Source organism: Stenotrophomonas sp. 1278 (assembly GCF_029892765.1).
GTDB classification, from domain to species: Bacteria; Pseudomonadota; Gammaproteobacteria; order Xanthomonadales; family Xanthomonadaceae; genus Stenotrophomonas; species Stenotrophomonas indicatrix.
In genome coordinates this window covers 57,370-115,040 of the sequence record NZ_JARXWD010000012.1, presented here as the reverse complement: position 1 = coordinate 115,040, position 57,671 = coordinate 57,370, and the positions used below count along the sequence as shown (strand labels likewise).

Annotated in this window: 42 protein-coding genes and 1 tRNA gene (2 of these 43 only partly in view); 22 read left to right on the top strand and 21 right to left on the bottom strand. The window is 65.0% G+C overall.

What is annotated here, in order from left to right:
- From M2299_RS12510 to M2299_RS12465, 10 genes are all read left to right on the top strand, one after another.
- Window positions 1–1,631 carry the 3' portion of a TonB-dependent receptor gene (locus tag M2299_RS12510; RefSeq protein WP_280884456.1) on the top strand. It extends 946 nt beyond the left edge of the window, so 1,631 of the gene's 2,577 nt are visible here — the last part of the coding sequence; its start codon lies off the left edge, out of view; the stop codon is at window positions 1,629–1,631.
- Between the two features lie 51 nt (window positions 1,632–1,682).
- Window positions 1,683–2,264, top strand: coding sequence for an FMN reductase (gene msuE, locus M2299_RS12505; protein WP_025874937.1), 582 nt, complete (start codon window positions 1,683–1,685; stop codon window positions 2,262–2,264).
- 3 nt (window positions 2,265–2,267) lie between these two features.
- Window positions 2,268–3,293 carry an LLM class flavin-dependent oxidoreductase gene (locus tag M2299_RS12500; protein ID WP_280884455.1) on the top strand — a complete coding sequence of 342 codons (1,026 nt, stop codon included), beginning with the start codon at window positions 2,268–2,270 and terminating at the stop codon, window positions 3,291–3,293.
- 166 nt (window positions 3,294–3,459) lie between these two features.
- Window positions 3,460–3,822, top strand: coding sequence for a DUF3088 family protein (locus M2299_RS12495; RefSeq protein ID WP_025874933.1), 363 nt, complete (start codon window positions 3,460–3,462; stop codon window positions 3,820–3,822).
- A gap of 14 nt (window positions 3,823–3,836) precedes the next feature.
- On the top strand, window positions 3,837–4,814 hold the full coding sequence (locus tag M2299_RS12490) for an LLM class flavin-dependent oxidoreductase (RefSeq protein ID WP_280884454.1): 978 nt from the start codon (window positions 3,837–3,839) through the stop codon (window positions 4,812–4,814).
- 16 nt (window positions 4,815–4,830) lie between these two features.
- Complete coding sequence (locus tag M2299_RS12485) at window positions 4,831–6,174, top strand: LLM class flavin-dependent oxidoreductase (protein ID WP_059063977.1); 1,344 nt, start codon at window positions 4,831–4,833, stop codon at window positions 6,172–6,174.
- Between the two features lie 4 nt (window positions 6,175–6,178).
- Window positions 6,179–7,399: a M20 aminoacylase family protein gene (locus M2299_RS12480; protein WP_280884453.1), complete on the top strand. Its 1,221-nt coding sequence runs from the start codon at window positions 6,179–6,181 to the stop codon at window positions 7,397–7,399.
- Window positions 7,396–7,962: a GNAT family N-acetyltransferase gene (locus M2299_RS12475; RefSeq protein ID WP_059063980.1), complete on the top strand. Its 567-nt coding sequence runs from the start codon at window positions 7,396–7,398 to the stop codon at window positions 7,960–7,962. Before M2299_RS12480 ends, M2299_RS12475 begins: the two co-directional genes overlap by 4 nt.
- Window positions 7,959–9,695 carry an amino acid ABC transporter permease/ATP-binding protein gene (locus M2299_RS12470; RefSeq protein ID WP_099783756.1) on the top strand — a complete coding sequence of 579 codons (1,737 nt, stop codon included), beginning with the start codon at window positions 7,959–7,961 and terminating at the stop codon, window positions 9,693–9,695. The genes M2299_RS12475 and M2299_RS12470 overlap by 4 nt, the downstream gene beginning before the upstream one ends.
- A gap of 19 nt (window positions 9,696–9,714) precedes the next feature.
- The gene (locus tag M2299_RS12465) at window positions 9,715–10,689 is read left to right on the top strand and encodes an ABC transporter substrate-binding protein (RefSeq protein ID WP_280884451.1); all 975 of its coding nucleotides are present in this window, start codon (window positions 9,715–9,717) and stop codon (window positions 10,687–10,689) included.
- Between the two features lie 145 nt (window positions 10,690–10,834).
- Here M2299_RS12465 and M2299_RS12460 read toward each other — a convergent pair whose 3' ends face one another.
- The 3 genes from M2299_RS12460 to M2299_RS12450 all read right to left on the bottom strand — a co-directional run bounded on the left by M2299_RS12460 (window position 10,835) and on the right by M2299_RS12450 (window position 15,356).
- Window positions 10,835–11,206 (bottom strand): hypothetical protein, encoded by a 372-nt coding sequence (locus M2299_RS12460; RefSeq protein WP_051501575.1) that lies wholly within the window; start codon window positions 11,204–11,206, stop codon window positions 10,835–10,837.
- A gap of 19 nt (window positions 11,207–11,225) precedes the next feature.
- The gene (locus M2299_RS12455) at window positions 11,226–14,345 is read right to left on the bottom strand and encodes a discoidin domain-containing protein (RefSeq protein ID WP_280884450.1); all 3,120 of its coding nucleotides are present in this window, start codon (window positions 14,343–14,345) and stop codon (window positions 11,226–11,228) included.
- Between the two features lie 114 nt (window positions 14,346–14,459).
- Window positions 14,460–15,356, bottom strand: a complete 897-nt coding sequence (locus M2299_RS12450; protein WP_100436177.1) for a LysR family transcriptional regulator — start codon at window positions 15,354–15,356, stop codon at window positions 14,460–14,462.
- Between the two features lie 84 nt (window positions 15,357–15,440).
- Here M2299_RS12450 and M2299_RS12445 point away from each other — a divergent pair, with 84 nt between their 5' ends.
- Window positions 15,441–16,220: an NAD(P)H-dependent oxidoreductase gene (locus M2299_RS12445; RefSeq protein WP_088100665.1), complete on the top strand. Its 780-nt coding sequence runs from the start codon at window positions 15,441–15,443 to the stop codon at window positions 16,218–16,220.
- Between the two features lie 524 nt (window positions 16,221–16,744).
- Here the strand turns inward: M2299_RS12445 and M2299_RS12440 are convergent.
- The 5 genes from M2299_RS12440 to M2299_RS12420 form a co-directional block, all read right to left on the bottom strand.
- On the bottom strand, window positions 16,745–18,103 hold the full coding sequence (locus M2299_RS12440; RefSeq protein ID WP_280884449.1) for a hypothetical protein: 1,359 nt from the start codon (window positions 18,101–18,103) through the stop codon (window positions 16,745–16,747).
- 190 nt (window positions 18,104–18,293) lie between these two features.
- Entirely contained in the window at window positions 18,294–19,091 is a 798-nt protein-coding gene (locus M2299_RS12435) for a KilA-N domain-containing protein (RefSeq protein ID WP_280884448.1), read from the bottom strand.
- A gap of 922 nt (window positions 19,092–20,013) precedes the next feature.
- Window positions 20,014–22,095 carry a hypothetical protein gene (locus tag M2299_RS12430; RefSeq protein WP_280884447.1) on the bottom strand — a complete coding sequence of 694 codons (2,082 nt, stop codon included), beginning with the start codon at window positions 22,093–22,095 and terminating at the stop codon, window positions 20,014–20,016.
- Window positions 22,096–22,750: 655 nt separating this feature from the next.
- On the bottom strand, window positions 22,751–23,143 hold the full coding sequence (locus M2299_RS12425; RefSeq protein WP_280884446.1) for a hypothetical protein: 393 nt from the start codon (window positions 23,141–23,143) through the stop codon (window positions 22,751–22,753).
- Window positions 23,144–24,940: 1,797 nt separating this feature from the next.
- Entirely contained in the window at window positions 24,941–26,971 is a 2,031-nt protein-coding gene (locus tag M2299_RS12420; RefSeq protein ID WP_280884445.1) for a hypothetical protein, read from the bottom strand.
- Between the two features lie 908 nt (window positions 26,972–27,879).
- On the opposite strand from M2299_RS12420, the gene M2299_RS20660 reads away from it, so the two are divergent.
- The gene (locus M2299_RS20660) at window positions 27,880–28,359 is read left to right on the top strand and encodes a DNA-binding protein (protein WP_345782462.1); all 480 of its coding nucleotides are present in this window, start codon (window positions 27,880–27,882) and stop codon (window positions 28,357–28,359) included.
- A 21-nt stretch (window positions 28,360–28,380) separates the two neighbouring features.
- Here M2299_RS20660 and M2299_RS12410 read toward each other — a convergent pair whose 3' ends face one another.
- Window positions 28,381–29,457, bottom strand: a complete 1,077-nt coding sequence (locus M2299_RS12410; protein ID WP_280884443.1) for an MBL fold metallo-hydrolase — start codon at window positions 29,455–29,457, stop codon at window positions 28,381–28,383.
- Between the two features lie 103 nt (window positions 29,458–29,560).
- Between M2299_RS12410 and M2299_RS12405 the strand changes: the two genes are divergently transcribed.
- Window positions 29,561–30,172 carry a TetR/AcrR family transcriptional regulator gene (locus M2299_RS12405; protein WP_280884442.1) on the top strand — a complete coding sequence of 204 codons (612 nt, stop codon included), beginning with the start codon at window positions 29,561–29,563 and terminating at the stop codon, window positions 30,170–30,172.
- 15 nt (window positions 30,173–30,187) lie between these two features.
- On the opposite strand, the gene M2299_RS12400 is transcribed toward M2299_RS12405, so the two are convergent.
- Window positions 30,188–30,820 (bottom strand): TetR family transcriptional regulator, encoded by a 633-nt coding sequence (locus M2299_RS12400; protein WP_025874904.1) that lies wholly within the window; start codon window positions 30,818–30,820, stop codon window positions 30,188–30,190.
- Window positions 30,821–30,923: 103 nt separating this feature from the next.
- Here M2299_RS12400 and M2299_RS12395 point away from each other — a divergent pair, with 103 nt between their 5' ends.
- Window positions 30,924–31,583, top strand: a complete 660-nt coding sequence (locus M2299_RS12395) for an O-methyltransferase (RefSeq protein WP_280884441.1) — start codon at window positions 30,924–30,926, stop codon at window positions 31,581–31,583.
- Between the two features lie 7 nt (window positions 31,584–31,590).
- On the opposite strand, the gene M2299_RS12390 is transcribed toward M2299_RS12395, so the two are convergent.
- Together M2299_RS12390 and M2299_RS12385 are read right to left on the bottom strand one after the other, a co-directional pair.
- Window positions 31,591–33,531, bottom strand: a complete 1,941-nt coding sequence (locus tag M2299_RS12390) for an EAL domain-containing protein (RefSeq protein WP_345782463.1) — start codon at window positions 33,529–33,531, stop codon at window positions 31,591–31,593.
- A 104-nt stretch (window positions 33,532–33,635) separates the two neighbouring features.
- Entirely contained in the window at window positions 33,636–34,352 is a 717-nt protein-coding gene (locus M2299_RS12385; RefSeq protein ID WP_280884439.1) for an SDR family oxidoreductase, read from the bottom strand.
- A 101-nt stretch (window positions 34,353–34,453) separates the two neighbouring features.
- Here M2299_RS12385 and M2299_RS12380 point away from each other — a divergent pair, with 101 nt between their 5' ends.
- The 4 genes from M2299_RS12380 (at window position 34,454) to M2299_RS12365 (ending at window position 38,103) form a co-directional block, all read left to right on the top strand.
- Window positions 34,454–35,227, top strand: coding sequence for an APH(3')-II family aminoglycoside O-phosphotransferase (locus M2299_RS12380; RefSeq protein ID WP_280884438.1), 774 nt, complete (start codon window positions 34,454–34,456; stop codon window positions 35,225–35,227).
- Between the two features lie 147 nt (window positions 35,228–35,374).
- On the top strand, window positions 35,375–35,965 hold the full coding sequence (locus M2299_RS12375; protein WP_280884437.1) for a TetR/AcrR family transcriptional regulator: 591 nt from the start codon (window positions 35,375–35,377) through the stop codon (window positions 35,963–35,965).
- Complete coding sequence (locus M2299_RS12370; protein ID WP_280884436.1) at window positions 35,962–36,996, top strand: DUF418 domain-containing protein; 1,035 nt, start codon at window positions 35,962–35,964, stop codon at window positions 36,994–36,996. Before M2299_RS12375 ends, M2299_RS12370 begins: the two co-directional genes overlap by 4 nt.
- A gap of 99 nt (window positions 36,997–37,095) precedes the next feature.
- Window positions 37,096–38,103, top strand: a complete 1,008-nt coding sequence (locus tag M2299_RS12365; protein ID WP_180831234.1) for an aminoglycoside phosphotransferase family protein — start codon at window positions 37,096–37,098, stop codon at window positions 38,101–38,103.
- A 646-nt stretch (window positions 38,104–38,749) separates the two neighbouring features.
- On the opposite strand, the gene M2299_RS12360 is transcribed toward M2299_RS12365, so the two are convergent.
- The 7 genes from M2299_RS12360 to M2299_RS12330 form a co-directional block, all read right to left on the bottom strand.
- Window positions 38,750–39,637: a DMT family transporter gene (locus M2299_RS12360; RefSeq protein ID WP_080148972.1), complete on the bottom strand. Its 888-nt coding sequence runs from the start codon at window positions 39,635–39,637 to the stop codon at window positions 38,750–38,752.
- Window positions 39,638–39,669: 32 nt separating this feature from the next.
- Window positions 39,670–40,734, bottom strand: coding sequence for a UDP-N-acetylmuramate dehydrogenase (gene murB / locus M2299_RS12355; protein WP_051584982.1), 1,065 nt, complete (start codon window positions 40,732–40,734; stop codon window positions 39,670–39,672).
- A gap of 8 nt (window positions 40,735–40,742) precedes the next feature.
- Window positions 40,743–41,798 carry a quinone-dependent dihydroorotate dehydrogenase gene (locus M2299_RS12350; RefSeq protein ID WP_280884435.1) on the bottom strand — a complete coding sequence of 352 codons (1,056 nt, stop codon included), beginning with the start codon at window positions 41,796–41,798 and terminating at the stop codon, window positions 40,743–40,745.
- 9 nt (window positions 41,799–41,807) lie between these two features.
- Window positions 41,808–42,578 carry a class I SAM-dependent methyltransferase gene (locus M2299_RS12345; RefSeq protein ID WP_280884434.1) on the bottom strand — a complete coding sequence of 257 codons (771 nt, stop codon included), beginning with the start codon at window positions 42,576–42,578 and terminating at the stop codon, window positions 41,808–41,810.
- A gap of 7 nt (window positions 42,579–42,585) precedes the next feature.
- A complete protein-coding gene (locus tag M2299_RS12340) occupies window positions 42,586–42,876 on the bottom strand; it encodes a DUF4190 domain-containing protein (protein ID WP_025874887.1) in 291 nt (96 codons plus the stop codon).
- Between the two features lie 187 nt (window positions 42,877–43,063).
- A complete protein-coding gene (locus tag M2299_RS12335) occupies window positions 43,064–43,915 on the bottom strand; it encodes an SDR family oxidoreductase (RefSeq protein WP_280884433.1) in 852 nt (283 codons plus the stop codon).
- On the bottom strand, window positions 43,915–45,447 hold the full coding sequence (locus tag M2299_RS12330) for an aldehyde dehydrogenase family protein (protein WP_080148969.1): 1,533 nt from the start codon (window positions 45,445–45,447) through the stop codon (window positions 43,915–43,917). The genes M2299_RS12335 and M2299_RS12330 overlap by 1 nt, the downstream gene beginning before the upstream one ends.
- 185 nt (window positions 45,448–45,632) lie before the next feature.
- On the opposite strand from M2299_RS12330, the gene M2299_RS12325 reads away from it, so the two are divergent.
- Window positions 45,633–45,709 (top strand) — tRNA-Arg (locus M2299_RS12325).
- Window positions 45,710–45,828: 119 nt separating this feature from the next.
- On the opposite strand, the gene M2299_RS12320 is transcribed toward M2299_RS12325, so the two are convergent.
- Window positions 45,829–46,296 (bottom strand): SMI1/KNR4 family protein, encoded by a 468-nt coding sequence (locus M2299_RS12320; RefSeq protein WP_280884432.1) that lies wholly within the window; start codon window positions 46,294–46,296, stop codon window positions 45,829–45,831.
- Window positions 46,297–46,450: 154 nt separating this feature from the next.
- A complete protein-coding gene (locus M2299_RS12315; protein ID WP_280884431.1) occupies window positions 46,451–46,930 on the bottom strand; it encodes a tyrosine-type recombinase/integrase in 480 nt (159 codons plus the stop codon).
- An 85-nt stretch (window positions 46,931–47,015) separates the two neighbouring features.
- Between M2299_RS12315 and M2299_RS12310 the strand changes: the two genes are divergently transcribed.
- The 3 genes from M2299_RS12310 to M2299_RS12300 form a co-directional block, all read left to right on the top strand.
- Window positions 47,016–47,585 (top strand): GNAT family N-acetyltransferase, encoded by a 570-nt coding sequence (locus tag M2299_RS12310; RefSeq protein WP_345782461.1) that lies wholly within the window; start codon window positions 47,016–47,018, stop codon window positions 47,583–47,585.
- Window positions 47,586–48,352: 767 nt separating this feature from the next.
- Window positions 48,353–54,424 carry a CshA/CshB family fibrillar adhesin-related protein gene (locus tag M2299_RS12305; RefSeq protein WP_280884430.1) on the top strand — a complete coding sequence of 2,024 codons (6,072 nt, stop codon included), beginning with the start codon at window positions 48,353–48,355 and terminating at the stop codon, window positions 54,422–54,424.
- Window positions 54,421–57,671, top strand: the 5' portion of a protein-coding gene (locus tag M2299_RS12300; RefSeq protein WP_280884429.1) for a hypothetical protein. It continues 451 nt past the right edge of the window; only the first 3,251 of its 3,702 coding nucleotides appear in the window; the start codon lies at window positions 54,421–54,423; the stop codon falls past the right edge of the window. Before M2299_RS12305 ends, M2299_RS12300 begins: the two co-directional genes overlap by 4 nt.

Here is a 57,671-nt window from a genome sequence, read left to right as displayed (position 1 = left end):
CCCAGTTCTACGCCAATGCGACCGCCAGCGACCGCACCGCGCAGGCGATCCAGAACTTCCGCCTGCCGGCAACGATCTTCACCACCTACAAGGCGCCGGGCGTGCTGAGCGTGTTCCCCGATGGCTTCCTGCCGGTGCTGGAAACCAAGGAGAAGCAGTACACCGGCACGGCTGGGGTGAAGGGCCAGGTTGCGGGGTGGGACTACGACTTCAGCCTGACCGGCAACCGCAATACGGTGCGCACCTACACCCGCAATTCGGTGAACTACTCGCTGCCGTACCCCGGCTCGCCGACCGACTTCTATGACGGCAAGCTGGATTACCAGCAGGGCATCGCCAACCTTGATCTGCGTCGAGGCTTCGAGGTGGCGGCCTTCGCATCGCCGCTGGAAGTAAGTGCCGGTGCCGAGTACCAGCATGAACAGTACGAACGCGGGGCAGGGCAGTGGGAGTCGTACACCGGTTTTGGTGCGGCTGCCTTCGTCGGCTATTCCACCGCCGATGCGGTGAAGGCCACCCGCAACAGCAAGGCGGTGTACGCCGGTGCAGCGACCAACATCACCTCGCGCTGGTACCTGGACGCCGCCGCGCGCTGGGAAGACCACTCGGACTTCGGCACGGTGTCGACCGGTCGGCTGACCACGCGCTTCGACTTCACCGATGCGCTGGGCGTACGTGCCACGGTCAGCAATGGCTTCCACGCGCCGAGCCTGGGCGCGCAGTTCTACCAGGCCACCGGCAGCTGCCCGTGCGGTACCACGCTGGTGGCGCAGGTCGCTTCGCCGGCAGCAGTGGCGCTGGGCGCTACGCCACTGAAGCCGGAGAAGGCCACCAACTACAGCCTCGGCGTGACATGGGACCCGAGCCCGGCCTTCCATCTGGCGGTGGATGCGTACCAGATCGACATCCGTGGCCAGCTGGGCCAGTCCAGCCAGATCGGCTACAACGCGCAGGACCCGGCGCGGGTGACCGACAACAGTGGCACCGTGCTGACCGCCGCGCAGAAGAACACCATCGACGCGCTGCTGGGCACGGCCGGCATCAGCATCCTGCCCGGTGATGCGTTCTACGCCAGCTACTTCACCAACGTGGGCGACACCCGCACGCGCGGCGTGGAGCTGACCCTGGAAGCCAACCAGGAAACGCAGTGGGGCAAGCTGCGCTGGAGCTACGCGGCCAACGTGGGCCGCACCACCATCCAGAAAGTGAGCGCGATTCCGCAGGCGTTGCAGGGGCTGCCGAACATCAACCTGCTGACCAAGTCGAGCGAGTACGCGCTGCGCTTCCGCACGCCGTCGTACACGCAGGTGGCGGGGCTGGGCTGGCAGAACGGGCGCTGGCGTTCGAACTTGGACTTCACCTACTACGGCCCGATCAAGCGCCTGAACAACGGCGTGGAGTACAAGCAGCCGCCGGTGCTGGTGACCAACCTGTCCGGTGGCGTCGAGCTGGGTGCCGGTTGGAGCGCGGCGCTGGGCATCAACAACGTGTTCGACAAGCGCACCCGCAAGGTGCCTGCGTACGCACGCAGCGCCACCGATGTGGCCAGCATCGAGACCACCTGGGACAGCGGTGATGTGCTGAGCAACGTCGGGACGTTCTGGTACGGGCGCGTCAATTACCGGTTCTGAGGTTCATGTGAAACGTCGCCGGGCATGGCCCGGCGCTACCGAGGAGGGGTCATGTCTTCTGCATTGAAGGTGGTTGCATTGGTGGGGTCGCCGACCAGTTCGGCGACGTCGCGCACGTTGCTGCTGGTGCGGCATCTGCTGGAAGAACTGCGTGAGCGGATCAACATCAGCGTGGAGCTGGTCGAGCTGGCGCCGATAGCGCGCTCGCTGGGGCAGGCGCTGCAGCGCAGCGAAGTGGAGCCGCAGGTGGAGCGCGCGCTGGCTACGATTGAATCGGCGCAGCTGCTGGTGGCGGCCGCGCCGGTGTATCGCGGGTCGTATCCGGGCCTGTTCAAGCACCTGATCGACTTCATCGGGTTGGACGCGCTGGTGGATACGCCGGTGCTGCTGGCGGCTACCGGTGGCAGCGAGCGCCACGCGCTGGTGATCGACCATCAGCTGCGTCCACTCTTCAGCTTCCTGCAGGCGCATACGTTGCCGATCGGGGTGTATGCCACGCCGGCCGACTTCGACGGCGACCGGATCAACAGCGCTGCACTGCAGGCACGCATCCAACTGGCGGCCGAGCGTGCGGCGGGACACGTGGCGCACGTGGCGGCGGCGCTGCCTGCGCCGCTGCGCAGGATCGCCTAGGACGTGGCGGTGCAGCTGCGGCACCTTGCGTTCCTCACGCCGGGAAGCTATCTGCCGGAACAACCACGCGCGGGCCTGGACGCGACGTTGGCGCTGATCGCCTTTGCCGAACAGCTGGGCTATGACGGCGCGTGGGTGCGCCATCGGCACCTGGAACCGGGCATCAGCTCGGCAGCGGTGTTCCTGGCGGCGGCCAGCCAGCACACAACGCGCATCGAACTGGGCAGTGCGGTCATCCAGCTGGGCTACGAAACACCTTTCCGCCTGGCTGAGGATCTGTCATTGCTGGATGCGCTGGCAGGTGGCCGGCTGCAGGTAGGCGTCAGTACTGGCGCGCCGCCGCACGGGGAGCTGGTAGGGCCTTTGCTGTACGACGGCGACCCTGCGCGCATCGACTTTTCCCATGGCCGGGTGGCGCGGTTGCTGGAAGCGCTGCGTGGTGAGCCGTTGGGCGCCGCCGATGCCGAAGTCGGCAACGCCGCCACGCGCTATCGCCCGCGTCTGCAGCCACATGCGCCGGGGTTGGTGGACCGGGTCTGGTATGGCGCCGGCTCTCTGCAGTCGGCGCGTTCGGCGGGTGAGCAGGGGCTGCATCTGCTGCTGGGCAACGTCAACCGTGCCGAGCTGAGTGATGACTTCTTTGGCGCCCAGCTGCAGCACCTGCAGGCCTATCGTGCGGCATTGCCAGTGGGCAGTCTGCGCCGGGTGGCGGTGGGGCGGGTGCTGGTGCCCACCGAGGGTGTGGATGCGGCCACGCGGCAGCGGATCGAGGCCTTCAGTGCGCAGCGGCATGCGCGCACCCTGGCCCCGCAAGGGCCGCGACGCACGATGTTCGCACCCGACGTGGTCGGCAGCACGGCGCAGATCATCGCGCGGTTGCAGGCCGATCCGCTGCTGCAGCAGGTGGACGAGCTGCGGGTGGAGCTGCCCTATGAGCTGCCCGAGCAGGACTACCGGCGCATCCTCAGCACGGTGATCGAGGACATCGCGCCGGCGCTGGGCTGGCGCGCACCTGCGCAAGCGGCGTGATGCCGCCCGTGCCCATAACGGCCGGCAGTCTGCTTATTGCCAACCTGCATCTGCATGGCCGGATCCGACCGTGGATTGTCGAGTTCCGGCGCTGGCATCGGGCCGTCCTTCTCTAGCATCGATATCGAAGCGGCAGTGCATTGCCGGCCCCTACGAGGACGATCCCGTGGCTGTAGACGCAACCCACAAACCCATCCTGTTCCTGCTGGACCGCGAGTTCGAGGACGGCCAGCTGCCCGGCCAACGCTTCTTCTGCCGGCACAGCCTGCTGCTGGAAGGTGCGCTGTCGAGCATCGAGGGCCTGGACGCACAGCTGGATGTGCGCCGCATCGGCTTCAGCCGGCCGCGCCGCGAGGTGATCGCCGAGATCGGTGAGCAGGACCAGTCGCTGCCGAAGCTGGTGCTGCCGCAGGGCGTGGTCAATGAGCACGCCAGTGGTGAATACCAGCAGCGCCAGTACATCTCCGGTGCCGAGCCGATCCTGGCGGCACTGAATGGCTTGCTCGGCATTCCCGTGGCCCATCCCTGAGTGAGGACGTGACGATGAGCTACCTCACCAGCGTGTTGGACAAGAGCCCGGTGGCCGACGGCAGCACGCCCGAACAAGCGCTGCGCAACAGCCTGCAGTTGGCGCAGCGCGCCGAGCAACTGGGTTACCACCGCTACTGGTTTGCCGAACACCATGCCGCGCCGACGCTGGCCAGCCCGGCACCGGAAGTGCTGGCGGCGTGGGTGCTGGCGCAGACCCGGCGCATCCGCATCGGCAGTGGCGGGGTGATGCTGCGCCACTACGCCCCCTACAAGGTGGCCGAGAATTTCAATCTGCTGGCCGCCCTTGCGCCCGGACGCGTGGATCTTGGCGTGGGCAAGGCGCCGGGTGGTCTGCCGGCATCGACTGCCGCACTGGCCGCCGGTCGCCCGCCGTTCGCCGATTTCGACCAGCAGGTACGCGACCTGGAAGGCTATCTGTCCGATGCGCAGGCAGACGCTCAGGCGCGACCGATTCCGCAGACGCCGCCAGAGCGCTTCCTGCTGGGCGCGAGTCCACAGAGTGCGCGGCAGGCCGCAGAGCTTGGCTGGCGCTTCGTCTACGCCGCCCACTTCGATGGCGACCCGAAGCACATCGAGGCCGCCTTCGAGGCCTATCGCGCGGTGTCCGCGCACGCCCCGTTGCTGGCAACGGTGGCCTTCGCCGCGCCCACCAGCGAGGCCGCCGCCCGCCACATTGGCGCGTTGCGGGTCTACAAGCTGCACCTCGCCCCAGGGCAGACGGTGAACCTGCCCAGCCCCGAGGCCGCTGCCGAGTACGCACGGCAGGTCGGGGTTGCTGATTTCCGCATCGAAGAAACACGCCCCAGCGTGCTCTCTGGCGATGCACAGCATGTACGCAGCGAGCTGGATGCGCTGCACCGCCGCTTCGGCGTCGGTGAATTCATCCTCGACGCGCCGGTGGCCGACCTCGACGCACGCCTGACGTCCCTTGAACTGCTGTCGCCCGCGCCCCGCGCGGCGGTGGCCTGACTGCTGGAGCCGCCCCATGAGCACGACCCCGCGTCCCATCCCCTTCGGCATCATGCTGCAGGGCCCCGGCAGCCACATGCATGCGTGGAAGCACCCGTCCAACGTGCCCGATGCCAGCGTCAACCTGGGCTACTACATCGACATCGCGCGTACCGCCGAGGACAACGGCATTGCCTTCGGCTTCGTTGCCGACGGGCTGTACATCAACGAGAAGTCGATCCCGCATTTCCTCAACCGCTTCGAGCCGATCTCGCTGCTGTCGGCGCTGGCGACGGCGACGAAGAAGATCGGCCTGGCCGGCACGCTCTCCACCTCGTACAGCGATCCGTTCACCGTGGCGCGCCAGTTCGCCTCGCTGGATCTGCTCAGCGGTGGGCGTGCAGGGTGGAACGTGGTGACCTCGCCGCTGGAAGGATCGGGACGAAATTACGGGCGTCCGCATCCTGAGCATGCGCTGCGCTACCAGATTGCCGATGAGTACCTGGAGGTGGTGCAGGGCTTGTGGGATTCGTGGGATGACGATGCGTTCGTGCGTGACCGCGACAGCGGCACGTTTTTCGCGCCGGAGAAGTTCCGCCGCCTCGACCACAAGGGCCGCTTCTTCCAGGTGGAAGGCCCACTCAACATCCAGCGCTCGCCGCAGGGGCAGCCGGTGATCTTCCAGGCCGGATCGTCCGACGATGGCATTGCGCTGGCCGGCAAGTACGCCGATGCAGTATTCACCCACGCGCCGTCGCTGGAGGAGACCCGTACGTTCACCCAGAAGGTGAAGAACTCGGCGATCGCCCATGGCCGCAGCGCCGGTGACGTCAAGATCTTCCCGGGCATCGGCCCGATCGTCGGCCGCACGGCGGAAGACGCCGAGGCCAAGTACCAGGCGATTGCCGCGCTGGCCGGGCTGGACGATGCCTTGGCGTATCTCGGCCGCTTCTTCGACCACCATGATTTCAGCCAGTACGACCCGGATGCACCGTTCCCGGAGCTGGGTGACATCGGCGCCAATTCCTTCCGCTCCACCACCGACCGCATCAAGCAGGACGCGCGCGAGCAGGGCCTGAGCCTGCGCCAGGTGGCACTGCAGGCGGTGAGCCCGCGGCCGAACTTCATCGGCACGCCGGAACATGTGGCCGACGAACTGATCCGCTGGTTCGACGCTGGCGCCAGCGATGGCTTCATCCTCGGCTTCGCCGCGCAGCGCGAAGGCCTGGATGATTTCGTAACGCTGGTGCTGCCCCTGCTGGAAGCACGCGGTTACCACCGCAGTGCACTGGAAGGACAGACCCTGCGCGACCACCTGGGCCTGCCACGCAAGGCAAGCCGTTACAGCACCGATGCCGAGCCGGCGCGGAAGGCGGGATAAGGCGATGAGCGGAGACACTTCGGTAGCGCCGGGCCATGCCCGGCGGAATTCGCCGGCAACGGGCGTACTGCCCGAAATCGCGGCACGTGCCGACCAGGCCATCGCGATCCGCCACGACCTGCATCAGCACCCGGAACTGGCCTTCGAAGAACACCGCACCAGCGCCCGCGTGGCCGAGCTGCTGCAGCAATGGGGCTACGCGGTCAGCACCGGCATCGGTGGCACCGGCGTGGTCGGTACGCTGCAGCGCGGGCAGGGCCGTCGTCGGTTGGGTCTGCGCGCCGACATCGATGCGCTGCCGATCCATGAAGAATCCGGGCTGGCCTATGCCAGCCAGCGCGAAGGCCTGATGCACGCCTGCGGCCACGATGGCCACACCGCCATCCTGCTCTCGGCTGCCCACTACCTTGCGCACCACGGGCGTTTCGATGGCACCTTGCAGCTGGTGTTCCAGCCGGCCGAGGAAACCGGCTCGGGTGCTTCGAAGATGATCGCCGATGGCCTGTTCGAACGCTTCCCGGTCGATGCCATCTATGGCCTGCACAACTGGCCGGGCGTGCCGGTGGGGCACTTCGGCTTCGTCGACGGACCGGCGATGGCCTCGGTGGACTGGGCGCGTCTGCGGGTGATCGGCAAGGGCGGCCACGGCGCCGAGCCGCAGGGCAGCGTCGATCCGATCCTGGCTGCCGCGCACATCATCACCGCGCTGCAGAGCGTGGTGTCGCGCAACGTCGATCCGCGGCAGATGGGCGTGGTCACCGTCGGCTCGATCCATGGTGGGCAGGCGGCCAATGTCATCCCCGATGTGGTGGAGCTGAAACTGACCGTGCGCGCCTACCTGCCAGAGGTGCGCGATACGCTGCGCCGGCGGGTCACCGACATTGCCGAGCAGATCGCCGCTGCCTTCGGTGCGCGTGCCGAGATCGAATTCCCGCGCGGCTTCCCCAGCGTGATCAACCACCCCGAGCAGACGGCCTACGTCCGCGAGGTGGCGATACAGGGGTTCGGTGCAGGGCAGGTGGTGGAGGCCTTCGCGCCGCGTACCGCCAGCGAGGACTTCGCCTTCCTGCTGCAGGCGCGGCCGGGCAGCTTCGTGTTCGTCGGCAACGGCGACAGCGCGCCGCTGCACAGCCCGCGCTATGTGTTCAACGACGCGGCCATCGCCCCGGCGGCCAGCCTGTGGGCGCGTCTGGCCGAGCACTATCTGGTGGAGGACGTGGCATGAGCGTGCGGTACGACAACGATCGCTTCCTGTACACCTCGGTGGACGACCCGCTGGCGCGCCCATTGTTCGACGGCCTGGAGCAGGAGTACGACCACCGCTATGCGGACGTGCGCCGGCGTATCGGTGGCAGTGCCCGCGAGGAGTTGCAGCGCTATCCGGCCGAAGCCTTCGCTGCCCCGGTCGGTGCGTTCGTGCTGCTGCTGCGCGACGGCGTGGCGATTTCCGGCGGCGCGTTCATGCCGCATCGCGATGAGGACACCGCAGAGTTCAAACGCATCTGGACGCTGCCTGGCCTGCGTCGGCAGGGCATCGCCCGGCGCGTGCTGCAGGAACTGGAAGACCAGGCTGCACGGCAGGGCTATCGGCGCGTGTTCCTGACCACCGGCTTCCGCCAGCCCGAGGCGGTCGGCCTGTACCTCAGCCACGGCTACACCGCGTTGTTCGATCTGCATGCGGACCCGGAAACCATCGCGCATCTGCCGTTCGAAAAACACCTGGTGCCACAGCCACAGTCACAGGCGGGCGACGCAGCTACCCTCGCACTGCATGGAGCGGCGGCATGAGTACGCCTTCCACTGCCATCGAGGGCATTGTCCGCCAGCCGGCCACGGCGTTGAAGATCGTGCCGGCGCGGCATCCGTTGCAGGTGATCGGCACGGTATTGGCACTCGCGCTGATCCTGATCGGCCTGCAGTCGGTGCTGGGCAATCCGCGCTGGGGCTGGGGCACGTTCGCCGAGTGGTTCTTTGCCCGGCCGGTACTGGAAGGGTTGGGGCGAACGCTGCTGCTGACCGCACTCGGTACCGGCCTCGGCTTCGCGCTGGGCACCTTGCTGGCCTTGGCCCGCGTCTCCGGTTCACCGCTGTTGTCGGCGGTGTCGTGGGGCTATGTGTGGCTGTTCCGTTCGATTCCGCTGCTGGTGCTGTTGCTGCTGCTGAACAACCTGGGTTACCTGTACAGCACCATCGAACTGGGCGTTCCATTCACCGGCATCAGCCTGTTCTCGTACCCGACCACACAGCTGATCGGCGTGTTCACTGCCGCCGTGCTCGGCCTCACCTTGAACCAGGCGGCGTTCTCGGCCGAGGTGATCCGTGGTGGCATCCTGTCGGTCGACCACGGCCAGTACGAGGCGGCCGCAGCGTTGGGCCTGCCGCGTGGGCGCCAGGTGCGCCGCATCATCCTGCCGCAGGCGATGCGCTCGATCCTGCCCGCAGCGTTCAATGATGTGATCGGCCTGGCCAAGAGCACCTCGGTGGTCTACGTGCTGGCGTTGCCGGAGCTGTTCTACACCGTGCAAGTGATCTACCGGCGCAACCTGGAGGTGGTGCCGCTGCTGATGGTGGCTACCGTCTGGTACCTGGTGATCCTGACGGTGCTTTCGCTACTGCAACGACGGGTGGAGCAGCGCTTTGCCCGCGGCCAGCTGCAGCACGAGCGCAACGTGTCGCGGGTATCGTCTGCAGCACCGCGGGCGGCGACCGCTGCACGCGTGCCCAGCCGGGCGGCATTTGCCGTGCCGATCGAGGCCGGAACGGGCGCGGCTGTGTCCCTGCAGGGCGTGGGCAAGGCCTTCGGCGAGCAGACGGTGCTTGATGACGTGCATCTGGAACTGAGGGCCGGCAGCGTGACGGTGCTGATCGGTCCGTCCGGTGCGGGCAAGTCCACGCTGCTGCGGCTGATCAATCATCTTGAACGCGCTGACAGCGGCTTCGTCACCGTGGGCGGCCAGCTGATCGGTTACCGCCGCGACGGCGACACCCTGTACGAGCTGCCGGAAGGCGAGATCCGTCGTCGCCGCGCAGAAGTCGGCATGGTGTTCCAGGGCTTCAATCTGTTCCCGCACATGACCGCACTGGAGAACATCATCGAAGCGCCCATCGCGGTGCGCGGCATTTCGCGCGCCCAGGCCGAGCAGCAGGCACGCACCCTGCTGGAGCGGGTGGGGCTGGCCGACAAGGCCGATGCTTTCCCGCGCCAGCTGTCTGGTGGCCAGCAGCAGCGTGTGGCCATCGCCCGCGCGCTGGCCCTGCAGCCGAAGGTACTGCTGTTCGACGAGCCGACCTCCGCGTTGGACCCGGAGCTGGTGTCGGAGGTGCTGAGCGTGATCGAGGAACTGGCCAGTTCCGGCACCACGCTGGTGATCGTCACCCACGAACTGGGCTTCGCCCGCCGCGTGGCCGACCACGTGGTGATGATGGACCAGGGCCGGGTGATCGAGCAGGGCACGCCGGACGCGCTGTTTGAACACCCGCGCCAGCAACGCACCGCCGATTTCCTGGCCAAGACCCTGTAACCCTTTTTCGAGAACCGCCATGAGCCCAGCATCGCAGCGACGCCCCGCCCGCAGCACCCTGTTGATCGTCGGTGTACTGGTCATCGGCATTGCCGGCATCGTCTATTCGCGCGTGCGCCAGGGCCCCGACGGCGTGCCCGTTGCGGCGACCTCGCTGGCGGCCAGCAACGCGCAGATACTGAAGGGCACGCCCGATCCGAAGGCGCAGGCGCTGATTCCGGCCGGCTATCGCTTCGTCACCCCCGGCGCGTTCACCATCGCCACCCATCCCGGCCAGCTGCCATTGGCCGACTACGGTGCCGACAGCAAGGAAGTGGTGGGCGTGGAGCCGGACATCGCGCGGTTGATCGCCGATGGCCTGGGCCTGAAGCTGGTGGTGGTGCCGGTGGCCTGGGCCGACTGGCCGCTGGGGCTGGAATCGGGCAAGTACGATGCGGTGCTGTCGAACGTGACGGTCACTGAAGAACGCAAGAAGAAGTTCGATTTCTCCAGCTATCGTTTCGACCTGCTGGGCATCTATACCCGCACCGATGGCCCGATCCAGAAGATCGCCGCACCGGCCGACATTGCGGGGCTGAAAGTGGTGGTGGGGGCCAGCACCAACCAGGACCAGATCCTGCGCCAATGGGACAAGCAGAACATCGCCGCAGGCCTGAAACCGGTGGAGTACCAGTACTTCGATGATGCGGTGATCGGGCGGTTGGCAGTGATCACCGGCCGCGCCGACGTGTCGTTCGAGCCGAATGCCACCGGCGCCTATTCGGCGCGCGATGGCAAGGTGCGCCGGGTCGGCCTGTTCCCGGGTGGCTGGCCGGACGCAGCGGCGATTTCGGTGACCACCCGCAAGGGCAGTGGCCTGGCCGATGCGGTGACCCAGGCATTGAACACCCAGATCAGCAGCGGTACCTACGCAAAGGTGCTGGCGCGCTGGAATGTGGCCGAAGAAGCGGTGCCGCAGTCGCAGACCAATCCGCCGGGGTTGCCGGGGTTCTAGCGATGCCGCTTGGTAGGCGTCGAGCTTGCTCGACGGAAGGCGTGCCGACCAAGGTCGGCATCTACCGGAGGGCGTGCCAACCAACGGTTGGCACCCACCGGAATGCGAGGCGGGGCATGCCGATCAAGGTCGGCCTCCACCGGGGTCAGGGCTGCCAATCGATGTGTTCCAGGCGGGCGCCTCCATTGCCGTGAAAGAAGCGGATCGCGGCGAAGCACGCCTCGATGCCGATGCACCACGCCAGGGGATAGCCATCCACCTGGCCATTGTCGAGCCGGAAATAGGCGTTGCCGGCGCGGTGTTCGTTTCCGCAGGAGTGGAAGCCGCCGTCGCCGGGCTCGCGCAGGTACATCAGCCATGCATGCTCGGCATTGCGCAGCATGCACAGCGATGGACCGTCGGGCACCGATGCCCACAGTTCGAACTGGGGCATGGATGCGGCCAGCGCCAGTGCGCTGGCCAGCTGATCGTCGGTAGCGGCGGCGACAGGGCTGCCATCGAGTACAAGTTCGATCACTTCGGTTCCTGCATCGGCATTACTGCCAACGTGCCTCCAGGGTGCGGAACGGGCCATCGAGCAGCACGCCATCCTTGTCGAAGTTCCGTACCGATCGCCCATCCACGCGCACGTCCTTGGGCAGGGTACGGCTGGGCCACCATACGCGTACCGGCGTGCCCTTGCGCAGCCCTTTGCCGAGCGACACGGTCAGGTTGCCGTCGCGCTGCCGCGCCTGCATCTGCAGGGTGCCATAGGCGGTGGGCAGGCGGTCCACGGCCAGGCCCTCGCCAGCGACCCAAGAAGGGGGCGTGCCCGGCAGCAGCGACAACGCGTCGTCATCCTCGCGCATCAGCATGCCGAACAGGGTGCGGCCGTATTCGGCGCCGATCCAGGTGTGCGGCATGTCGCCCAGGTAGCGTGGGAAGCGCAACCGCGAGTGCACGACCTCGGCCAGCACCTGCCATTCCAGCGGCCTGCGATCGTGCAGCAGGCCCTGCAGCAGCTCGTCGGCCGCTTCGGGCTGGCCCAGGTGCACGTAGCTCAGCACGTTGCGGATTTCATACGGTGTGTAGGCATACAGCGCACCAGGCTGGTTGCGCTTGCGCACATCGTCCAGGTAGCGGGCGAAGGTGGTGCGCAGGGCCTCGGCCGGCAGCACGCTCTGCGCACCGGTGGGATCCAGCGCGATCGATACACCGGTCGGGTCGCCATCGCCGAGGTCGGCCGATGACGGAATGAAGTCGATGCCCTTCCACGCCATCGTCGCGCGGATCGAGGCGTGCAGTGCGTCATACAGCGCCTTGTACTGTTCGCGCGCCCACGTGGCGGTTTCGTGGTCGCCCAGCGATTCGGCCAACCACGCGCCGTCATGCCAGCCCTTCAGACCCCAGTAGTCGTCCCAGTAGCTGTGTGTGGGTGAGGGGTAGCCTTCGTGGCTGATCGACGGCGCAAGGATGCCGGCGAAGCGCTCCGGCGATGGCTGGTCGGCCATGTAGCCCGGCACCAGCGTGCGTTCGCGCAGTTCCTGCAGGAAGCGCAGCGCAGCCTTCACCTTGGGCAGGTAGGCACGCACGCTTTCCGGCCCGCCATCGAGCCGGGCGACATCGGCAACGAGGGTGACGTACTGGCCCTGGCTGTCGTACTCGATGTCCGAGCCGAAGCCGGTATTGACGCTGCCATCGTCGTTGAGGATGGGCGACACCAGGCCATTGCCGTGCACGCCGTGTTCGCTGTACCAGGCCAGGTAGTCGCGTGCCACTTTCGCTTCGCCCATGCGCAGCAGCACGGCCGAGGTGGCCATGCCATCGCGGATGAAGGAGCGGTTGTAGTTGCGCGGACCGGGCTGCATGGCCGGGCCGGTCTGGTTGATCAGCATGTAGGCGGCCTGCGCGCGCAGCATGTCCACCAGTGAAGGGTCGGGCAGGCGCAGGCCGACCTGGCCCAGCCGCGCCTGCCAATCGGCGGAGGCGCGACTGGCCAGCGTGTCGAACGCCTTGTCACCGTCGCGCGGCAGCGAGGCGAGGTTGAGGGCCGGTGCTTCCGGCAGCACGCCATTGGCATCGGCGGTGGCGGTACCGAGCGGGAAGACCACCACCACCGCGTCGCTGGCACCGGGTGCCAGGGTGACGCGGTAGCTCAACGCCGCCGCTGCCAGGCCTGCGGCATCGCTGGACTGCTGAGCGGCAGGCAGCTGCCCGCTGGCGATGGCCGTGGTGATCTCGGTGTCGCCTTCGTTGCCGAAGGGGGCGGTGCCAGCGGCATCCACTGCGCTGAGGGACTGCAGCAGCATGCGGCCATTGACGCGCACGCTGTTGCCTTCGACGGCCACCTGGCGGATCGGCGACAGGCCACCGTTCTGCCACGGCGGGTTCATCTGCATCGGTCGCACTGCGAGGGTCAGCGTGCCTTCGATGGCCGCGCTGCCGGTGTTGCGCAGGCGATGGCGCACGAAGGTGACCGGTTGCCCGTCGCGCTCGATGGCAAAGGCTTCGCTGCGCAGTTCCAGCCCGGGCTGCGGTGACCATGTGGCAGACGGCATCGGCTTCCAGCCATCGCGCAGTGCGTGCTGCACCGGTTGTTCGGCGGCACCGGTCGCGCGGCCATCGGCACTGCGCCAGATCGGCTGCACCAGCGGTGCGCCCTTGTAGGCTTCGATGTTGCCGTATTCGTCGAAGATCGATTTCTGCCGGCCCGCATGCACGCCGACTGCGGTCCAGTAGGTCTGCTGCATGTGCAATGAGGCAGGGAACAACGCGCGCTGCGCGCCACTGGCGGCGATCTGGTAGCGCTTCATCGGCGTCATCACCGCCTTCGGGCCGAGCAGGCGGATGCGTTTGACCTGGGGTGCATCGCCTTCCACGGTCAGCCGCAGTGCCTTGATGTCCAGTGGCGCGTCGGCCGCCAGCCAGCTCTGCTGCCGGGTCGCCGCCTGCGCGTCGCGCGCCAGTTCCTGCCAGCGGCCCTGTGCGTCCTGCGCCTGCAGTCGTGCAGCGCCGTGCACGTTGGCCCAGTCCACCGCCAGCCCGGTGCTGGGCTGGGCACGGGGCAGGGTGATGTCGAGCGTGTGGATGCCGCCTTTGCCTGCGGGGATGGCAACCGTGCCGCCGCCCTGCCACAGCGCAGCAGACTGGGTGGCGTCCAGCCCGGTCACCCGTGCGCTGAGCGTGGTGTCGAGCGGCTCCATTTCGAAGATGGATACGCCCCAGTCGGAGGTGCGCTGCGGGCTGGCCAGACGCAGGTAGCGGGCCTGTCGCGGCGCGAAGTACAGGGTCTCGATGCCACCCAGCGAATCGCCCATCACGTAGGCGCTCTGCCACTGCTTGCCGTCGAGCGAGGTCTGCAGCGAATAGCCTTCGGGGTTGGAGACATCCCAGGTGAGGCGTGCACCGGCCAGCATCGCAGGCTTGCCGAGATCGACCTGGAACCAGTGGCCGGGGCTGAACGCGCCGCCGGTCACCGTCTTGGGATCGTTGTCGATCAGGTGGCTGATCGCCATCGCCGGAACCTGCTGCGACGACGCGCTGGCCTGCCATTGCGCGCGCGGTGGCAGGTTCTGTGCGGTGGCGGTGGCGGCCAGTGACAGGCCGAGCAGCAGGGCCGCGGCAAGGCGCCGGTTCGGCAGGCGGGGAGCGGTCCAGCGGTCAGCGCACAACGTCATTGCGAAGGCCTCACATCGGCAGGGCCCGGGAACGGGCGGGCCTACGCTAGCAAGGGATGTAACCGGTTACATGACGCGTCGCAATATTTCCCGGGCGGGTCTTGGCACGAGGTTTCATGAATGCGCACAGATGCGCTCGCGCAGCCAGCGATGTGCCGGATCGCGATGCACGCGTTCGTGCCAGAGCATCACCATCTCGAACCCGGGCACATCAATGGGCGCCGCAACCGCCTTCAAGGCCGGGTCCTGCGCGACCAGGCGCGAGGGCATCATCGCCACCAGGTCCGTGCGCAGCAGCACGCTGCGCAGGAACAGGAAGTGCGGCACCGACAGCACCACGTTGCGACGCGCGCCTACATGCGCCAACGCACTGTCGGTGCCGCCATGGAAACCGCCGCCATCCGGTGACACGATCACGTGGTCCAGCGCGCAGAACTGCTTGAGCGTCGGCCGCCGCTTCAGTCGTGGATGGTCGCGACGCCCGGCCAGTACGTAGCGTTCCTGGAACAGCGGACGATGGTGCAGGGAGGGAGGCGCGTCGGAGGTGATGTGGAGGGCGAGATCGATCTCGCCGCGTTCGCTCTGCGCCACCATCTGCGCCGGCGCCAGGCTGACCACGGCCAGGCGCGTGCCGGGTGCGCGCACGCGCAGGTCGGCCAATGCCGGCAGGACGATCGTGGTTTCGCCGAAGTCCGACGCCATGATCCGCCAGGTCTGCTTGGCCTGGGCCGGATCGAACGCCTGCACCGGTGCGACCGCACGCTGCAGTGCAGCCAGTGCGTCGGCCAATGGTTCGCGCAGCGCATCGGCACGTGCGGTGGCACGCATGCCGCGTGGCCCCGGCAGCAGCAGCGGATCATCGAACAGGTGGCGCAGGCGCGCCAGCTGCACGCTGACCGTGGGCTGGGCCAGATGCAAGCGTTCGGCCGCGCGGGTGACGTTCTGCTCTTCCAGCAAGGCCTGCAGGGTTACCAGCAGGTTGAGGTCGATGCGACGCAGGGTATTGTCCATGGCAATGTCGAGGATTGCAGGAATTCATTTCAACTATAGCGTGGCGGCACCCAACATGGCCGGCATTCCCTCCCTGGTACCACCATGAACGTTCTGCTTGTCTACGCCCACCCCGAACCCACCTCGCTCAATGGCACCCTGAAGGCCTTCACCGTCGAGCACCTGCAACGCGCCGGCCACACCGTGCAGGTGTCCGACCTGCATGCCATGCAATGGAAGGCGCAGATCGATGCCGACGATCACCCCGGGCGGGATCCTTCGGTGCCGTTCCACGCGTCACTGGATTCGCGCGACGCCTTCAGGACCGGCCGGCAGAGCGCCGACATCGCCGCCGAACAGGAAAAGCTGCGCTGGGCCGATGCGGTCATCCTGCAGTTCCCGCTGTGGTGGTTCTCGATGCCAGCCATCCTGAAGGGTTGGGTGGATCGCGTGTATGCCTATGGTTTTGCCTATGGCGTGGGCGAACACTCCGACCGGCATTGGGGCGACCGCTACGGCGAGGGCGCGATGTCCGGCAAGCGCGCGATGCTGGTGGTCACCACCGGTGGCTGGGAGTCGCATTACGGTCCGCGCGGCATCAATGGGCCGATCGACGATGTGTTGTTCCCGATCCAGCACGGCATCCTGTTCTATCCCGGCTTTGACGTGCTGCCCGCGCATGTGATCTACCGCAGCAGCCGTATCGATGAGGCGTCCTTGCCTGGCGTGCTGGAGGGGCTGGGCGCGCGGCTGGATGGGCTGGCGAGCGATCCGGTGATTGCCTACCGGCGGCAGAACGGCGGTGATTATCTGATCCCTGCACTGAGCCTGCGGCCTGAGTTGGCCGAGGGTGAGGCAGGGTTGGGAGTTCACCTCGAACTGTGAGTGGCGCATTCGCCTCTGGAAACGCGACGGAGATTCTGTAGGTTCGGCAGTCTGGCGGTGCTCGCGGTTGGTCGCGCGGATGGGTTCTGCATAATTTTCATGTTCTCTCCTTGCGGCTACTGCCTCTTCGCCAAGTGCGAAATCAAGAAAGCTGGCTCGGTGGTCGGAGGAAATTTCTTGACCCGCGTATACGTTCTTGGCTACAAAATCTGCGTCGAAAACCACAAGGTTTGAGTAGGAGCCGTTCCATGTGCCTTCACTCAGCAACAGTTGTTGCTGACCACCACTGGATGTGAACGACAATGTGGCGGTCTGATCTAAGGTCATGCCCAGGGTTGCTCGCGACGTTAGGTGGGCGCCGTTTCCTTCGCCGCAAGACCTCAGGATTGCGGCGAGTGTTGACTTACCTCGCCCGTTCTCGCCGAACATCAACGTGACCTTGGAGAAATCTGGGCTCGGGCCTGCTGCTGCGAACAGGCCAATTCCTGAAAGTTGATCAATCCTGGTTAGCATTTGGTTCCCCCTTACTCGTTTTCTACAGCGAGACCAGTCTCCACTTTGTCCGGGTCAGTTAGCTCGTCGTTCTCTAAGTAGTGTCGCAAGACGGATTCGGGCTGCTGACCATGGAATAGGGCTCGGAGGATCACACCCGCCAGCAGCATCATTTCCTTGCCATCGAGTGAGAACATCAACCCCTTGCCTCGATGGACGATTGGCTCGACACCAGCTACCTTCGCTCGCCCAAGCTCCTTCCGTGTTGCATAGCGCACGTTCATCCCTGCCATCTCACACACTTCGACTAATCGCGGTATTGAAACTGCGATGCAGACATTCATGCGGCCGAAAAGCAGATCCATCTTGATCTCGTCCGCCAGAACACCAGAGAACACCGGCGGTGCAAGAGGCACGTGCATGCAATCTGCCAAGCGAATGATGTGGTAGTCCTGCTCCACATCCCCCTCAATACTCAACGCCATGAGAAACATCAGGTGCCCGCGTGGAGCCATATCGCCTGCGTAGGCGCCCATGAAGATGGGCCCCTTCACATCATAGGCCCAGCTCTGCGCCACTTTCGCCTTCTCGGTTAGGCTCACCAGCGACTCATTCCAACTTGCTATCTCAAAGAAGGGCGCTGGAATTCGGACTTCCTCTCCTGTGTCTGGGTCCGTCGCCTTACCCGTGGTCATGACATGTCGCAAGTGAGTCATGCGGGCCTTCTGACGTAGTATGCGCTCCATCTGCTTTACGGTTTTCGCACTCTCTGTCTTCTTGACGATCTCGCGGAAGGCCTCACGTCCAGAGGCTTCGTAGAACATCGCAAGGTCCATGACTTGCTTGTTACGCTTTCCTTCCTTGACCTCGATGTACGACATGCGCTGGTCCGCCGAGATGCTCAAGATGTCGCCCACCTGGACAAAGGAGGTCAAGTCGGTAATGAGTGGCATGCAGCCAGGGTCTTGCTCCCGAAGCTCTCGGGCCATACGAAGTACGGACTCGAAATTTGACTGAGACAGATCAGGCTGACTATGAGACTTGTAGATGCGGCGGGCATAGCACAACTGGCCGCCTAGCATTCCCCACGCGATGGTGTCAGCGATTGCGCGAAACAGCAGTTGCTCGGAGACATCCAGCGGCTCCCCGTTGGTAATACGGTCGGCCATCTTCTCTTGGGCAGCAAACATTCCTCCATGTGCCAGCTCGTGAAACTTGCGCCGCAGGTTTGCGTCGTCCTTCATCCGTTCCGGACTCAGCTCACCCCATAGCTCGCGACTCCCGGCACACGCGAGCTCTACCAAATCCCTAGCCAAGGGTTCCAAGTCAGGCCGCAGCGACCTAAGCCTGAGTCGTTTCTCGATCTTCTCTGGGATTTTGGGCTCGCTCATGTCGTTCCTTGACTGGTAGGTACCTATTGCGACTGCTTGATTCGTCAATTTGCGATGCCGGCCGCAACCGGACCTCACTCATAGAATCTTGCTCTTACAGGTCCGGCTTCAGCCCATGCCAGACATTGCCCCGCGGAGATCCTGGATGGTCATAAAGATCCCTGCCCGCTCTGGGCAGGGACCGTACAGATCAAGCGGCAGGCAGCCCTGTCGCGCCAGGTGCTTCGAGCAGAATCTTATCCAGATAGGGAAGCGCCGCGGGGTCACGCTCGCGGAAGTACTGGTGAGCCTTGTTGGGCAACCAGACTTCGTTAAAGTGAAGGCGGAATGCATGGAGGTATCCAACTGGGTACATCTTTGCATCGCAGACGCGCCCGTCTGCATAGCGATGCTTGTAGGTGGGCATCTTGGACGTGTCCACCCCTTGATCTCGCAGCCACTTGGCGAACATCTTGCCTTCAGAGATGTCAGGGACCATGCGTTCGGGCAGCGTGTAGCCACGGGCCTCGAGGGGGGCGATCAAAGAAATCGCCAACTCGCTCAGGATAGAGAAGTGCGTGTAGGGAACTCGGTCCTTGTTGGCAAGGTAGCGCTGGATGTGATGCGGGAGGCCAGGCGCAGGAGCGCCACTAGGCTGGCGCCCAGATAGCCACTCGCGTACCCAACGTGCCACAGCTACGGCAAACTTCGGCGAGAGCCACTGAGCCAAGTGGACGGCGACGTCCGGGTGCACCCAGGTACCCTGCGGGCCAGATCCGCCCTTAACTACTTGAACGAGAAGCGATGTCGGGATTCCGACATCGGTCGAAAGCTCTCCCAGAAAGGCGGCCGTAGTGGCGTTCTCAAAGTAGTGCCCAAGACGCTTGCCGACCGCCTGACACATGGCGGTTGCATTGATGTACCCATCGAGCTTGCGCTGCTCAATCAGGGTGTTCTCCATCTGTCGATGGATCAGGTGCAGCGACAGCTGCTGGGTGTTGTTGGTCATCTCGACTTGCCTTTTGTTTGGCAGGCGAGCCTTGGCCTCAACTAGCGGAACTACGACGCACGTCACAAATCGTTAGTAACGATCAATTGACACGTATGTCATACGGCGTATGATTCGCTCCGTTACTTCTAGGTAAGTTGTTGCCCTGCTCGGCACTGCTTGCGTAACACCGCCCTGCCTAGCGCCAACTAGGTGGGGCTTTTTATTGCCCCGACGGTGGCCGGGGAGTCCCGACGGCCACAAGATAGTGAGGCCATTTAGCGTCGTCAACGCCAAATGTAGTGAAATTCTCGAAACCGTTGTGCCACAAAGGTTTGGGCGCGCATTGACAGCCGTGCGAAAAATAATGCAGGTGGAACTGCCAAAACGATGTGCGCAGTCAAGCCTGAAAAGCGCCATTTTGGCAATACAGCGTTCTCCTGAAGTGGAACAATGACAGATTCACTGGGTCTGCACCCTGTCGGCTGTGGATATTTCTGTGGATAATTTTTGAGGCGGGCGGTCGTGACCTTCTTCCGCTAAGCGACGGGCGCCCGAGCCGAAACGTTTACGGCAGATCGATCTAGGTGCCCTTGGTTGACTGTGGCCATCTTGGCTTGACTAGTCGTACTGACTTGCTGCTTCAACAGGCTCGCGGAACTGAACTAGCGCCTTTCTAGGGCGTAAGACCGCAGCCAACACCTGGCCGCTTGCCGCCTCTTCCGGAGATCGCGCCTACTCCATGAGCGCGCACCGAGCGTCCGCTTCCGGCCAGAAGCGGACGTCCAACGCCTGAATTAAGCCGAGCCGCTAAGCGGCTTCGGCTTGAATGATGGGATGCCCCTTTTCCCTAGTCATCACGCGGCTTCGATGAGCCAGGCCGATACTGAATCGGGACACGGCATCTTGAAGGGAGTCCATCCATCAATCTGCGCAAAGCGTCTTAGGGTGGACAGGGCGGCGCGCCCACCGTCACGTACATCTGACCGTCGTCCATTGGCCATGGGTGAATCCCGACAGACCAGAGCGCACGCTCCAGATGGCTTGTGAGCGCATACACGCCTTCAGTGGTGAAATTCTCAGGCACTTCGAAAAGCGTGCGCAGATCACCATGGAGTAGGCTCGACCATCTGCCTAGCTGCAGCGGTGCCAAGGCTGCCTGGATGGGTTCGTGCCCCCCCGCAGTGGCTCCAGAGCTGTGTGGGTCACCACTCGACTTTTTATGGCCATCGACGTGGCCACACCACTGCGCCACATGCTCGATGAGTGGGCCAACATAACTAAGTGCAGTTTCCAGCAGCTCGTTGACATCTTCGGAGGCTTGATACCTCACGTGCGCCTGTTGCAACGCCACGATGATGTCAGGGACATACCCTTTGATAAAAGCTGCATAGCGAGCGCTCGCCTCCGTATCGACGGAGGCCGTCGCACGTGAAATGTAGTACTGGCTCGGAACCGTGGAGATTGCGCGATGCAGGATGTGCGTGAATGGCCCGGCCGGGCATGTACCTTCACTATCCTGAAGGACATGCCTTTCACTGAGGCTCGCCGACACCAGCATCTTAGCCATGGTGTGAATTGAGGCGCGCTGCGCGTCAGGTCGGTCTGACAGCAAGCCTTGTGCGACCGGCCAGCCGAGCACGATGTGTTGTTTTTTAATGCCGTTTCGAGAAACGCTCACGCATCTACCCACGCCGACGCCGTCAGGCCGCGGGCTGCTTGTTTGCGCCGGCAGTCGGGGATCACCCATGTCCAGCTCCTGCAGCGTCTGGGCATAGTTCCGTGCGATCGTGATGCCATCGAGCATGTGAAGGGGAAAGACAGCGGAGAAATCCTCGACCGATTCCCGCACGGCCTTAGTCAGCAATACCGCATGCTCCTCGCCCAAATCGGCTGGCATGCTAAGTGTGTACTCACGCAGACGCGGTGCAGGCGGCGATGGCGATGGCGATGGCGCTACGCGCGGGAACGACGGTGGATGAACTGACGACTGAACGTCCTCCACAGCATCTTGCACCAAGTGGACCACGGCTTGGCCGGAACGTCGACCTAGTGCCCCGGATAGTTCTGGCATCGGCGATGCGGCGATGAAAAAATCATCGCTGCAGGCGGCGCAGATTTCACTGAGCTCGCCGGCGGAAACAGACACTCCCTCGCTGGCCGCCCCAATCAGCACACTGGAATCGTCCAGCGGAAGGATACATGCATCCAGGTCCTGGGTGCCAACTAGCAACAGGGGAGCCCAATCCATCTTGCTTGAACGCGCAACAGCGATGCAATCGGGCAAGATCACCGATTGCAGAGAAGCCTTAGTCCAGGCGAGCTTGGAAAGGGCGCTATCCCAAGCGCCAAAATTGCCTTCTGCCAGCGTGGCTTGGTGAGAGCGAGCGATGATCACGGGGAGTTGCCTGACAATTTCTGCTTGCACCCCACCGAACGTCCAGTCGAACTCCGGAATGAAATCTTCAAAGTTTTCACGAACATGATACGCAAGCGTGCGCTCCAGGAGCGCCGGGATAACGTCGTGGCCCTCTGCTTCCAAGCGCTCGACCACACCTGACGTTATGGCTCGCACTTGAGCAGTTGGAGTTGGGGCATCAACGTCTAGCAGTTTGCGAAGGCCAGCCGGGCTCCCCACGCTGTTGAGCATCGCTTGTGTAATCTTTTCGCCTGCGTCACCCAAGGCGGAGCGAATGTACGCGGTCCTGAGAACCAGATGAGTTACAAGTGCGCCGATCCGTTCGGCGTCGAGCTGATCCCCTGCCAGTGAGATGCGCGCATACTGCAGGTCCGACTGCACACGCGACTCCTGATCGGTAATTACGTCGTCCAGTGTGCGCTCGCCGTTCGTAGCAGCCCTTGAGTAGAAGTGCTCTCGAACGCCGACGTGGCTAATAGCTAGTTTGCGAGGAGGATTACCTCGGAAGTGCCACCAAGTGCATTCGCCATCACGTTCCTCTCGATCCGAGGCGAGAAAGCCTCGTTGAAGGAAGCGGGGAATGTAGTGCTGCCGTTTACCTGCCATGGTTGAAATCCTTATTCGTGCAGATCGCCCTTCGGTTGTCGCGCGGTACTCGCGTGGAAGCGTGCACCAAGCAAGGCTAGCGGTTCGCCAGGTGCCAAGGTAGATTGCTGAAAATTTTCCTCGGACCCATGGTCAGAGGACGATCATGCCCGTTCATTGCCAGCCACAGGTATAACTTACCTAGTAAGCAGGATTGTTCATATACACGCGCCTTGCGACGATGGAGGATGTTCGCGCGGATTTCGACAAGATCCGCGCTGACGAAGGAACAGGTTGAGCCTTAGCACGCCAGTCGACAGCTGTTCGCGATCGTCGAATCGTCCAGTGAATCGCACAGGGTTTCGTAGACGGTCGTCAGCCGTTTAGTGCGTACTGCCTGTCGAACTCTACTGGGGACAACCCGTCGTTGCGACCCACATGTGCCGCGCGTGCCATAGTGCAGCCATAGGTTGGTCATGTGCGTGCAATCCTTGCTCACCCCACCACGGCAGCAATGTCGCTGTTGCGTCATTGCCGACATGGTCTGTCCTTGCCATGCTCACTGCGACGTCTCCCTGCCTGTTGCTATCGGACAGGAGCGGACATATCGAACTGCATAGCCCGTCGATAAGAGTCGAGCAGCTATGTATGTGGACGCAGACGCGCTGAGCAGCTACTAGGCACCCAAGTTTGGACAAGACTTGAAGGGCAATAGGTCAGCTTCCGCCTGCGCAATCAAGACGCAGGCCGCGTTGTCCGCTTGAACCCGATTCGTTTCAGCCACCTCGGTTGGCGTCGCGAGCCGGCGCGTCCAATCGGGAAGCATCTCGCCGTCCGCGGAACTCCACCGAAGGGCCAGTCCGCTCGAGATAGGCAAGGTGAACCCCGAGCCGAGGTCGGGTGGAAACGGAGTGTCTCCCAACACGAAGGCCGTTCCGACCGGAGCGTCCAGGATCTCTACGCTGTGCCGCGCCAGTTGGAAGAAGACGCGCTCAATCGTTTGTGGATCGAGCGCGATCTGCGAGGGCAAGATTGGGTCGTTCGGAGGCCGGGTGAGCACATCGTCCATCTCCTCAAGTAACGCTTCCTCATCCCGTCCCCGAATGAAGTCGTAGGTACACGCAGCTTCCTCAGGCCCGACCCCATAGTTGCTCAAGCTGACCTGATCTCACTCAGAGACTGATTGAACGCGTCAGCCAGCGCGACAGCGAGCTCTTTCGACCTGCGGTGGCCCATGTTCAAGGTGTCCGGATGTCGACAAGCGCTGAAGGCCACGAACCATCGAAGGAAGATCTGGTCCTCTACCGAGCCCACTGCACCTAGCGTGTCCAAATTCGAGAACGCCTTCGCTGCCCTGGCCTCGAAGTGACCCGCCGCACGCTCCAACGCATTGGAGGGGCGCCCCCCCGCGTCATAGATCGTGTAGAGCCAATCCTGACTCATTAACTTCTTCGGGCCGACCTTCTTCGTGCGGTTGTCTTGTAGGGACCAGACTTCTCCATTTCCGGGCCCGAATCGTCGCTGCCAGAACTGGGGCACGTAGTGTTGGTTCCGGGTTTCGAGCGGATCGTGATCGTTAGCGGGAGCTATGGCCTATCTTACCTTCGAGCTCAGACGACAGTATCTGCTATGGGTGGATAGCGGACTCTAGCATTTTCGGTCGCGCGGCCTCGCGCCGGCACGTCTGCTTTCGGCCAGTAACGGATATTGGGGGCAATGCAGATGCGGCAGTCCCTTCTAGCACCTAGCTCGTTGGTTGCCGCCTACTTCAACGCCTCTCTCCATGCTAGGCAACGGGTACGACGCTCAAAGTCTGTTCCTGGATACTGGGTGATCGCAATGATGTTCTCCGCCGGAACAGGTTCTGTCGAGTAATCCTCATAGTTCCCGACCTCAGGATGCTCAAGCAATCCAGCGGTCTGAAGATCCACTTGGCAAACCAAATCCACAAGCCTTTGGACTGCGCGCAAACCGGATATTGGCACCCAAGCATCGATAACCGTGGGCCTTCCCAGGCTCTGCAACACGGGCGCAATTTTCCCGTCATTCGCAAGCGCCCAGTACATGGCTTCTCCGCCCCAGTTTCGCAGAAGAGGACCAATCGCCGACTCGTCTGGCAAGTCACTCGAGAATCCGAACCAGAGTTGTCGCCTACGATTCCGTTGACCCGCAACGTTGCCGGCTTGCAATCGAGCTGCCACCTCATTTGTCAACTCATCCGCTGCATGCGCAGCGTCGATTCGCTTTAATAGAAGGTCTTCAGACAGCACTTGAAGCCCTTCGTTAAGGATTTTATGAACCTCAGTGTCAAGCAATCGCGTGCAGTGCCACCCACGCAGAGCGTAGCGTCGTAGCTCAGGGGTCAAAAACTCGTGTAGCCGGTCGTAGGTGCCGGCCCTTCCGGGACGTTCATTGAACCAAGGCTCAGACCACTGGCGCGAAGCGATCAGTGTCGAGCGCAAATGTTCGGACCAAGTGTCGGGCCTGTCAGGATCAAACGAAAGGATTTGCATAGTTCTTTGGCCATTGCACGAGACAAAAATGGCGATCTGCGCTACAGCTTCAACGGCTTGGTTTGATTAGGCCGCCAAGGGGCCGCATTGGGTCGATAGCGCCCTACGGCCAGAAGCGGGCGCCGCCTGCAAAACAAGCGGTACTTTTTGATCCGGTATGGGTGAAGGTTTACTCCCATCAGATGTGCAGGCCGTGAGCGAATCCAGCTCACCCAAAGGGATTCCGGCCAGGATCTGCCGGATCTGCACTGACCATTGCCAAAGGCTCGACGGGGACCGCTGCAGCCCGCTACGGATCTTGGTCGAATGCGAATCTCGGAGGGCATAGGTTTCGCTTCGGACGGCCGGTGGAGTCATTGGCCATCAACTTCGCGAGTAGCTCCGTGCACGCCCCGTTCGGCAGCGCTCGACAGGAGATCCGCGTCAATCTGAAGGTGGAGGCGGGTAGCGACGTCATGTGGCGCCAACGGCAGCAGCATGTCAGTCGAGCGGGGCCTGACTGCTTCTTTGAGATGACGGACCTGTGGTGGATTTTTCAGGTATGGACCGAGTTTGGCGGAAGCATCTGCCGAAGAGCTATAGAATCTTTCCGACATGCTCGACTCAATTGCCCCAGTTGGTGAAATATCAGCCATCCACATCATGGATCCTTCGAAGAACATCTCCAAGATGCGCAGGTCCACAACGGGTACGCCATCGATGGTCTCCCCGGCCCCGATAGCGTGGTTCAACACGACCACAGGCAAAATGTCGGCGCCGGCCGGAATAATAACGCCCAGCTCTTTTGCTCTTCGCCTCAGCTCGTCTGGCGCTGAGCGGGCTGCATCAGCTTTCCGGGCTACTTGCGTTACCGCGTCCAGTACCTTTTCTCGATGATTGCGCCGATCCACCGGTGAGACCGGCTGCAGAAAGCACTTGGCCTCCCCAATCAGCAGTGCGTTGCCAACCACAATAAGCAGATCGACTTCTTCTTTTCGACCATGAGGCGGCGAGAATTCGAAAGAAGAGCTGCAGATGGCGGACACCTCCGCGAGTGCGGATTCCTCGATCTTCGCGTTGATGGATGACCTAGCAAATTCTTCGAACGCAGTTCCCCGCACATCTAGCGGGAAGCCGATGTTCCTAAGCCAAACGTCCATAAGCCACCGGAAGTTCGGATGGATCAAAGTGTGGCAGCAGATGGCAACACTGTTGCTATCGAGTTTGACCAACGGCGCAGCCCAGAGGCCTCCTGATTGTGAGTCGGGCGAATTACCCTTGGGGCGCCGATAGGTCAGGAACTCAATGAGCTCATCTGCTTCATCGCCCGATATCGCAAGGCCCTCCTGTAACGCAAGGACAAGGTCAACTCTGGACACAGGCGGAGCCATGGCGGCCCAATCGACACAGAACACACCTTCGTTCCTTTCCTTCTGCAGCTGCTGCTTCGCAGGTCGCGCAATGGACTCTGCCAGTGTTCCCAATAGGAGATAGGCCTCCAGAACGCGATCTACGTTCAACTTCAAACCTTGCGGTGCCTGCTCCACAACGATCTTCTGATAGTACTTAGGCACCATCGATCGTACGGCTCTGAAGTGCGCAGCTGTTTCTGATCCTCCCGGAGAAAAATCCAGCTGGACGCGACCGTCAAGGCCAACGCTGCCCTCCAGTTGGCGAGTGCTCGGTAGAGCGATGTTCCCTGAAGCGATCAGGTCCTTGATCGCGAGATAGTTGATGTTGTGAGCTTGCGTGGTCGTCATGAAGTGGCGGTGATCAGCAACAACTTTCGACGCCTCCCTGTCCATATCGGTCGGGCCAAAGGCGTATGTGGGTTGCGATCTCAGCTGTCGAGTGTCATTCCAGATGACGTCTAACCAGAGGTCTTCGACACAAACGTAGGCGTTGGCGATCTTGAAGTCGCGTACAATGTAATTCCACGGCAGATCTGCTATGGGCTGAAGTGACTCGGCGTTCAATGCGGGGCACATCCGGAGCAGTGCTTCAGTCACGTCGACCGCGACTTCGCAGACCTCATCCGCTGTGTAGGATCCGCCTGGGAGCTCCATCTTCTGAGTGGCAATCTGATCGGTCGACAGGCCCGTGTCAGCAGTCAACTGAATCGCACTTTCTAGAGCGATCACATGCGCGAGAAGACACTCGCGATTGCAGAGCGCGACAAAAGCGTGTGTCCTGAGCCCGGGGGAAAGGTCTTTTCGGGTAATGAATGCAAGCTTCTCTCGGAGCGCCCCAAGAGATTGATGAATAGTCAAGCCAATGGTGACGACTTCGAGGTCATCAAGAGTACAGTCATCCTGGGTACCTCTACTCAACCACACCTTGAGATCGAACTGCCTGGTGGTCGGCCCTGCCAATAGCTTGTTTCGTACATCCTGCACAATAGCCATCTCAGCCGTAACTCCATTTCCGGTGAATCATGGTACCGCGCACAGTGCGAGAATTTCGGGGCGGCCACCACGCCGAGTACGTTGCGATACCAGTCCATTCCTCCGATGGTTACGGCGCTTCACTCGAACAGCCCCCACTGGTGGTGGACAGAAGCCGACTTGCGCTTGCGCTGCTCTAAGCTCTGGCATCTATTGATCGGCTGGCGAGGACAGCAAGACGATGCGCGTGGACAAGCAGTTTCGGCTCTAACTCGGCTAAGGGAGTTCTATAGCACGAGAATGGACCCCAGGGCCCTAAGTTTCATGGCTGCGCCTTTCTTCGGCGCTTTCGTCGCTGCCTTCGGAGGCGCTCTGCCTCGTATCTGCAGTTTTGACGGTGGGCAACCCAAACAGCAAGAGCCGTCAAGGCGACACAATAGAAGATAACGATGCCCGCAAATAGGCTCATTTGCTGAAAAGTAGTCCAAGACTCGAAAGGGTCCATCGCGGCATCCTGATCAAGAGGTAAAACTCAAGCGAAAGAGGACTCTACTTCAGCCATCTCCAACATCATCGGTTCTAGCTTAGCTCTTGATCGAGCGGAAATGTGCACCTTCGTTGATCCGGCTGCGGCGCAACCGGCGGGCTTCTGCGGGCTCTATAGATGCAGTATGCGGTCAGCGTAGCTGCATTGCTGAGATCGGCAATTGAGCGCTATAGATCGCGCTTGAAACAGTTGAGCGCGTCGTTTTTCAGGTAGCTTCAGTGAATCGACCATCCGATCAGAGATGGAGTAGGCTCGGTGTGTGGCCATCGGGCTTCGCCATTCAGCCCTGCCAAGCAGGGTGAGCAGAAGAACAGTGTGCAGCGGTCCCTTATCCGAGCGCGGATTTGTTCCCATAGTTTGTGTAGGTGATCGCTCCCATAGTTTGTGCAATCGGCAGGAACTATGGGGACATGGCTACGTCCTCGAACGGCACCTGCTCGATGCTGGATGTGGAGATGCACTGCTGGGTGTAGGGAGCCCGGCAAGGCTGGCGCTTGAATTCTGCCGTCAGGCGCCCAGCGCCCGGGAGGCCGTACTTTCCGCGCTTGCAGATGTACGACAAGCCGTACCCGGTGCCGAGCTGATCGAAGTCAGTCCCGATCTGGTTGGGCTGACGGATGTCGCTGATCTGCTGGGCATGTCACGGCAGAACATGCGCAAGTTGCTGCTCGCGCACCCGCAGACGTTTCCGGCACCGGTGCACGAAGGCAGCGCGTCGATCTGGCATCTGGCCGATATTCTTTCGTGGATGCAGGCGCGCGGCAGCCAGAAGGTCAGCAGCGAGCTGGCGGAGCTCGCTGCTGCGGCGCTGCAGATCAATGTAGCGAAGGAGCAGGAACGGCTGGTTCAGCATCCCGGCTGAGGGTCGCTGCGCGACAGGCCGTTACAGTTGCACACGCTCCCACCAGCGCGTACCAGCGGTCGGTGATTGCATGTCCAGTGCCTCGCCCATCATCGGCGTGGCCACCGGCACGTTCTTTGTGGCAGCCAATGCGCTGATGCGTTCGAACGGTTGCTGCCACTCGTGCAGGGCCAGGTCGAAGGTGCCGTTGTGGATCGGCAGCAGCCACTTGCCACGCAGGTCCAGGTGCGCCTGCAGGGTCTGTTCGGGCTGCATGTGCACGAACGCCCACCGTTGATCGTAGGCACCGGTTTCGATCATCGTCAGGTCGAACGGACCGTACTTCTCGCCGATGGCCTTGAAGCCGTCGAAGTAGCCGGTGTCGCCGCTGAAGAAGATGCGGAAGTTGCCGTCCTGGATCACCCACGACGACCACAGGCTGCGATCGCTGTCACCCAGGCCGCGGCCGGAGAAATGCTGGCCGGGGGTTGCGGTCAGGCGCAGGCCAGCGGCTTCGGTGGACTGCCACCAGTCCAGTTGCTCGACCTTGGCTGCATCCACGCCCCAGGCAATCAGCTGGTCGCCCACACCCAGCGGTGCGATGAAGCGCGCGGTCTTGCCGGCCAGCTTCATTACCGCCGCGTGGTCGAGGTGGTCGTAGTGGTTGTGCGAGAGGATGACGCCGGCGATCGGCGGCAGTTCGTCGATGCTGATCGGCGGCGCATGGAAGCGTGCCGGGCCCATCCATTGCACCGGTGAGGCGCGTTCGGAGAACACCGGATCGGTCAACCAGTACTGGCCGCGCAGCTTCAGCAGGATCGTCGAATGCCCCAGCCGGAACAGGCTGCGGTCGGGCGCCGCGTCCAGGGTGGCGCGGTCCAGCGCCTGCACCGGGATGGGGTGGTCGGGCACGGTGCCCTTGGGCTTGTTGAACAGGAAGGTCCACCAGATCTCCAGGCCATCACGCAGGCCCATTGCCGGTTTCGGCACGGCATTGCGGAACTTGCCTTCGCGGTACTGCGGCGAATCGGGGAAGTCGGGGAGGGACCAGGATTTGCAGAAGGTATAAGCGGTCACGGCGAGGATTCCGAGCAGGAGGACAAGGAGCAGGCGCTTCATGGGTGACGTCCGCAGGGTACACTGCACAGTGTAGTTTCCGGATTTCAGAAAGTACACTGCTGGGTGTAAAATGGTGGCATCCGTTCAGCTGTCTGGTTCCGCCATGCCCCGTACCCCGCAACGCCTTACCGACCGCAAGCGCGAGGCCATCGTCCGCGCGGCGGTGGAAGAGTTCCGTTCGGCCGGCTACGAGGCGACCAGCATGGACCGCATCGCGGCGGTGGCTGGTGTCTCCAAGCGCACCGTCTACAACCACTTCCCGAGCAAGGAAGAACTGTTCGCGCTGATCCTGGAAGAGCTGTGGCAGAGCAGCGTGGCCAGCGTCGAGCTGCCGTACCGCGCCGACCAGCCGCTGGATGTGCAGCTGCTGCAGCTGCTGCGGCAGAAGCTGGACCTACTGGGTGATGCCAACTTCATCGATCTGGCGCGGGTGGCGATGGCCGAGATCATCCATTCACCCGAGCGCGCGCAGGCGATCGTCTGCCGCATGGGCGAGAAGGAGAGCGGCGTCAGCGCATGGATCCGTGCGGCGATTGCCGATGGGCGGCTGCGCCAGGTCGATCCGGAATTCGCCGGCCATCAGCTGCAGGGCCTGGTGAAGAGCTTCGCGTTCTGGCCGCAGGTGACGATGGGCCAGGCGCCGCTGGCGCAGGCCGAACGCTCGCGCGTGGCCGAGTCGGCGGTGGCGATGTTCCTGGGCTTCTACGCGGTGTAAGCCGGCGGCTGCACGTCAGTGCGCGCCCAGCTGCCTGAGATAGGCGCAGAACATATCCGCGACCGCATCGGCATAGACGCGCATCTCGGCGGCAGTGCGCGGTTCACTGGAAAATTCGCGACCGGTGGCACCCAGCGTGGTATCGATCAGATCCACCGCCAGCTGGCGCGTGCCCGCCGAGGCCTGCGGCAGCAGCTCGGCCATGAACACGAGCATCGCTTCGTCGGTCTCGCTGCGTGCTTCCTGCGCTTCCGGCGCATCGCGGTACAGCGGCGCGGCATCGTTCAACGCGCCACGGGTCTGCGCTTCTTCGCATTCCGACACGATGAAGGCATGCACCAACGTGCGCAGGCGCTGCAGGTGCGGTTGTCGTGTGTCCTGCAGGATGTCGCGCAGCATCGCGCCGGTCTGCTGCCACTCGTCGCGCTGCAGGCGGAACAGGATCGCCGCCTTGTTGGGAAAGTACTGGTACAGCGAGCCGACGCTGACGCCAGCGCGTTCGGCCACCCGCGCGGTGGTGAACCGGGGGGCGCCTTCGTGCTTCAGAACCTGAGCAGCGGCTTCGAGAATGGCCGCGACCAGGTCGTTCGATCGTGACTGGCGAGGCTGTTTTCTCGAGGAAATCTGCGGCGGACGACGTTCGGACATGGGGCTTTTCCAATGCGAATAGGCGGAGCCGGGGATCGTCCGTATTCTTGATTGCGACGAATCATTCGCATTCTAACCCCGTCATCGCAAGGAACACCCGCCCATGTCCACCCTGATCTCGACCCCGGTCGCGCCCCTGCTGGCACGCCTGTTTACCGAAGCCGACAGCGCGCTCAGCCCGGCCTTGACCTCCGTCTCCCCCGAAGAGCGGCAGCGCCTGCTGGGCAGCCGCACCGAATACCGGCGCCTGTATGGCGAGCTGCTGAAGGACCTGTGGCTGCCGGTGTCGCCGGACACCGGCCGCCTGCTGTACCTGCTGGCGCGCAGCAGTGGCGCGCGCAGCATCGTTGAGTTCGGGACGTCGTTCGGCATCTCCAGCATCCATCTGGCTGCGGCGTTGCGTGACAACGGCGGCGGCCGCCTGATCACCACCGAGTTCGAGCCGGAGAAGGCGCGCCGTGCCGCCGGCCACCTGCGTGAAGCGGGCCTGGACGATCTGGTCGAGATCCGCGTGGGCGACGCACTGGAGACCCTGGCGGTGGACCTGCCCGATACGATCGACCTGGTGCTGCTCGATGGTGCCAAGGTGCTGTACGACGATGTGCTGGAGCTGCTGCACGAGCGGCTGCGCCCGGGCGCAGTGGTGATCGCCGACAACGCCGATGACAGCCCGCGCTACCAGCAGCGCATGCGCTCGGGCAATGCGGGCTATCTGTCCGTGCCCTTCGCCGACGATGTGGAGCTGTCGATGCGGCTGGCCTGAAGGCCGCTCAGGCCAGCTGCCGGAACTGCTCCGGTGGCAGGGCCCGTGCATACAGATAACCCTGGCCCACATCCACCCCCAGCGCACGCAGCAGCTGCTCCTGCGCCGGGGTCTCGGTGCCTTCGGCAACGACGATGGCACCGCAGCGGTGGGCTACTTCAACGATGAAGCGGACGATGGACTGCGACTTGGCATCGGACAGCGTGGCGATCAATGCCCGCTCGATCTTGACCTCGGCCACCGACAGCTGCGACAGCAGGATCAGGGTCGAATAGCCGGCGCCGAAGTCGTCCAGTGACAGGCTCATGCCAGCGGCCAGCAGAACGACGACGTTGGCATCGACGACGTCGCGCTCGACGATTTCGGTCCATTCGACGATCTCCAGCCGCAGCATCGCGCCGGGTATGCGTTGCTGCTCCAGCAAGGTGCACAGGCGTGCGCCGAAACCGGGTTGGCGCAGCGATTCGGCGGACACGTTCACTGCGATCGTCAGCGTATGCCCGTCATCCCTGCAGTGGCCAAGGAAGGCGGTGGCCGCCTGCAGCGTGGCCCATTCCAGTTCGGCCAGGCGTCCGCGACGGCGCAGCAGCGAAACCACCCGCATCGGTGCAATCAGGTGGCCATCGCCATCGCGCATCCGCAGCAGCGCCTCGGCGCCGACCAGGTGGCGGTCCTGCAGGCGGAACTTGGGCTGGTAGTACAGTGGTGCATCGGCGTGCTGCAGCCAGTGGTCCAGCGCGGTCTCGATCAGGGCATCCACTTCGCTGTCGCGCTGGATCGGATCATCGAAGAACACCACACCGGACTCGATCGCGTTCAAGGCCAGAGTGACCGCGCGGAACGGGATGGAGCTGTCGTCCTGCGTGGGCGGCTGCAGCTCGACCACCGCGCAGCGGAACACCGGGCGGAAGCCCGGCCAGTCATCGCCGATCACCGTGGACAGGCGGTCGGCCAACGCAGGCAGTTCGGTATCCGCGCGGAGATCGGCAAGGCTAGCATCCAGCAGCAGGATCGCCAGCGCGCTGTCACCGAACTGATAGATCTCCATCGCATCGGTCGGTCGCGCATGCAGCAGGGTGCGGCGCACGGCCTCGGCGTTGTGCGGGTTCCACAGGCCACTGTCATTGAGCGGGCCATAGCGCAGCAGCAGGTCCTGCAGGTTGCCCATCTCGGTCACGATCAGGCACGCATTGCCGCGGTCGTCGCTGCTGCGCCAATGACGCTGCAGACGCTCGTCGAGGGCGCGCAGGTTGGGCAGGCCGCTCACCGGGTCGATGCGCATCCACGCATGTTCGCGTTGGCGCTGGGCATCGATCTGCGCATCGTTGTAGACCAGCGCGAATACGGCCACCAGCACCAGCAGTGACACCGGCAGGGCCAGCACGCGCTGGGTGGCCAGTTCCAGCAGGGGCAGCTGCGCGCTGCCGATGATCGCCACGCCCAACACCAGCCCGATCAAGGTCACCGCGATGCGCACCGCCCAGGCCTGCAGGATCAACCGCAGCGAGAAGTGGGTGAGCATGCGCGGGTATATCCGCCCGCGCAGCCAGATGCCTGCCAGCACCTGCAGCGCCGCTTCCAGGCTGGCGGGCAGGAAATACTGCGTGCCGGAGAACTGGTAGCGCGCCAGCAGGCTGGCCAGCAGGCAGGTCACGCCGCCGCGCCAGCCGCCCAGCAGACCGCTGATCAGCAGGATGTCGATGCCGAGGTTGAGCTTGACCACGCCCTGCGCGTAGCCGGCCACGAACCATGAATTGAACAGGTAGATCAGGCCGAGGATCGCGCCGATGTAGACGCGGCGTCCTTCAATGGCATGGCCGCCGCGGCGGGTGGCGATCAGGAACACGCCGATCATGCCGATCACCGCAGTGGCCTGCAGCAGGTACAGCGGCAGGCTGGGCAGGGCGCTGTCCAGAACCCGGGTCGAGAGCCTCGATAGCGCATCGATAGCCATAGCCGGTCCTGTGTGCGGCCAACTGCCAGTAGACGCAGAGTAAACCACGGCCGCGTGTACGGCCAAACCGGGGCTGCCAGTGTGTGCTGAGCGCTGGTCTAGTAACGCGGATCGGCGATCGCGGGCAGCACCAGTTCGCGCACGAAGCTGGACGGTGACAGCTGCAGCAGGGCGCGCACCATCGACACCACGTCGTGCACCGGCACGTACTCGCCATTGCCGCGTGCGGCCGCCTGCTGCAGCGGCACCGACAGTGCATCTTCGGTATTGAGGTAGCCCAGCTGCAGCGTCGTCACGGCCAGCCGCTGCTGGCGGAAACCTTCGCGCAGGGCATCGGCAATCCCGTTGAGCGCGAACTTGGACGCGCCGAAGGCCACCTCGGGGCGGCCACTGCGTGTCAGCGCCGAGGTCGAGCCGGTCAACACCAGTTGCGGGCGGCGCCCGCCGAGCACGCGCGGCAGCAGCTGCTTGAGCAGTAGCAGGGTGGCGGTGATGTTGACGTCCACCAGCTGCGCCAGCGCGCTGTCACTTTCGTTGAGGAAATCGTAGTCGTCACTGAATGCGGTCTCCTCCCAGATGCCAAGGTTATGGATGAGCACATCGAGATCCGTCGGCGCCTGCGCCGCGATGCTGGCGGCGGCCTGTGCTGGCTGGCTCAGGTCTGCTTCTATCCAGTGCAGGTCGATGCCCTCGCTGCAGTCCAGCTGCGTGGGGCGTGTGCGCGATACGCCGATGACGGTATCGCCGGGCCGGCAGAGGCCTTCCACGAAGGCGCGGCCAAGACCTTTGCTGGCGCCGATGACCATGAGTTTCATGCGATGTCCTTTGCTGTGGGGTGTCCGCTTCGGAGAGAATCCAGGCTGTGACCGGGGCCGGAGCGGTGGGGATGGAAGCAGGATCGTGCGATGGCGGTGTAATGCCCTTGCCGTCGCAGTGGCGCTGCGCGCTGCGCGATGCAGATATCGAGATGCAGGGCATCGGCGTGTCGCGCGCCGATGTGGCGCGGGTGCGACGTCAAGGGTTGCCGGATGCGTTCCTGAAATCGGAAGTGATCGATGCCTTCAGCGAACTGGAGGGCGAAATCCTGCGTCTGCGTTGGCTGCGGGCACAGGGACAGCCGGTGCCAACGGTGTTGGACACTGCGGAGGAGGGCGGTCGGCGTTGGCTGCTGATGAGCGCGTTGCCCGGCCATGACCTGGCATCGTCGCCGACGCTGGCGCCCGCCCAGGTGGTCGTGCTGCTGGCTGACGCGCTGCGCGCCCTGCATGCGCTGCCGGTTGCCGGTTGTCCGTTCGATCATCGCCTTGCATCGCGCTTGCCGGAGGTCGCTGCGCGCGTTGCCGCAGGGTTGATCGATGCGGATGATTTCGACGATGAGCGCCTGGGCCAGAGCGCCGAGCAGGTGCATGCCGAGCTGATCGCAACGTGCCCGGCCGATGAAGATCTGGTGGTAGCGCACGGCGATGCATGCCTGCCGAATCTGATGGCGGTCGACGGCCGCTTCAGCGGTTTCATCGATTGCGGCCGGCTGGGTGTGGCTGATCGTTGCCAGGACCTGGCGTTGGCCGCACGCAGCCTGGTCCACAACTATGGCGACACCCGCTGGGTTGCGCCCTTGCTGGCCCGCTATGGCATTGGTGCCGATGAACGCCGACTCGCGTTCTACCGCCTGCTGGACGAGTTCTTCTAGGTGCATGCAGGGTCCGCAGTTGCAGCAGGGCGCGGCAGGATCGGTCCTCAACAGCGGTTGAGGTCAAGCGCGACTGCCTGAATGGTGACTGGCCGACGGCTTGGATTCGGCTTTCAAGTGGACGAACGTTCGTTCATTGTTTGCCGCATGAACCGCACCGACCGCAATGAGCAACGCGCCTCGCAGATCCTGCAGGCGGCCCTGCAGTGCTTTCTGTCCAAGGGCTTCCATCAGACCAGCATGCGCGACATCGCGCAGGCGGCCGGGGTCAGCCTGGGCAATCTCTACAACCACTTTCCCGGCAAGGAGGCGCTGATCCTGGCGACGGCCAAGGCCGAACGGGACGAACTGCAGCCGTTGCTGCAGCGGTTGGCGGGATGCAATGGCGAACGTGCGCAGGTGCAGGGGTTCCTGCGGGACTTCCACACCCTGTGCCGGCAGCCGGAATGGGCGCTGTTGAGCGTGGAAGTGCTGGCCGAGAGCGCGCGTAATCCGGCGGTGGCGGCGGCATTCGCTGGCAACCGCGCGCAGTTGCAGCGCGGTCTTGCCGAGGCTTTGCAGGAGGTCGCACGTCGTGAGCGCCGCCGGCCCGTGCTGGCGCCCGCGCTGCAGGCGCAGGTGCTGCTGGATGCGATCGAGAGCGCTGCGCTGCGGCAGGGATTGGGTGAGGCGAGCGATGCCGATACCGACGTGCTTGATCCCGCTCTGCTGGCAGCTCTGCTTGGGGCGCGTGCGTGAGCACTGACGATCGGCGGCTGCATGGGCTGGACCTGGCGCGCTACCTCGCCCTGGCCGGCATGGTGCTGGTCAACTTCCGCCTGGCGATGGCCGCCGAGACCGAAGGCGGCGGCTGGCTTGCTGGATTCTTCCACCTGCTGGAAGGCAAGGCTTCGGCGACCTTCGTGACGCTGGCCGGGGTGGGCCTGATGCTCGCCACACAGCGACTGGCGTGGTGGCAGGCAAGCGTGCAGACCTGGCGGCGGGCCGTGTTCCTGGCCGTGCTCGGCCTGCTCAACCTGACCGTGTTTCCTGCCGATATCCTGCATTACTACGCGGTGTACTTCGCGCTGGCGGTGCTGTGGCTGCGCGCGTCGCCCCCTGTTCTGCTGGGCAGCATGGTGGCTCTGGCGATGGTCGCGTTCTGGACCCTGCTGCGCTGGGACTACAGCCAGGGCTGGAACTGGCAGACGCTGGCTTACGAGGGGCTGTGGCACTGGCCGGGTGCGATGCGCAACCTGCTGTTCAATGGCTTCCATCCGGTGTTGCCGTGGCTGTGCTTTTTCCTGCTGGGCATGCTGCTGGCGCGGCTGCCGCTGTCGCAACCCCGGGTGCAGCGTGCCTTGCTGCTGCTCGGCCTGCTGCTGATGGGGGCCGGCCAGGTGTTGCAGCAGTGGGGCCACGGCACGCCGTGGCAGGTGTGGCTGGCGACGCAGCCGATGCCGCCCGGTCCGGCCTATCTGCTGACCGGCGCAGGCGCGGCGTGTGCACTGATCGCGGGATGCCTGTGGCTGGTGCGGCTGCATCCTGGCGATTGGCTGGAACCGTTCACTGCGGCCGGACGGATGACGCTGAGCCTGTACATGGCGCACATCCTGATCGGCATGGGCGTGCTGGAATCGCTTGGACTGCTTGATGGCAGTGCCAGCCTGTCGTGGGTGCTGATGGCCGCGTTGTTGTTCGTGATGCTGGCGACCGCGGCGGCCTGGTTGTGGTCGTGGCAGTTCGCGCGCGGTCCGTTGGAAGCGGTCATGCGACGCATCGCCGGCTAGTTCTTTTGTCGCAGGAGAGCGATGTTGTGACCAGTTTGCCTGTGCGGATGCAAGGCCATCTGCGATAGTAGGTGTCGTCACCAAAGCACGCCTGCATCCATGTCATTCGCTTCGGCGCAGCAGATCGTTGAAGTCCTGCAGCAGTCCTACGACATCAACGCGACGGCGGTGGTGCCGCGTCCGGTGGGCGCCGACGCCAACGCGTGCGTGTTCCGCATCGATGCCCGCCACGACCATTGGTGGTTGAAGTGCCGCAACTTCCAGGTGGCGCCCGCGGTGTGGGACAGCCTGCATTGGCTGCGTGGCACCTTGGGCATCGAAGAGATTGTTGCGCCGTGGCCGGCATTGACCGGCGGCGCATCGGTGCAGCGCTGGGGCCTGCAGTTCACGCTGTTCCCCTACATCGAAGGGCAGTCGGGCTTCGAGGCACCGCTGAGCCGTGCGCAATGGCGCCAGCTGGGCGAAGTGCTGCGTCGCCTGCATGAGGCCGAGATTCCGCCGGCGTTGCGCCAGGCCCTGCCGACGCTGCGGCTTGAAACCGCAGCGGTCGACACGGTGGCGACATGGTTGCGCGATCCCTCGACGCTGGCGCAGGCGCAGGATCGATCCGGCAGTGCGTTCCTGGCGCTATGGCAGCAGCAGCGGCCGCGCATCGCCGAACTTCACCAGCGTGCCGAAGCGCTGCATCGCCAATTGCAGGGTGAAGCACCGGCGTTGCGCCTGTGCCACACCGACCTGCACGCGGGCAACCTGCTGATGGGGCAGGACGATGCACTCCACCTGATTGACTGGGATGGCCTGGCACTGGCCCCGCGCGAGCGTGACCTGATGTTTGTCGGCGCCGCGGTAGGTGGTCGCTGGGGGCGCGAGCATCCGCTCGGCTTCGCCGAAGGCTATGGCAGCGACCTGGGCGATCCGCGCTGGATTGCGTGGTACCGGCACTGGCGCATCCTGCAGGACCTGATCGAATTCGAGCAGATGCTGCTGGGCCCCGGCGCGGCGCAGCGCTCGTTGCAGCAGCACCGGCAAGCACTGCATTACCTGGGCGAGCAGTTCGCGCCGGGCAATGTGTTCGATGCGGCCGAGCGCGCGTACCAGGTGCTGTAGGGGGTCCGGCCGGGCTGCGCCCGGCACCTGCAGAGGCCGAAGCAACTGCAACAGCCGAAGCAACAGCAACAGCAAAAGCTGGCAGCCTCCTGTGGGATGGCGGGGTGGGTCCGGTTGCGGGGGACGCCGTAAATCCCCAGACCGGCCCAGCCGCTGGCGGCTGTGCGTTCGGGCGCTTGCGAAGCAGTGCTTCGCAATCAAAGCGCCCTCACCCATGGAGGCTCGGTCGCGCCATCCATGGCGCTCACGCCCCCGCAACCGGACCCACCCCGCCTTCGACAATTCCTCGCTGCTGTTGGTGGGTGTCGACCTTGGTCGACACGGTAGATCCACGCCATGCGTGGATGCTCTTCGATCATTTGATCAATTGTCGAAATATTCGATTTCGATGGAGATTCATCCACGCATGGCGTGGATCTACCAGACACCGGGGAATTGTCGAAGGCGGGGCGGTGTCGGATTGCGGGGTGTCCGCGGCATGGATGCCGCGGCCAAGCCTACAAGGACGTACTTGCGGCGTCCCCGCCATCCGACACCGCCCCGCCATCCCACGGAACGCCCGCTGTTGCCGTTGCTGTTGAGGTTGCCGGCCAGCGGCCGGCACTACCACGGGTGCCGGGCGCAGCCCGGCCGGAACCCGGAACCCTTACTCTGCCGGCTTGGCCGCTGCGCTCGCGGCGACGCTCGCTGCACGCCGTGACAGCACTGCTTCGCGATGGGCGATGTAGGCGTTGGCGGCGAGGATGATGCCGGCGCCAATGATGGTCCAGCGATCCACCGTCTCGGCGAACAACAGCCAGCCACACAAGGTCACCAGCGGCAGTTGCAGGAAGCTGATCGGGGTCAGCGCGGAGACTTCGCCCAGGCGCAGTGCGCGTGTCCACAGCAACTGGCCGATGGTGCCCAGCACGCCGGTGGCCAGCAACCAGACCCAGGCGATGCCGGTGGGCCACACCCATACGAACAAGGCCGGTATCAGCGACAGCGGTACCCAGAACACGTAGGTGTAAAGCACCACGGTGTCGGCGCTGTCGATCCGGGTGAGCTGCTTGATCTGGATCGCCACCAGCGAGCTGAGCACGGCGGCGGCCACGGCGATCAGGCTGCCGGACGTGAAGCCGGCCGTGCCCGGCCGCACGATCACCAGCACGCCGATGAAGCCGACCACCACCGCTGCCCAGCGCCGTACGCGTACCGTTTCGCCCAGCCACAGCACCGCCGCGATGGTGACGAACAACGGGGTGGAGTAGGACAGCGAAACGGCCTGTGCCAGGGGCAGGTGGCCCAACGCCCAGAACGCGCACAGCATCGAGCCCAGGCCGATCGCGCTGCGCAGGAAATAGCGCGGCAGCTGCTGGGTCTTCAACGGTGCATGGCCTGGGCGCAGCAGCATCGGCAGCAGGGCGAGCAGGCCGAAGGCATTGCGGAAGAACGCCACTTCCTGGGTCGGCACGTAGCGGGTGGCGTAGCGGATCGCCACCGCCATCAGCCCAAACGCCATGGTGCTGCCGAGCATCAGCAGCGCCGCCCGCAATGGGGTGGCGCTGGCGGGTAGGGCGGGTGTGCTCACCACTGTGCGCCGAGCAGGCGGGGCTCCGGTTCGATCGGCACGCCGAACTTCTCCAGTACCGAGGCGGAGATCCGCCGTGCCAGCGCCAGCAGTTCAGTGCCGGTGGCGTTGCCGTGGTTGACCAGCACCAGCGCGTGGCTGGGCGCAACGCCGGCATCACCTTCGCGGAAGCCCTTCCAGCCACAGGATTCGATCATCCAGGCCGCCGAGACCTTGCGGCGGTCATCACGGTCCGCCGGGAACACCGGCAGCTCGGGGAAGTGCTGCAGCAGCACCTCCACCTGTTCCAGCGGCAGCACCGGGTTCTTGAAGAAGCTGCCCGCGTTGCCCAGTACGTCGGGGTCGGGCAGCTTGCGGCGACGGATCGCGATCACCGCATTGGCCACGTCCACCGCGCTCGGCAGTTCCACGCCCTGCGCCTGCAGTTCTTCGCGGATGCCGGCGTAGCCCATGCGCAGGTCGTGCAGCAGCGGCAGTTTCAGTTCAATGGCGGTGATCAGGTAGCGGTCCGGCTGCTGCTTGAACACGCTGTCGCGGTAGGCGAAGCCACACTGTTCGTTGTCCAGCCGTACCCAGGTTTTTTCCTGGCAGTCCCAGGCCTCTACGGTCTGGATGAACTCGCCGACCTGCGCGCCATAGGCGCCGATGTTCTGGATCGGCGATGCGCCGGCGGTGCCGGGAATCAGGGCCAGGTTTTCCAGGCCGGACAGGCCTTCCTGCAGCGACCACATCACCAGCCCGTGCCAGGACACGCCGGCTCCAGCGCGGATCACGGCGTGGTCGGCACGGTGTTCGAGGAAACTGATTTCGCGGTTGCCGAACACGAGCACGGTGCCGGGCAGGTCTTCGGCGATCAGCACATTGCTGCCGCTGCCGAGCACCAGCAGCGGGCCATTGGCCACTTCCGGCAACGCCAGAACCTCCGGCAGCAGCGCGGCGTCGTGCAGTTCCAGCAACTGCGCTGCGCTGGCCTGCACGTGGAACGTGTTCAGGGCCTGCAGTGGCGCGTTGTGGGTGAGGGTCCAGCGCAGCGGTGCTGCAGCGTTGTTGGTGTCGTCCATGGGCGTGCTCACAGGGGTGCCACCGCGCCGCGGCTGGGCGCCTCGCGTCGGCGGCGGATCGCCTCCACGCACTCGGCGACCAATGCCGGGCCCTTGAAGATCAGGCCGCTGTAGCACTGCACCAGCGCCGCACCGGCGGCCATCTTGGCCACGGCGTCGGCACCGGAAAGGATGCCGCCGACTCCGACCAGCGGCACTGATTCGGGCAGGCGTGCACGCAGGCGGCGCAGTACCAGGGTGGACTGTTCCAGCACCGGTGCACCGGACAGCCCGCCGGCTTCATTGGCCAGCGGATCGCCGGCAACCCGGCTGTGGTCGATGGTGGTGTTGGTGGCGATCACGCCGTCCACCTGCAGTTCGCCAAGTACGCGCGCGGCGGCATCGATGTCGCGCTCGCTGAGGTCCGGGGCCACCTTCACCAGCATCGGCACGCGCCGACCATGCTGCGCGGCCAGTGCTTCCTGGCGCTCACGCAGCTGGCTGACCAGCTGCCGCAGCGCGGTCTCTTCCTGCAGCTCGCGCAGGCCGGCCGTGTTGGGCGAGGAAATGTTGACGGTGATGTAGTCGGCCAGCGGGTACACCTTGTCCATGCAGGCGATGTAGTCATCGGCCGCCTGTTCGTTGGGGGTGTCCTTGTTCTTGCCGATGTTGATGCCGAGCAGGCCGCGCCGGCTGCGCGCGCGTTCGACGTTGCGCACCAGCGCATCCACGCCGGCGTTGTTGAAGCCCATGCGGTTGATGATCGCGTTGTGCGCCGGCAGCCGGAACAGGCGCGGCTTGGGGTTGCCGGCCTGCGGTCGCGGCGTGATCGTGCCGATCTCCACGAAGCCGAAGCCCAGCGCGAACAGTGCATCGATGTGCTCGCCATTCTTGTCCAGGCCGGCAGCAAGGCCGACCGGATTGGGGAACGTCAGCCCGAACACCGTGCTGGGCATCGGCGCGATGCGTGCGGCCACCAGCGGCGTGGTGCCGGTGCGATAGGCCAGGTCCAGAGCGGACAGGCCGAGACCGTGGGCGCGTTCGGCGTCGAGCGAGAACAGGAAGGGGCGGGCAAGCGAATACATGCGTTGGTTTCAGTCCAGCGTGCCGAGGAAGGCTCGGGTTCGATATTCAAAAGCGACCTGGCCGTCGACCGCGTGGGCGGCGAACAGGTCCTGCAGCGCAGCCAGCATCGGCGCGTGGCGCGGATGGCCGGGCTGCGGCGCGTAGGAAGAAGACAGCAGGCGCCCGCGCAGGGCGTCCAGGTCCAGGTGCTGCACGTTCGGCAGCTGCACCATGCCGCGCAGGCCGGAGCCGAACCAGGCCTGCATGGTGGCGTCGTCCTGGTAGCGTTCGGCCACGGCGGTGTAGTCGGTGCCGTAGTCCAGCAGCAGTTGTTCGTAGCCGACCAGGAACGGGCTGGCATCGAGCAGGCGCGAATTCCAGTAGATCAGCGCCAGGCCGCCCGGGCGCAGGATGCGCTGCCATTCGGCGCGCACGGCCACGGTGTCGAACCAGTGGAAGGCCTGCGCGGCGCCGACCAGATCAACGCTGGCATCGGCCAGCCCGGTGGCCTCGGCCCGGCCATCGACGGCGGAGAACTGCGGATACTGCGGCGCCAGCCAGTGCTCGGCGGCGGCGCGCATCGCCGCGTTGGGTTCGACGGCGACCAGTGGATGGCCGGCGGCCAGGAACTGCCGGCTGGAGATGCCGGTGCCGGCGCCGATGTCAGCGACACGCGCGCTGATTGCCACGGCCATGGAGCCATGCAGCCAGTCCATCAGGGCAGGCGGATAGTCCGGGCGGTAGCGGACATAGTCCGCGACGCGGCTGCTGAAGCGTTCAGTGCTGTCGGCGGAGGTCATCGTGCTTTCACCAGCGCAGTCCAGGTTTGGCGTCGGCGCCGGCGGCCACCATCGCGAAGATCAGGATGGCCACCAGGCCCACCGCAGCGAGGATGTTGAGCCAACCCATGATCAACCCGGCCAGGGCCATGCCATCGCCGTCCTGTTCGCCGGCGCGGCGGCGGATCTCGGCGCGGGCCAGGTGCCCGGTGATGATGGCAACGAGGGCGGCGACACCCGGCAGCACGGTCCAGCTGCAGATGCCCGCGATCAGGCTGACCACGGCCAGGGCGTTGCTCTGTCGGGGTGGCACGCTCATCGAGTCCTCCGTGGCAGTGCCGACATGATAGTGCGTCTGCCCCGGCAATCCCATGGTCCGGCCAATGCAAGGCTGCCAGGCAAGGTTGGCAACCATCGGAGCCGAGCGCGGGGTGGCTTTGGCAGGCGTCGACCTTGGTCGACGAATGCGGCGCCAACCAAGGTTGGTAGCTACCGAGGGATCGGCGCTAGCCCATCAGCACCTGGCCGCCATCGACATTGAGCACGTGGCCGGTGATCCAGCGCGCAAGCGGCGAACACAGGAACAGCGCGGCATCGGCGATCTCGCGCGGCTGCCCGAAGCGGCCGAACGGAATCTTCGCCAGGGTGCCGTGGTACAGGGCGGGATCTTCGACACGACGTCGATCCCAGAGGCCATCGGCAAATTCGATCGAGCCCGGTGCGATGGCGTTGACCCGGATCCGGTCCGGCGCCAGCGCCAGGGCCTGCGACGTCGTGTAGTGCGACAGCGCGGCCTTGGCCGCCGCATACGGTGCGCCGCCGGGACGCGGTTGCTGCGCGGCGATCGAGGACAGGTTGAGGATGCAGGCGTCGGACGAGGCGCGCAGCCACGGCAGCGCAAGGCGCGATGCGCGGACCGCCGCCATCAGGTCGATCTGCAGGCTGGCGGCCCAGCCGTCTTCGTCATCGGCCATGCCGTAGCCGGTGGCGTTGTTGACCAGCACATCGATGCCGCCGAGCGCATCGGCAGCGGCCTGCAGCCAGGCGCCGATGCGGCGTAGGTCGCCCAGATCGGTGGCGAAGGTGTGCAGCTGCGTGCCCTGGGCCTGCGCATCGGCCTGCAGAGCATCCAGCCCCGCCTGGCCGCGGGCGCAGGCCGAGACCTGCGCACCGGCGCGGGCGAAGGCCAGCGCCAGTTCGCGGCCGATGCCCTTGCTGCCACCGGCGATCAGCACCCGGCGGCCGGTGAACTCGAGGGTCGGAGCCCCTGTGGGGATCCGACCCTGAGTGGTCGGCACGGCATGGGTCGGATCCCCGGAGGGGCTCTGACCCATGTGCATGGCCGGACCGTTTGCCATCACAGGTCGAACTTGATGCCCTGGGCCAGCGGCAGCGAATCCGAATAGTTGATGGTGTTGGTCTGGCGGCGCATGTAGACCTTCCATGCATCCGAACCGGACTCGCGACCACCGCCGGTGTCCTTCTCGCCACCGAAGGCGCCACCGATTTCCGCGCCCGAGGTGCCGATGTTGACGTTGGCGATGCCGCAGTCCGAACCGGCCGCCGACAGGAAGCGCTCGGCAGTCTTCAGGTTGGTGGTGAAGATCGACGAGGACAGGCCCTGCGGCACGCCATTCTGCATGTCGATGGCTTCGTCCAGCGTGCTGTACTTCATCACGTACAGGATCGGCGCGAAGGTCTCGTGCTGCACCACTTCATCGCTGTTCTTCAGGCCGGTGACGATGGCCGGCAGCACGAAGTTGCCGGGGCGGTCGATGCGCGTGCCGCCGGTTTCGATGGTGCCGCCGCTGGCCTTGGCCTTTTCGATGGAGGCCAGGAACTGCTGCACGGCACCGTCGCTGTTGAGCGGGCCCATCAGGTTGGCCGGGTCGGTCGGATCGCCGATCTTGCCTTCCACCTGCTTGTACGCCTTGACCAGCGTGGCCAGCACGTCGTCATGGATGGATTCGTGCACGATCAGGCGGCGGGTGGTGGTGCAGCGCTGGCCGGCGGTGCCGACCGCACCGAACACGATGCCGGGAATGGCCAGCTTCAGATCGGCGGTTTCGTCGAGGATGATCGCGTTGTTGCCGCCCAGTTCCAGCAGGCAGCGGCCGAGGCGGTGCGCGACCTTCTCGGCGACCGTGCGGCCGACCTGGGTTGAGCCGGTGAAGCTGATCAGCGGCACGCGCTTGTCGGCCACCATCTTTTCCGACAGCGCGGTGCCGGCGTCGTTGATCAGGAAGAACAGGTCCGGGAAACCGGCATCGCGCAGCGCTTCATTGCAGATGCGCATCGAGGCGATGGCGGTCAGCGGGGTCTTGTTGGACGGCTTCCACAGGCAGATGTCGCCGCAGATCGTGGCCAGGAACGAGTTCCATGCCCACACCGCCACCGGGAAGTTGAACGCGCTGATGATGCCGACCAGGCCGAGCGGCTGGTACTGCTCGTACATGCGGTGGCCGGGGCGCTCGGAATGCATGGTGTAGCCGTACAGCATGCGGCTCTGGCCCACGGCGAAGTCGGCGATGTCGATCATCTCCTGCACTTCACCGTCGCCTTCAGGCTTGCTCTTGCCCATTTCCAGCGCGACCAGCGAACCGAGGGCGTCCTTGTTCCTGCGCAGCGCTTCGCCGCACAGGCGCACGGCTTCACCGCGACGCGGGGCCGGCGTGGTGCGCCAGACCTTGAAGGCTTCCTGGGCGCGCGCGATGACGGTTTCGTACTCGGCTTCGGTGGTGGCGCGGACCTGCGCGATCGGCTCGCCCGTGGTCGGATTGATCGGGGTGATCAGTTCACCACCGGTAGCGCTCGACCACTCCCCGTTGCCCAGGTAGGTGCCAGCGTTGATCGCGTCCAGACCAAGGGACTTGAGCAGCTCGGAAGACATGCAGACTCCTGTGTTTCGTTACGTTGTGTTTGGTGCCGTCGCGGGCAGGTGGGGGCGCGACGAACTGAGCCGCCGATGGTAGCAGAGCGCCCGGACTGGCCATGGTGCGCCGCGCCAGTGGCAATGGTGTGGCAGATGAAAGCTTGGAGGGCAGGGCGGCTTGCCTGTAAACTTGGCGGCTGCATGGCCCCGTAGCTCAGCTGGATAGAGCGTCCCCCTCCTAAGGGGAAGGTCGCCCGTTCGAATCGGGCCGGGGTCACCATAATCAATGGCTTAGGCCATTCGGCGCATAGCCATTCGGCGCATAGCGTCTACTCCACTGTTTTCGGCATATCCATGCCGTTTGGTCACAGTAGTCACAGTCGGTCTGCGACTGCGAATCTATCTGGCAGGAAGCCGAGCGCGCGGGGTGTCCTTCATGAGCGTGGCGCGAATGGCGGCGAGCCTTTCCGCCGGCGTTCGGGCGGAGCGCATCACGGCATCGATGCCAGGCTTCCAGCGGGTCAGCTTTTCGGTTTCGTGGTTCCAGTGGAGGATGTCCCGTATCGCGACGCCGTCCACAACCCGCATCACCAGATGGTTGCCGGTTCCATTCGACGCGAGCGCCACAAGATCAAGTGAGCGAAGGTGCATTCCCCACGCACCGCGCAGGTTCTCATACGTGACCGATCCGGCCGTCTTCCGCGGGTTGCCAGGGTCAAAGACCGGGAAAAATCGCCACCCACCCGGTAGCTCGGTGCCGTTGTGCGTGAGCCAGACGGCCCTGAGTTCAACTGGAAACACAACGCACAGCTCCCGCTCTGCCTCATCAATGAGCGCCGCAGTGGCAACGGTGGTACCTCCCGGCATCGTCGTCTCCTTTGTTCGGGACTGCCGATTGTACGAAACGAGCATCGGGCCGGGGTTGCCAAAATCAATGAGTCAGGCAAGCGCAGTGGCGTGCAACTCCCACTGTTTCCCGCATATCCACAGGATTTGGTCCCAACGGTCCCAGCGGCGCCGGTCAGTACCGGAGCTTCGCCACGGCGCGATCATCGCCTTCAGGCGTCAAATGGGCGTAGTACTTCTCGGTCGTGGCGTAATCAGCGTGCCCGGCCAGGATCTGCACCTTTCGCAACGGCACCCCGGCCATGACCATGTGGGCGCAGAAGGTGTGCCGTAGCCGGTGGAGGCTGCCGCCGATTCCCGCACGCTTGGCATCCGAGGCGAACCAGTCGGATACCGTGTCCTTGTGCACGGCGGCCAGCGGATCGGGTAGGTGGCGCAGCGCCCAGCGCGCATACCGATTCAGTGGCACCTCGCGCCACTTGCCCGACTTCGTGCGTCCCTGGTCATCTTCGTCCGGATCGCTCTCGACCCTGAGCCTGCGCCCGGCCACCGAGTCCTTGCCCAGTCCGACCAGCTCCCCGCGGTACAATCCCGTGTGGGCCATGAACAGCCACAGTGCTGCCCGGGCAGGGTTGGTACGATGGAGCTTGCGCATCGCCGCCCGGTCGTAGATCCGCGGCGAGCTGAAGCAGCCGCGCGACGGCAGCCAGCACTATCTGATTCACAAGATCGGCCATCTGATGATCGACAACGTAGAAGGTTGGGAGCAGCTGGACCCGCATGACGCGGTGAAGCGTCTGCCCACGTCGGGCGCATCGACGCGCGCCCGCAACAGCGCCGGCGCCATGGATTACGTCCTGCAGCCTGTCCAGCCTTCGCAGTTTGCCGTTGTTGCCGGCTGGCTTGACTCACCTGAGGCGACCCTGCGCTGGGCAGGTCCCGGCATTCCCTTCCCCTTGCCTGCCGAAGCCTTCGCCGCTGCATTGGCGTTGCCTTCGCGTCCGGGCTGGACACTGCAGGATGCCGACGGCACCTGCCTGGGCTTCGGCCAGTATTGGCAGACAACACCCGGCAGCACGCACCTCGGGCGCATCATCGTGTCGCCGCAGGCACGCGGCCGTGGTCTTGGCCGGGTGTTGATGACGGCGCTGTGCGCCGAAGCCGTTCGCCGCACCGCTGCGGTGCAGCTGACGTTGAAGGTCTATAGGGCCAATCTGGCGGCCGTGGTGCTGTACCGCGACCTCGGCTTCGTCGCCAGCGAAGACGCCTCCACGCCGGAGCTGCTGTTCATGGCCTGCGATACAACCTGAGCGGGAAAGGGCAGGGCTCTGCACTCCCGCTGCACATCCTGTGCACGCGCTGCTGCAAGCGGACTCGGCAGTCTGGTGCCGTCCCCATCGGTTGCCTAGGAGCGCCCCCATGAATACCCCCGGCACCCCCAAGCCTTCCTGGCGCCAGCGCAACGTGCTGTTGACCGTCGCCGCCGTGCTGCTGGCGATCGTGCTGATCCTGCTCTTCGTGCCCTGGTAGAAGCCTGGCTGCCGCCAAGCGCGGCGCGATCACCCTTCCACTTCAGCTCCCGCCGGTAGCCCATGGCCCGGCGGTTTTTCTGTGCGCGCCCCCGCCGAACGCCTCGCTCCGGCTCCGAAAATGCGTGACGAATTGCCGGAAAGGGCGGTCCGGCTGCCGGATCCGTGCACGAGGCCTCGGGGGCCGGTTGCTACAACTGTGTTCGTGGGGCCGGCGCCAGATTTGGCAAACTTAAATGTGACCTACATCACACAATTGTTTGTATTGTGTTATCTTCGTCACAGTTTTGCGAACCTGACCAACAGGGTCCAGGGACGGTTGTAGTCGCCACGGAACCGGCAGACACGCATTCGTACGCGTCTCCGGGTCCGGCAGAACCCTCCCCGGTACCCACTGAACAGCGGCTCCCCTGTGGGGCTGATGACGGGGAAAAACCAACATGTGGCAGTCGACGACGTCGCGCATCAGCGCGGGCGGTGAATCCGTTCATCCTGAAAAATGTGCACATCCCGGCCGGACCGGGCGATGGCTGGCCGCCGGTCTGCTGTTGCTGCTGCTGTCGGTGCTGCTGCCATCGTCGGCCTGGGCCGCGGCCTACGCGACCGGCGGCACCAGCCCGTACCGCAACACGGTGCTGTGGCTGACTTGGGGTGGCGGCACGGACCTGGGCACTGCCGGGGTCACGCTCAACAATGGTGATACCTCGTCGATCTCGATGCCGGTGGCCGCGGGCATCAACCTCAGTGTCAGCTGCAGTCTGGCCAACATCAGTGGCGGCGGACTCCTGCAGAGTTATCGCCCGGGCAGCTTCAGCGGCGACAGCCTGGACGACCTGTACAACGTCGGTGGCACCGGTGGCGCCAACCAGCTGATCGCAGGCATCTCGCGCAGCAGCGGTACATCCTCTTTCGAAATCAACTGTGTCTCGACCCTGGGCGGTGCGCCGTATCGCCTGCGCGGCGTGGTGATGGCCGACGCCGAGTCGATCAACAACAGTGGCGAGTTCGTCGAAGCCAGTGCACTGGGCACCTGGAACGTGGTGGAGATGCGCAAGAACCTCAGCGCAGGTGCCTACAACGTGACCAAGTCCAGCAGCGGCGGCAACAGCGTGATCCGCTTCGGGCCGGGCAACGACAACAACACCGCTGCGGTCACCTTCCTCAATTTCGACAATGCCGCGCACGCGCCGGGCAACCTCGCGGTGAACATGGGCTTCTCGATGCGCGGTGGCGGCACCACCGCCATCGCCATCGGCCTGCTGGTGCCGTATGCCGACTTCGGCGATGCGCCGCAGAGCTATGGCGACGCCATGCATGTGGTGGACGATCTGCAGTTCCGCCCGGATGGCCTGCCGGTCAACGCCACCCCCACCAACATCAACACCGCCGGCTATACGCCGGGTGGCCTGGCACCGCCGCTGACCGATTTCCTCGGCACGATGGGTCCGGATACCGAGCAGAAGAGCAGCTACAGCGCCGATGCGAAGGGTGACGACAACTTCCCTTCGGGCAATCCCAACGAAGAGAACGCCTGGCCGGCGAGCTATGTGCTGACGGTGATGCAGGCCGGTACCCAGATCAGCCAACCGGTGGCATGCGTGGGCACCGGAAGCGTGGCCGGCTGGATCGACTTCAACCGCAACGGCACATTCGACCCGGGCGAGCGCAGCAACGTCGCTGCATGCAGTGGTGGCGGGGCCAACCTGAGCTGGACCGTGCCCGCGCAGGTAAGCGCAGGTAGCAGTTACGTGCGCCTGCGCTATGCGACCAATGCGGCGCAGATCCAGCAGCCGACCGGCGTGGCCGACGACGGCGAAGTGGAAGACCACCTGATCACCATCACCGCACCCGCGCTGAAGGTGGTGAAGAGCAACAATGCCACCGGCGGCATCTGGAACTACGGCCAGGCCGGCACCCAGTACACGCTGACGATCAGCAACACCACCAACGTGCCGACCGGCAATCCGCCGAACGTGCCGGCGGGTGTCATCACCGTGCGCGACCAGTTGCCGGCAGGGATCGTGCCGAACTGGACCGGTACCCTCAGCAGTGGCAGCTGGAGCTGTACGGCGAGCGGCCAGGCGGTGACCTGCACCAGCAGCCAGGTACTGTCGGCAGCCGGCACCGCCGGTGACAGCAGCAGCTTCACCCTGCCGGTGACCGTGTCCGCATCGGCAAGCGGCCTGTTGCGCAACCACGCCAGCGTCGGCGGTGGCTACGATCCGTTCAATGGTGGCAATCCGCCCGCACCGGGCGAGGCCTGTACCGATGCCAACCATTGCACCCGCAGCGATGTGACCGTTCCGGTTACACGGGTGAGCTACGCGAAACGCTCCAACACCACCGGTCCGGTGGCGGTGGGGGCGACGGTGAGCTACACCGTCGATGTCACCATTGCCGACGGCAACAGCCGCGACGTGCTGACCCTGACCGATACCCTCGGCACCGGTCTGGATTTCGCCAGCGTGACCAACGCCGGCGCCTTTACCTGCAATGCGGCCAATCCGCTGGTGTGCACGCTGCCAGCGGGCACCGTGCCGGGCACCTACAGCCTGACCTATGCGGCCACCGTCAACGCACAGGCCAGTGGCCAGGTGGTCAACACGGTGGTGGGTACCGGTACCGACACTCCCACCTGCAGCAGCAACTGCACCACCACCACGCCGGTGGCGGCGCCGCGCATCTCGGTGTCCAAGGCCAGCGCCACGGCCGGCCCGGTCGCGGTGGGCGACAGCGTTGCCTACACGGTGAGCGTGGTCGTGGCCGATGCGCGCACCACCGCTGCCGTCACATTGACCGATACCCTGGGCACTGGCCTGGACTTCGGCAGCATGACCAATGCCGGCGGCTTCATCTGCGTGCCCGGCAATCCGCTGGTGTGCACGCTGCCCGCCGGCACCGTGCCCGGCAGCTACGCGTTCTCTTATACCGGCATCGTCAACGCACAGGCGGTTGGCCAGGTGCGCAATGCCGTAGTGCCGAGCGGTCCGGACAATCCGTCGTGCGTCGGCAGCTGTGATACCACTACGCCACTGGCCAGCCCGCAGGTGAGCTACGCCAAGCTGGCCTCCACCGGTGGACCGGTACGGGTGGGCGACAGCATCGGCTACACGCTCAGCGTGACCGTTGCGCGTTCGCGCACCACCGATGTGGTCACCCTGACCGATACGCTGGGCAGCGGCCTGGACTTCAGCAGCGTGACCAGCGCGGGCATCTTCACATGCAATGCCGCCAATCCGCTGGTGTGCACGCTGCCTGCAGGGACGGTGCCGGGCACCTACAGCCTGAGCTACTCCGCCACGGTCAATGCGCAGGCCAGTGGCACGGTACGCAATGCCGTGCTCGGCACCGGCACCGACACGCCCTCGTGCACGACCAACTGCGATACCACCACGCCGGTGGCGACGCCGGGCGTGAGCTATGCCAAGTCGGTGAACAGTGCCGGCCCCGTGTCGGTGGGTGACAGCCTGGCCTACACCTTGACCACGGTGGTGACCAACTCGCGCACCACCGACGTGGTGACGCTGACCGATACGCTGGGCAGCGGCCTGGATTTCGGCAGCGTGACCAGTGCCGGCGCCTACACCTGCAACGCGGCCAACCCGCTGGTGTGCACGTTGCCGGCCGGCACTGCGCCAGGCAGCTACAGCCTGTCGTACACCGCAGTGGTCAATGCCCAGGCCACCGGCCAGGTGACCAACGCGGTGCTCGGCAGCGGTGGCGACAACCCGAGCTGCACCGTCAACTGCGATACCACCACCCCGGTGGCTGGCAGCCAGATCGACTATCGCAAGACCTCGGCCGCGGCCGGTGCGGTCAAGGTGGGTGACAGCATCGCCTACACCCTGACCGGCGTGGTCAGCCGCTCGCGCACCACCGCTGTATTCACCCTGACCGACACCCTGGGGCAGGGCCTGGACTTCGGTTCAGTCACCGCCACCACCGGCTTCACCTGCAATGCCGGCAACCCGCTGGTGTGCACGTTGCCGGCCGCCACCGCACCTGGCACCTACACGGTGAACTACACCGCGACGGTGAACGCGCAGGCCAAGGGCAGCGTCAGCAATGCCGTGCTTGGCAGCGGCACCGGTACCAACACCTGTGCCACCGACTGCACCACCACCACCCCGGTGCTGGCGGCGACGGTCACCTACCGCAAGTCCTCCAGCACGGCATCGCCGGTCAACATCGGCGATGCGGTGGACTACAGCGTCGAGGTGGTGGTCGCCAACTCGCAGACCACCGATGTGCTCACCCTGACCGATACCCTGGGCGCAGGCCTGGACCTGCAGTCGGTGACCCAGCCGGGCGCCTTCACCTGCAATGCCAGCAATCCGCTGGTGTGCACGTTGCCGGCAGGTACCGCACCCGGCACCTACACGCTGGGCTACCGCGCGCAGGTCAACGCGCAGGCCAGTGGCAGCGTCCGCAACGCGGTGCTGGGCAGTGGCGGCGATACCCCCACCTGCACGGGAACCTGCAGCACCGAGCACGTGCTGGCCGAGCCGCGCGTGGTGCTGGAAAAATTGTCCGGCCCTGCAAGTGGCAGTGAAGTGCGTCCGGGTGACCGGTTGCGCTACACCCTGCGGGCCACCGTCGAGCGCGCCTCGCTGCGCCAGCCGTTGCAGCTGCTGGATACGCCCGATGCGGGCCTGAGCGTGGACACGCTGCCGGCAGGCTGCGTGCAGCAGGGCACCGACATCGTCTGCACCCTGCCGGCCGGTACGCCGGTGGGGCAGCATGAATTCGTCTACCAGGCCATCGTCAACCAGGAGGCGCGCACGGAGGTGCTCAACCGCCTGCGCGGCCAGTATCCGGATGGATCGCCACCGCCGGAGTGCACCACCTGCGAAACGCGGCACAAGGTGATCTCGGATTTCGCGCTGCGCATCACCAAGACCGCCAACCCGCGGTTGGTAAAGGTGGGCGACCTGGTGCGCTACCAGCTGGTGGTCGAGAACGTCGGCAGCAGCCATTGGCGCGACGGCGTGGTGGTCGATACGCCGCCGCCGGGCTTCAGCTATGTGGACGGCTCGATGCGCGTGGCCGACGACGACGGCGCGTTCTCGCTGGGCGGTAGCCAGACCCCGCTGCGCATCGGCGCGGTCGACATCGCCGTGGGCCGCAGTGCCACCATCACCTACTTGTTGCGGGTGGGCGCGGGCGTGCGTGCCGGCAACCACATCAACCAGGCCGTGGCTACTGCCGGCGACGGCACGCCGCTGTCGAACGTGGCGACCGCAGAGGTGCGCATGGATGCCGATCCGCTGCTGGAAGACAGCCTGGTGTTCGGCACCGTGTTCGATGACCGCGATGGCGACGGATGGCAGGACAGTGCGGAACTGACCGGTGTTCGCGTGCAGGGCGGTTTCGCGCCTGCCGCGTACGTGCCGGGTTCGACAACGCTGGATCGTGGCGATGGACCGCAGCCGTTGGCCGATGCCAGCGCGCCCCTGCTGCATGGCGTGCAGGTGGGCGTGATACACGGCCTGGCGTCTACGTCGGACACGGTCGAGAGCCATCAGGTGGTGATCCGCCAGCGCCTGCGCGAACTGTCCTTCACCGATGATTTCGTGCTGGAAAGCGCCCAGGGCCATCGCCTGCAGCTGGATGCGCAGGGTGTGGCAACCGTGCAGCGCAGTGGCGAGGCGGCCAAGGGCCTGACCGCAGCCGAGCCGACCGTGCATCGCGAGATCGCGCGGGTGGCCGAGGGCTATGAGGTGGCCTACGTGATCCGCAACAGCGGCATCCAGGAGCAGGGTATTCCCGGCGTGCGCCTGGCCACCGTAGAGGGCCTGCTGATCGAAACCGATCCGTTCGGTCGTTACCACCTGGCCGATGTGCACGGTGGCGATGCGCGGTTGGGCCGCAACTTCATCGTCAAGCTGGACCCGGCAACGGTACCGGCGGGTTCCGGACTGACCACCGAGAATCCGTTGCTGCGTCGGGTTACCCAGGGCGTGCCGACCCGCTTCAGCTTCGGCGTGCGGCTGCCGCCGTCGCCGCAGGCGTCCGCCGAGCGCGCCGAACTGGCCTTGGGCGAAGTGTTGTTCGCCCCGGGCAGCAGCGAGCTGCGTGCCAGCTATCGTCCGGTGCTGGCGAAGATGGCCGAGGTGGTCGATCGCTACCAGGGCGGTGACGTGGTGATTGCCGCCAACGGCGAAAGCCAGGCGTTGGCCTTCGCCCGTGCGGTGGCCGTGCGTGATGCGCTGCGGGCCGAAGTGGCTGAAGGTTCGCGCGCTGGCCTGACGGTGCAGCTGCGTACCGACGTGCGCGATCCGCACTCGCTGGTCGCTGGCGTAGATGTCGGCGGCGCGCTGTTGGGCAACGTGCTGTTCGACACCGACAAGGCGGTGATCCGCGAGGAGTTCAAGCCGCTGCTGGCAGCCATCGCCGCGCGCCTGGAGCAGATGGGGGGCGGCCAGGTCAGCCTGGTCGGCCATACCGATGTGCGTGGCAGCCACGCCTACAACCAGGCGTTGGGCCTGCGCCGTGCCAATGCCGTGTTCGAAGCGCTGCGCGTGCAGCTCAGCCCTGCCGTGCAGCAACGCCTGCGCGTGCGCAACGAGGAGACCGCCGCCACCCGCGCGGCGGCCCACCAACAGGAGGCCCGCCGATGAGCGCCCATCACTCTGTCGTCCGGCGTCCCGCCCGCCTGCACCGCGCTGCGTTGTACCAGTCACTGCTGCTGGGTCTGGCAGCAACGGCGCAGGCCGCGCCGCCGCCGGCCAACGACGCGTCCATCGATGGCGCGCCCATCCACTGCGAGGGCAACCAGTGCAGCGCCGCGGGCGACCTGCTGTTCACCCTGCGCTCGCGCAGCTTCGATGAGCCGGTGACCGAAGGCACGTCGACGCGCTCGTCATCGCAGGTACTGCAGCCGGACCGGCGCGTAAGCGTGGCGCTGGACGAGCCGGGCAAGGCGACCGTCCGCGGTGAATTCATGATCCGCCTGCCGGAAGGTGGCGCGATCTGGGCCACCGAGGACCCGGCCATGGGCCAGCCCGAGCTGTCGATCTCGGCGCCGGGGATGGTGGCGTTCGACCAGGGCCGCATCGTGCGTCCGGTCGAATTCTTCGTGCGTGGCAACTACACCGCGTTCATCAAACGTCTGGAGGTCAGCCTCTACCGCGGCAGCGACAGTGACCGGGTCGCGCCATTGGCGACCTTTGAACTGCCTGTGGCTGCGGTCGGGCAGGGCAGTTGGGACGGTACGCTGCCGGCGTCCACGCCGCTGCGTCGTGGCGACCGCCTGGTCTACGTGCTGCGCGCGTACGATGCCGAGGGCAATGTCGATGAGACCTCGGCGCAGTCCATGCAGCTGGTGACGCCGGCCGAAGTGGAGCGTGGCAACCAGCAGCTGCGTGACGCCCTGGAAGATCGGCGCGGCACGGCCGTCGATGCCAACCAGGCCGCTTCGTTGTCGCTGCTGGAGCAGGTGTTCGACAGCAACGGTCTTCGCCAGCAGAACATCCCGGTGTACGGCTCGCGCGTGCGCCTGCGGGGCCGTGACCTGCCGCTTGGCGCGGCACTGAAGATCAATGGCGAAAGCTACCCGCTGGACCAGGACCGCAAATTCGCCGCTGAATACCTGATGCCGATCGGTCACCACGTGTTCGACGTGCGGGTCGAGCGGCCCGACGCGCCGGCGATCGCACGCACGCTGGAGGTGGATGTCAGCGGCAGCTATCTGTTCGGTGTGGGCCTGGCCGATGTCACGGTGTACCAGAACAAGGCCAGTGGTGCGGGCCGCGATGTCGCCCGTGGCGAGCGCGATGACGATGTGCTCAGTGACGGGCGCCTGGCGTTCTATCTGAAGGCCAAGACCCGTGGCCGCTATCTGTTGACGGCGCAGGCCGATACCCAGAACCGGCCGCTGGACGAACTGTTCACCGGTTTCACCACGGCCGATCCGCAGGACCTGTTCCGCAGCCTGGACCCGGACCTGTATTACCCCACCTATGGCGACGATTCGCTGACCCAGCGCGACGTCGACAGCATGGGCCGCTTCTACCTGCGCATGGACTGGGACAAGAACCAGGCGCTGTGGGGCAACTACAACACCGGGCTGAGCGGCACCGAGTACGCCCAGTACGTGCGTTCGCTGTACGGTGCGGCGCTGTCGTGGCGCTCACGCGGCGCCAATGCCTGGGGCGATGCGCAGACGGAACTGCGTCTGTTCGGATCGCAGGCCGAGACCGCGCCGGGCCACAGCGAGTTCATCGGCACCGGCGGCAGCCTGTATTACCTGCGCCACGCCAGCATCCTGCGCGGCTCGGACCAGGTGGTGCTGGAGATCCGTGACCGCACCACCGGCCGTGTCGAACAGCGGGTGTCGCTGGTGCGCGGTGCCGACTACGAGATCGACGCGTTGCAGGGACGCATCCTGCTGACCCGGCCGCTGGCCCAGGTCAGCCGCGAGAACCTGCGCCGGATCAGCCGCGACGTGCCGCTGGATGGCTACGAGCAGCGCCTGATCGTCGACTACGAATGGGTACCGACCGGCTTCGACAATGACGACATCACCGCTGGCGTGCGTGGCAAGCACTGGTTCGGTGATCACGTGGCGGTGGGCGCCACCTATGTGGACGAACAGCGCGCTGGGCAGGACTATTCGCTGCGCGGTGCGGACCTGACCCTGCAGGCCGGGCGTGGTACCTACCTGAAGGTCGAGCACAGCCGCAGCGAGGCGACCAGTGCGCCGGTGTTCTTCTCCGACAACGGTGGCCTGAGCTTCACCCGCCTCAACCCCGAGGGGCCGCGCGAAGGCGAGGCGACCGCAGTGGAGGCACGGGTGAACCTGCGCGAGCTGGGCTGGACCCAGCGCGACTGGAGTGCCGGCGCCTGGTGGCGGCAGGTCGAGGGAGGCTATTCGGTGGGCCGCTTCGACACCGGCCAGCGCGTGCGCGAACAGGGCGCCGAACTGCTGGGCTACGTGACCGACGATTTCAGCCTGTATGCACGTTACAGCGAAGCACGGCGCGGCAATGAATCGTTGATCCAGGCCCAGGCCACCGCCGAATGGCGGATCGGTGACAACGACCGCGTGTCGGCCGAGCTGCGCCGGGTGCAGGAAGACCGCGGCATCGGCAGCAATGCCGGTGTGCTGGCGGCAGCGCGCTACACCCATCGCATCGGCACCGCGCTGGACATCTATGGCGGCGGTCAGCTGACCGTCGATGACGATCATGGCCGCTACGCGGACAATGATGCGGTGGTCGCCGGTGGTACCTACACCTTCGCCAACCTGTCCACGATCGGCGCGGAGGTTAGCGATGGTGATCGGGGCAGTGCCGCGCAGGTCAATGCCGAGTACAAGCTGACCCCGCAGCACAGCTTCTATGGTGCGTTCACCCAGTCCACCGATCGCAGTGAATACGACCCGCTGTTCAGCCCGAATGCGCAGGATGGCTGGACGCTGGGCCAGCGCTGGCGCCTGTCCGACCAGGTCAACGTGTTCAACGAGAGCCAGTTCCTCAAATCCGGCCAGGAATCCGGTCTGGCCAACACGTTCGGCATGGATTTCTATCCGGCGGTGGGCTGGAACGCGGGCTTCACCCTCAGCGACGGCAAGCTGGATGCGAGCAGTGGCCAGGTCGACCGCAAGGCCGTCAGCCTGTCCGGCGGCCGCACGTCGCCGGGTACCGAGTGGCAGAGCAAGCTGGAGTGGCGTCGCGACACCGGTGCCGAGCGCCGCACGCAATGGGTCAGCACCAACCGCCTCAGCCACCGTCTCAATGACAGCTGGCGGATCGCTGCGCGGTTCAACTACGCCGACACCGACGATGCGATCAACCCGGTGGCCGGCGCCCGCTTCATCGAGGGCAATCTCGGCTTTGCCTACCGCCCCTGGGACAATGACCGCTG

Coding starts and splice junctions, on each gene's coding strand:
- M2299_RS12470 (WP_099783756.1), top strand. CDS start 7,959: ATGAGTACGCCTTCCACTGCCATCGAGGGCATTGTCCGCCAGCCGGCC.
- M2299_RS12340 (WP_025874887.1), bottom strand. CDS start 42,876: ATGAGCGTGCCACCCCGACAGAGCAACGCCCTGGCCGTGGTCAGCCTG.
- M2299_RS12475 (WP_059063980.1), top strand. CDS start 7,396: ATGAGCGTGCGGTACGACAACGATCGCTTCCTGTACACCTCGGTGGAC.
- murB (WP_051584982.1), bottom strand. CDS start 40,734: ATGGACGACACCAACAACGCTGCAGCACCGCTGCGCTGGACCCTCACC.
- M2299_RS12445 (WP_088100665.1), top strand. CDS start 15,441: ATGAACGTTCTGCTTGTCTACGCCCACCCCGAACCCACCTCGCTCAAT.
- M2299_RS12455 (WP_280884450.1), bottom strand. CDS start 14,345: ATGACGTTGTGCGCTGACCGCTGGACCGCTCCCCGCCTGCCGAACCGG.
- M2299_RS12440 (WP_280884449.1), bottom strand. CDS start 18,103: ATGAGCGAGCCCAAAATCCCAGAGAAGATCGAGAAACGACTCAGGCTT.
- M2299_RS12485 (WP_059063977.1), top strand. CDS start 4,831: ATGAGCACGACCCCGCGTCCCATCCCCTTCGGCATCATGCTGCAGGGC.
- M2299_RS12410 (WP_280884443.1), bottom strand. CDS start 29,457: ATGAAGCGCCTGCTCCTTGTCCTCCTGCTCGGAATCCTCGCCGTGACC.
- M2299_RS12350 (WP_280884435.1), bottom strand. CDS start 41,798: ATGTATTCGCTTGCCCGCCCCTTCCTGTTCTCGCTCGACGCCGAACGC.
- M2299_RS12395 (WP_280884441.1), top strand. CDS start 30,924: ATGTCCACCCTGATCTCGACCCCGGTCGCGCCCCTGCTGGCACGCCTG.
- M2299_RS12400 (WP_025874904.1), bottom strand. CDS start 30,820: ATGTCCGAACGTCGTCCGCCGCAGATTTCCTCGAGAAAACAGCCTCGC.
- M2299_RS12405 (WP_280884442.1), top strand. CDS start 29,561: ATGCCCCGTACCCCGCAACGCCTTACCGACCGCAAGCGCGAGGCCATC.
- M2299_RS12320 (WP_280884432.1), bottom strand. CDS start 46,296: ATGCCGGGAGGTACCACCGTTGCCACTGCGGCGCTCATTGATGAGGCA.
- M2299_RS12315 (WP_280884431.1), bottom strand. CDS start 46,930: ATGCGCAAGCTCCATCGTACCAACCCTGCCCGGGCAGCACTGTGGCTG.
- M2299_RS12385 (WP_280884439.1), bottom strand. CDS start 34,352: ATGAAACTCATGGTCATCGGCGCCAGCAAAGGTCTTGGCCGCGCCTTC.
- M2299_RS12420 (WP_280884445.1), bottom strand. CDS start 26,971: ATGGCTATTGTGCAGGATGTACGAAACAAGCTATTGGCAGGGCCGACC.
- M2299_RS12380 (WP_280884438.1), top strand. CDS start 34,454: ATGCCCTTGCCGTCGCAGTGGCGCTGCGCGCTGCGCGATGCAGATATC.
- M2299_RS12480 (WP_280884453.1), top strand. CDS start 6,179: ATGAGCGGAGACACTTCGGTAGCGCCGGGCCATGCCCGGCGGAATTCG.
- M2299_RS12425 (WP_280884446.1), bottom strand. CDS start 23,143: ATGGACGATGTGCTCACCCGGCCTCCGAACGACCCAATCTTGCCCTCG.
- M2299_RS12310 (WP_345782461.1), top strand. CDS start 47,016: ATGATCGACAACGTAGAAGGTTGGGAGCAGCTGGACCCGCATGACGCG.
- msuE (WP_025874937.1), top strand. CDS start 1,683: ATGTCTTCTGCATTGAAGGTGGTTGCATTGGTGGGGTCGCCGACCAGT.
- M2299_RS12430 (WP_280884447.1), bottom strand. CDS start 22,095: ATGGCAGGTAAACGGCAGCACTACATTCCCCGCTTCCTTCAACGAGGC.
- M2299_RS12375 (WP_280884437.1), top strand. CDS start 35,375: ATGAACCGCACCGACCGCAATGAGCAACGCGCCTCGCAGATCCTGCAG.
- M2299_RS12345 (WP_280884434.1), bottom strand. CDS start 42,578: ATGACCTCCGCCGACAGCACTGAACGCTTCAGCAGCCGCGTCGCGGAC.
- M2299_RS12435 (WP_280884448.1), bottom strand. CDS start 19,091: ATGACCAACAACACCCAGCAGCTGTCGCTGCACCTGATCCATCGACAG.
- M2299_RS12490 (WP_280884454.1), top strand. CDS start 3,837: ATGAGCTACCTCACCAGCGTGTTGGACAAGAGCCCGGTGGCCGACGGC.
- M2299_RS12335 (WP_280884433.1), bottom strand. CDS start 43,915: ATGGCAAACGGTCCGGCCATGCACATGGGTCAGAGCCCCTCCGGGGAT.
- M2299_RS12465 (WP_280884451.1), top strand. CDS start 9,715: ATGAGCCCAGCATCGCAGCGACGCCCCGCCCGCAGCACCCTGTTGATC.
- M2299_RS12365 (WP_180831234.1), top strand. CDS start 37,096: ATGTCATTCGCTTCGGCGCAGCAGATCGTTGAAGTCCTGCAGCAGTCC.
- M2299_RS12450 (WP_100436177.1), bottom strand. CDS start 15,356: ATGGACAATACCCTGCGTCGCATCGACCTCAACCTGCTGGTAACCCTG.
- M2299_RS12330 (WP_080148969.1), bottom strand. CDS start 45,447: ATGTCTTCCGAGCTGCTCAAGTCCCTTGGTCTGGACGCGATCAACGCT.